Below are 57,671 nucleotides of genomic sequence, written 5' to 3'. Positions count from 1 at the left end.
ATGACCGATCTCACTGAACTCGCTGAAAAGGAAGGATGGGCCGATTTTATACGCCCGAAGAGCCTGCTTGAATCCTGTACCTATGAGCGGCGTCTTTATTGTGTGCCATTGAACATTCATTCTTGGGAATGGATGTGGATCAACCCGCAAGCCTTTCGAGACGCTGGCGCAGAACCGCCGAAAAACTGGAGCGACCTCGTTGCTGCGGGGCCAAAGCTCAAGGAAAAGAACATCGTGCCGCTGGCTACCGGTGATGGATGGCAAGTGAACGGCATGTTGACGGTTTTGACGACAGCCATTGTTGGCAAGGACCTCTACCTCAAAGTCAATAAGGACAAGGATGCCGAAGCGGCGCGCGGTCCTGAAATGAAGAAGGTTTTCGAGGCGCTGGCTGAGGCGCGCGGGCTGGCTGATCCCGGTTATGTCGGTCGCTCATGGAACGAAGCCACGAATATGGTGCTGACAGGCCGGGCCGGTACGCAGATCATGGGCGACTGGGCGCAGGGCGAATTCGGCACAGCGGGCAAGGTTGCCGGGAAAGACTATGACTGTTTGCCGGGACTCGGCGTCCATCAATATCTCGATACGGGTGGTGACGCGATTTATTTCCCCAAAAACAAGGATCCGGAAGTCACCAAGGCTCAGCTCAAACTGGCGAGCATGCTCGTTTCCAAGGAGACGCAGGTGGCTTTCAATCTCGCAAAAGGATCGCTGCCGATCCGTGGTGACATTGACCTCGACACGGCTTCGAGCTGCATGCGGGCAGGCATTGATATCCTGAAGAATCCGGACAATATCGTCCCATCGGTTGAACAGTTGCGTGCGCCCGATACACAGGGACAGATCGAGAGCCTTGCGGCGGAATTCTTCTCCAATCCCGATATGACGGTCGATGATATCCAGGAACGTTTTGCGGAGATCATCGAACAGGCGCATTAGAGCGGTTCCTGTTTTAATGGAATCGTCGGAACCGCTCTATCTATTTGTTTTTACGCATTATCCGACGCAAAACCGCTTCGCACTTTTGCTGGAAATGCTCTAGCTCGGTTGCAAGGTCTGGCATTGCTTTGAGGAGGGCAGTGCCGGATTTTCCGGCAATGGGACAGGGAGGATAACATGGCCGTTATAGAAGAGGGCAGTCGCAGAAAGCCCTCCGGAATGTTTCGCAATCTGAATGCGAAAATTGCAGCACTTCCAATGATTGCGACTGTTCTAGTGGTCTTTATCGGTTGTACGCTCTGGACGGTCGCCTATTCCTTCACGTCCTCCAAATCGTTGCCGGTATGGAATTTTGTGGGCTTCGATCAATATGTCAGGCTCTTCGGCGCTTCCCGCTGGCATGTGTCTGTCCGCAATCTGGCAATCTACGGTGTTCTCTGCATGGGGTTCTCACTGGTGGTTGGCTTTTTGCTGGCGGCGCTGATGGACCAGAAGATCCGTTTAGAGAATACGTTTCGAACGATCTTTCTTTATCCTTATGCGTTGTCATTCATTGTGACCGGACTTGTCTGGCAATGGATATTCAACCCTCAACTGGGGTTGGAAAAAGTCATTCGCGATATAGGGTTCGACAGTTTTCAAATGGCGATCCTGTCAAGCCGAACCTATGTCATCTACGCAATCGTTATCGCCGGGCTTTGGCAGATGACCGGACTGGTGATGGTCCTGATGCTGGCCGGATTGCGCAACGTGGATGATGAAATCTGGAAGGCCGCGCGCGTCGACGGCATTCCCAAGTGGAAAGCCTATCTCTTCATCATTCTGCCTATGATGCGCCCGGTGCTGGTGACAACAGTGGTGCTGATCGCGACCGGCATTGTGAAACTCTACGATCTGGTTGTCGCCATGACCAATGGTGGTCCGGGGATAGCGTCGGAAGTGCCAGCCAAATATGTCTACGATTTCATGTTCGGCTGGGCCAATCTTGGACAGGGGCTTGCCGCTTCGACGGTCATGCTCACCACCGTCCTCATCATCCTCGTCCCATGGACCATGCTCGAATACAGCCGGAGGAAAGCGCGATGACGGAAGCAGTGCTGAACCGGAAAATGGAAACTGCGCTGGAGCGAACCGAGGTTCCGCTTGGCGTGGCGCAAGGCAGTGCTGCGCGGCCTTGGGGGCGCAAGCCGAAACGACGCTTTGCACCTGCTACCGTCATGCTCTACAGCATCCTGTTTGTAGCCGCTGTTTACTACCTTTTGCCACTCTATGTGATGGTTGTGACCTCATTGAAGGGCATGCCGGAAATACGCCTCGGCAATATCTTTGCACCACCCGTCGAAGTCACGTTCGAACCGTGGGTCAAGGCATGGAGCCAGGCCTGCACCGGCCTTTATTGCGAAGGCATCCGCGCCGGATTCTGGAACTCCGTCAAGATCACCGTGCCAAGCGTCATCGTGTCCATCGCTATCGCTTCGGTCAATGGATACGCCTTGGCGAACTGGAAATTCAAAGGCTCGGAAATCTTCTTTTCGGTCCTGTTGTTCGGGGCGTTTATTCCTTATCAGGTCATGCTTTACCCGCTGGTCATCATAACGCGGGAGCTTGGCATATTCGGCACGCTGGCTGGTGTTGTGTTCGTCCACACGATTTTCGGCATGCCCATACTGACACTGCTGTTCCGCAACTATTTTGCTGCCCTGCCGCCCGAGCTCTTCAAAGCCGCGCGGGTAGACGGCGCCGGGTTCTGGCGCATCTTTTTTCAAATCATGCTGCCAATGTCGTTCCCCATATTCGTGGTTGCGATCATTCTGCAGGTGACCGGAATCTGGAACGATTTTCTGTTCGGCGTCGTGTTCGCGGGGACACAGAATTTTCCGATGACCGTTCAGCTCAACAATATCGTCAACTCCATGCAGGGTGTGAAGGAATATAACATCAATATGGCCGCCACCATTCTGACAGGCGCCGTACCTTTGTTTGTTTACTTCGTATCGGGCCGTTACTTCGTACGCGGTATCGCTGCGGGCGCAGTGAAAGGATGAACCTCATGAATTCCAGTGTCTCTATTCAGGATCTGTCGCTCGATTTCGGTTCCGTCAACGTTCTGCAAAATCTCAATCTGGAAATCGGCGAGGGCGAGTTCCTCGTGCTTCTGGGGCCATCCGGTTGCGGCAAGTCGACTTTGCTGAACTGTGTAGCAGGTCTGCTCGATATTTCCGAGGGCAGCATCTTTATCAAAGGGCGCAATGTCACATGGCAAGAGCCCAAGGATCGCGGCATCGGCATGGTGTTCCAGTCTTATGCGCTTTATCCGCAAATGACTGTTGAGAAGAACCTGTCTTTCGGTTTGCGCGTCGCGGGCCTGCCCAAGGCCGAGATCGACAAGCGCATTAAACGCGCCGCCGAAATTCTCCAGATTGAACCATTGCTGCAAAGGAAACCCTCGGCCTTGTCGGGGGGCCAACGGCAGCGCGTCGCTATCGGGCGGGCGCTTGTTCGCGATGTCGATGTGTTCCTGTTCGACGAGCCGCTTTCCAATCTCGATGCCAAACTGCGTTCCGAGTTGCGTGTCGAAATCAAACGCCTGCACCAGAAGCTTGGCAATACGATGATCTACGTTACCCATGACCAGATCGAAGCCTTGACACTGGCCGATCGTATCGCCGTGATGAAAGGCGGCGTCGTCCAGCAGCTTGACGACCCGCTGACAATCTACAATCGCCCGAAAAACCGTTTTGTTGCCGGTTTTCTGGGGTCGCCTTCCATGAATTTCTTTTCCGGCGAAATCGCTTCGCGAAGCGGCAAGCCGGTCTTCCACATAGGCGAAGCCGCGGTGCAACTCGACGGTTATGACGGTGCGCTGGAACAAGGGCGGAAGGTGACGCTGGGTGTCCGACCCGAACATATCAAGCTTGATGTCGCAGACGGGTTCGAGGCCACGGTCGATCTGGATGAGCCGATGGGCGCGGATAGTCTGGTTTGGCTCAAGCTAAACGGACATGCGCTGTCTGCGCGTGTCGAGGCCGGCAAGCGTTATCGGGCAGGCGATAGGGTCAGGATCGGCTTCAAAGCCGACGCCCTGTCGCTATTCGATTCTCAGTCTGAGGAAAGGCTCTAGATGAACAGCTACGCACACGCGCGATAGCGCTTCCATCATATGTGAAACGACTGACGTTCAAGAGACGGCACGAAGAATTCGCGCCGTGACGGGAGAGCTTGTCTCGTCGAAATCCGGTTAAAATTCAGGATCAGGTTCAAAGGATGAAAGACATGAATGGTTATTCCTATCAACTCTACAGCTCCCGCAATTTCCAACCTTTAGAGCGAACTTTGACCATGCTGCGCGATCTCGGCTACAGCAGGGTCGAAGGATATGGCGGCATCTATGCCGATCCGGCGCAACTGAAGAAAAATCTGGATACGTTCGGACTGTCCATGCCGACCGGTCATTTTGGCCTCGATATGCTGGAAAACGAAGTCGACCGTGTTCTGGAGATCGCAAAGGTTGCCGATATGAAAGCAATCTTTTGTCCCTATCTCGACGCGGATCGCCGTCCGGATACGGTTGCAGGCTGGCAGGCGTTCGGCAAACGGCTTGCCGCTGCCGGTGAACCCTATCGCAAGGCAGGCTACGCGTTCGGCTGGCACAATCACGATTTCGAGTTTCGGGTGCTGCCGGACGGCTCGGTTCCGCAAGAACATATTCTCGATGCGTCGCCGGAACTCGCATGGGAGGCCGATATAGCCTGGATCATCAAGGGCGGGGCCGACCCTCTTCGATGGATCGAACGCTATGGTGACCGCATCCTCGCTGTGCACGTCAAGGATATTGCGGTTAGCGGTGAAAAGACCAACGAGGACGGTTGGGAAGATGTGGGCCATGGAACGGTCGATTGGGCTGGATTGTTCGCAGCCCTGCGCAAAACGCCGGTGCGCTATTTCGTGATGGAACACGATAATCCATCGGACGATACGCGGTTTGCCAGCCGTTCCATCGAAACCGTAAAGACACTTTGATCTGGAGAAGAAAATGACGAACATACTTGGTGTCGGCATTATCGGTTGCGGAAATATATCGGCGGCCTATCTGCGGCTTTCGCCGATGTTTCGATCCATTGAAATTCGCGCATGTGCCGATATTAATCCAGCGGCGGCCAAGGCGCGCGCTGTAGAATTTGGCATAAAGACTCAGACCATCGATGAATTGCTGCAGAATGACGACATCGATATCGTCGTCAACCTGACTATTCCTGATGCGCATTACGCCGTCACAAAACAGATACTGGCCGCAGGCAAGCACGCCTATTCGGAAAAGCCGTTGGTTTTGTCCATGGAACAGGGGCTTGAACTGAAGGCGCTCGCCGATGGTGGCGGCCTCAAAGTGGGCTGCGCTCCCGACACATTTCTTGGTGGAGCGCATCAGCTTGCCCGGCGTGAAGTCGATCGTGGTCATGTCGGACGCATCACATCGGGCACTTGCCATGTCATGAGCCATGGCATGGAGCACTGGCACCCGAACCCGGATTTCTTCTTCAAGCGCGGCGGTGGTCCCATCCTCGATCTGGGGCCCTATTACATTGCCAATCTGATCAACCTGATCGGTCCGGTAAAACGGGTTGCGGCGCTGACCTCAGCCGCGACGCCGACGCGGACTATCCTGTCGGAGCCACGCAACGGTGAAACCATCCCGGTCGAAACCCCAACCACCATCCATGCGCTCCTTGAGTTTGAACAAGGCGCGACAATCACATTGTCTGCAAGCTGGGATGTCTGGTCGCATCGCCATGCAAATATGGAACTATATGGCACGGAAGGATCGCTCTATCTGCCCGATCCGAACTTCTTTGGCGGTGACGTGCAGGTGGTAAAACCGGGTCAGCCTGCGACGACTGTTGAAAATTGGAGCCATCCATTTGGCATTGCGAATGAAGAACATTCCAATGGCATGATGGCGAATTATCGTACAGCCGGATTGGCCGACATGGCGACTTCTATTCTGGAAGGCCGTGACATGCGCTGTTCGCTTGAACGCGCCTTGCATGGTGTCGATGTCATGCTCGCCATTCTCAAATCGGGCGAGGAGGGGCGTTTCGTTGAGGTGGCGACAACGTGCACCAGACCTGAAGCGCTTGATATTGCCGCCGCCGAGGCTTTACTGCTTCCGGCACAAGCCGAAGCAAAGCGGGCAATAAGCTAGCTTCTTCTTTTCTCGAATAGCGCAAGCCGTTCGATCGTCGGAACGGCTTGTAGCTCAACTTGTGCTTTCATTATCCTATCGTCTGGAGCGATTTTATATCCGCTCCATTGATGCGCCCCAAAATCGCCTTGCCGAGCTGTTGCCCGGCCAGTTTGAAACTTTCCTCCACCACAATCAGGCCGGGGCGGAACCAGCGTAGAATTTGAGTGGACTGCTTCGCCGCAACATCAACTTCCTGACCGATATGCAATCCGGCATCTTCAATGCCCGCAACAACAGCCAATGCTGCTGCGCTGCCTGAACATATGATGCCATCGGGGCGATCAAGGCTTTTCATCAGATCGGCGATATAAACACGAAGATATTCAAGTGGTGTATCGAGATCAACACCTTCTAATGGCGAACCGAAGCAACCAAATTCCCGCAACCCTTCATAAAACCCATTGACCATATGGCGGTAATAGGTCAGCTGCGCTGGAGGGGTCAACAACACAAGCTTTTTGCGCCCGCGAGCGCATAGCTCCCCCACCATCCTTCGGGCAAATGCTTGATTATCGAAGTCGTGATATGGATGGTCAATGCCTGCATCCGTTCGCCCGTGGGTAGCGAATGGAAAATCATGCTCGATCAGATAGTGCACGCGCTGATCGTCGGGCTCGGTACGTGAAAAAATGATACCGTCAGCGGAGCCGGTCTCTACGATATAGCGTATGGGCTCAATGGGCGCTCTGGAGTCGAAATAGGGAGTCACGATCAGATGATATTGGGTCTCGGCCAAAACGTCGGCCACGCCATGAATGACCTGACTGGTAAAGCCCATGATTTCGTCCTGTGTATTGAGGACAAGTGCGATGACGTTCGTCTTGCCTGTGCGCAGTCGCACTCCCGCCCGGTTGGGGCGATAACCGATTTGGCGCGCAATAAGCTGAACGCGTTTTCGGGTTTCAGGACCGATTTCAGGAGCATCTTTCAAAGCGCGCGAAACGGTCGTGACACCGAGCCCAGTCATGAACGCGATCGTCTTCAAAGTGGGCCGGTCATTCTCGTGGAATGATGTTGCCGGATTAAGTGGCTTCGAAGCGCCAGAACCTCGTTTGTCATTCATGCGCATTCTGTCCAAAAACAAAGGTCAATACAGGAGTTAACACCCAAACCATATTGTGCTGAACAACGAACGACAAGAACTAGTTAGAGCGTTAATATCGCAAACTATTTTCAACGACCACAGATGGGATTTTTAGGTTTGCCATACGGTTTGTATCTGACGGTGTTGTGACCCGGAAGATCGCGCGATGGACGGCACATGTGCTGAGCATTCATGCACAGGGAGGCTATCAGCCTGCAATACCGTTATACCGCGCCGCTTGTCGAGCCGGCGCTTCTGGCGATCATGTTTCACCGTATGGCTTTCAGGAGGGTGGCATAGATCCGGTTTAAAGATGTTTCGATAATATTCGCCCAAGCAATCAAGGCGATTTATGTGATATTTTAGATACATTAAGATATTAGAATTTTGATGGTTGCCTTTCCCCGCCAACGACCGGCGCGTGTATTTTTCAACCGAAGTCGATGTTTTCTAACGATAAAAGCTGAGTAATTTATGCATGTTTATTTTGTCCGCCTAGAATTCTTCTAAATCATTGTGATTGCGCGATATTTTTCGGACCTCTATGGCGTGAGACAGCTGCTATTTCGCAAATGCGGCTGTAAACATGTTGTCTGGAGCGCGCGAAGGAATGACTTCCCGGTTTTGGGATCTGACTGAACTTTATGAGAGCGAGCAGATTAGTCTGCGGACTTTTGTGCGTCGTATTGTCGGAAACGCCGCCGCAGCCGAAGATGTCGTTCAGCAGGCCTTCCTGAACCTGCTTTCCCACTATGACGATGCGGCACAGGTGCCGGGTCCCGCTTATGTGAAGCGCACAGCGCGCAATCTTGCGCTTAATCACTTACGTGACGCCCGTCGCAGGGCGGATGTGGAGTTGGAAGACGACGCGCCGGAGCGTTACGCCGACGGCACGCCTTCGCCGGAAATGACGGCGCTATTTCGCAGCGAGCTGCGACGTCTTTTGCAGGCCATCGCGGATTTGCCGCCCCGCCGCCGTCAGGCTTTCGTCCTCAATAGGATCGAAGGCCTCACTTACGATGAAGTGGCCGCGCGTATGGGAATTTCGCGCAATACGGTTATAACCCAGATTGTGGCGGCTCTGGCCGAACTCGACAAACGGCTCTCCGCATAGGAAGAGCCAAGGCAGTTGTGGACAGGCATGAAGGATTTCGAGACTGACCCGGTTTTCATGAAAGCGCTGGAATGGTTCGTGCTTTTGCAGGACAAAGCCGTTAGCGCCGATGACCGGCGTGCGTTCTCGGTCTGGATGGCGTCCGATCCGGCCCACCAGCTTGCTTATGAGCGTGCGCAAGCTCTGTGGCAGCGCTTTGATGCCGTGAAACCGGAATATGATAGGTACAAAGGATCGAACCGTGTCAGCAGGCGCGGGGTCGTTCTGGGCGGCTTCGCGGCGCTGGTACTGGCGCCCGGTGGCTATATGCTGTCGCGCCCCGGCTTGTTTGCGACCTACAAGACGGATGTGGGCGAGCGCCGAAGCTTTACCCTTGCCGATGGCAGCACGGTGGAGCTTGGCAGTTATTCCGCCCTTTCGGTCGAATTTTCGGACAAGCGCCGCGATCTGGTGCTGCATCAGGGACAGGGCTTCTTTCAGGTTGCCGCCGATGCGACGCGCCCTTTCGTGGTTTCCGCCAAAGGTGGCACAATTACCGCGCTTGGCACAGCCTTCGATGTCAAGCTGGACGAAGATGCCGTGACCGTTTCCGTTGTTGAACATGCCGTGTCGGTGGCCTTTGGTGATGCTGCGCCAGTTCGACTTGATGAAGGCTGGCAGCTGACGTTCATTGGTGGCACTATCGCCGCGCCGCATCGCTCTGACAGTCAGATCGTCGAAGCATGGCGCAATGATCGCGTTATCTTTGAAGATGTACCGCTGCGCCGTGTGCTAACGGAACTCGAACGTTATCGCCGGGGCAGGATTTTCCTGACCGATGCCGAAATAGGCAATATGCCGGTGACGGCGATCTTCGATACCCGCGATGCGGAAGCGGCGCTTGCCACCATTGCGGAAACCCTTCCCGTCAAGGTTATGAACGCTTCCGGCTGGGTAACAGTCGTCACGCGGCGTTAATATGACAAAAATTATCAAAAATATTTTCCGGACCGATCATTAGTTCGCGCTTCCGAGGTGTCTAACCATCTGAGGGGCTGCTTGGCGGCCGCCATGAAACAGAGTTTCCCGCCCGTCGGCGGGGTGTCAGACATTGGGGATTGCAGCATGCGCGTGGATAAGACGAGCGGAATTCACACAGGGATTGGCCAGGGACGCGCAGTTCTTCTTCTCAAATCGAAGCTATTCTTGGATCTTCTGGCAGCAAGCGCACTGGTTGCCGTCGTTTCGTTTGCGACCAACCCGGTCTGGGCGCAGGCCGCAGGTGCCGGGCAACAGGTGCAGCGTATATCTTTCAATATTGCGGCGCAGCCTTTGTCCAAGGCTCTGGTGCAATATTCCAATAATACCGGCGTCCAGCTTTTCTACGATGCCAATATCGTGCGCGGCAAGAATTCCACTGGCGCAAAAGGCTCGCTTACCCGCTCGGAAGCACTGAAGAGCATTCTGTCCGGCTCGGGCCTGTCCTATCGCATTCGCAGTAACACCGTGACCATTTCAGCCCAACAGGCTGGCGTGGCGGGAGCCGTGGCTGCGGACGGTTCGCTGCTTCTCGACACGATTACTCTGCAAGGCGCAGTGGCAGGCGATACATCGGGCAGCGTTGTGGTCGAAAACTCCAGAGGCGCAACCAAGACCAATACGCCCTTAATTGAAGTGCCGCAGTCGGTTTCGGTGGTCAGCCGCAAGCAGATCGAAACCCAGAATGCGCAAAGCGTGACGGAAATCCTGCGCTATGTGCCGGGCGTGACCATTGAAACCTATGGCCCCGACCCGAAAGGTTATGACTGGATCCTGATGCGTGGCTTCAACGCCCAGTCCACAAGCTCCTATCAGGATGGGCTGCGCCAGCTTTCCAACAGCTACACCTTCTTCCGCACCGATCCCTATGAGCTGGATTCGATTGAAGTGCTGCGCGGCCCAGTGTCATCGCTCTATGGCCAGAGCGATGCTGGCGGTTTGGTCAACCGCGTCACCAAGAAGCCGCAGGCCGAAGCCTTCCATGAAGCCTCGTTGGAATATGGCAGCTATAACCGCAAGCAGCTCGGCGTCGATCTGACGGGGCCGGTCAATGAAGACAAGACGCTGCTTTATCGTATGATCGGCGTGGTGCGCAAAAGCGATACGCAGTTCGAATATTCCAATGGCGACGAGGTCAAGGACGACCGCTACATGTTTGCACCGTCGCTCACCTGGGCGCCGGACGCCGACACGTCGCTGACTGTCTCCGGCCAGCTTTTGCGTGACGACAGCGGCGGCAGCGTTCTGCCCGCCACGATCAGCAATCTCTATCCGAACTCTCCGAATATTCTGGTTGGTGATCCCGACTTCAACAGAAGCGTGCAGAAGCAGGGCAGTATCGGCTATGAGTTCGAACATCATCTGAACGACACCTGGACGTTGAAGCAGAACCTGCGTTACGGTCAGGTGAGTTTCCTCCTTGACAACGTGCTGGCGCTCGGTCTCGGACCGACGGGGATTACCCGGCAGGCGCGCCGTTTCGACGAGAACATGAGCGGCTTTGTCGTAGACAATCAGGCAGTTGCCGAATTTGAAAACGGCAATATCGCGCATGAAGCGTTGCTCGGTCTTGACTATTCCTATTCCAACTCCGATGTCACGCAATATCGTGACCCGGCGCCGAGCCTCAATCCGTTCAACCCGTCTTACGGTATTCCGATCGCCGTGCCGACGACGCTGACGCAGAGCTATCGTCAGAAATACAATCAGACCGGTGTCTATGCGCAGGATCAGATTAAGTTCAACGACAGCTGGATCGTCACACTCGGCGGTCGCTATGACTGGCTGAACCTCGACAATCACAATCGTCTCGACGACAGCGATACCGACCAGAATATCGGCAAGTTCAGCGGTCGCGCCGGCATCACCTATGTCACGCCATGGGGGATCGCGCCTTATGTCAGCTATTCGGAATCCTTCGTTCCAAATCTTGGCACGGACAATAGCGGCAACACCTTCGATCCGTCGGAAGGGCGTCAGTGGGAAGCTGGCGTCAAATACCGGCCGAAGGAATTTGACGGCCTGTTCACGATGGCGTGGTTCGACATCGTGAAGTCGAATGTTGTTTCCTACAGCTACATCGATGGCCCGCAGGCAACCGGCGAGGTCCATTCACGCGGTCTGGAACTGGAAGGCAAAGTCAACCTTTCCTATGGCTGGGACTTCATTGGGTCCTATACCTACACCCATACCGAAATCACCGAAGACGCCGCTGCCTATATCGGCAAGCAGTCGACGATGGTGCCTGAACATCAGGCCTCGGCATGGCTGAATTACACATTCAACAGCGGCGCTTTGGAAGGCTTGAGCCTTGGTAGCGGCGTGCGTTATGTCGGTTCCAGCTATGGTGACAAGGCCAATACCGTCAAGGTTGACGGCCGCACTTTGGTCGACGCCGGTGTGAGCTACAAATACAAGGACATGACCTTTCAGCTCAACGCGACGAACCTTTTCGACAAGAAGTATTTCACCACCTGTGAAGATACCGTCAGCTGCTATGAAGGCGACCGCCGCTCGGTTATTGGCCGGGTGAAGGTCAGCTTCTAAGGCAACTGCTGTGCTGACACGTCGCCAGATAATATTGGGTTCGGGCCTCGCGCTTTGCGCGGGGCTTTCAGGCTTTGGTTCCGCAGTCGCCGCCGCATCTGCTCCGCGTGTCGTGGCGATCGATTGGGCCGCGGCGGAAGCCATGCTCTCGTTCGGAATTGTACCCGTGGGGCTTTCCGATACAAGTTTCTACCGTCAGCGTATGGCGGCGCCGGTTTTACCGGAAACGGTCGTTGATGTCGGGCCTTTCTGGGAGATCAATCTTGAAGCGCTTGCAGCGCTGAAGCCCGATTTTGTGATCGCGACGGATTATAATCTGGTGATGACCCCGCGCATCGCCGATGTTGCCCGTGTCGCGCTGGTGCCGAGCATCACGACGCCCGATGTCGAACGATACCAGCTGGCGATCGAGATATTGAAGCGCGTCGCGAATTTGTGTGGTGTTTCGCCTTCCGTGCCATCTTCCGTGGTGGAGGATGCGGAAACGCGCTTTGCAAAGGCGCGTGAAACGGTCTCAAAACATAAGTATGCGGTGGGTGTCATGCTGCCTGATATTGGCGGCCGTGAAATGACCATGTATGGCGAAGGCACGCTTCCCGATGCCGTGTTGCGAAAACTCGCACTTTCGAATGTCTGGTCTGGCCCGGTGAATGGAACCGGCATGGCTCGTGTCGGGCTTGATCAGCTGGTGGAAAGCGCTGACGCGGCATTTCTCGTCGTGGACATTCCCTCGCAACGGATTCAGACCGAACGCTCCTTACAGCAAAACACCATGTGGAAACTGCTCCGACCGGTGCGCGATGGACGCGTCGCATGGCTGAACCAGTTTCATCCCTTTGGCGGCGTGCCTTCCGCGGCCCATCTGGCGGACCTCATCGCCTCGGCATTGGAGAACATGGCGTGAGCGGCCTTGAAACAACCTGCGCCCGCCCGCGACAATCCTCCCTGCGCTGGATAATGCTGGCCTTCTCGGTGGCATGTGTAGCGCTGTTGATTGTCCAGGGCTTTCTTAGCATCGCTAAGCCCGCAGAATGGCTGCATATTATAACAGCTCCCAATCCCGACGATCCGCGCCATGTGATCGGTTATTACAGCTTTCTGCCGCGTCTTGCGGTCGGCCTGCTCGTGGGCGGTGCGCTCGGGCTTGGCGGCGCGGTGTTTCAAACCGTTCTGCGCAATCCGCTGGCTGAACCCGGACTTTTGGGCGTCGCCTCCGGCGCGCAGATCGCACTGGCTTTCACCCTGGTTTTCGCACCCGGCCTGTGGATCGCGAGGAATGAAGCTATAGCAATCATCGGTGCGGGAATGGCACTCAGCCTTTCGCTGTTCATCGCCTCTCGCGGACAGTTTTCTTCGACGACTGTCGTATTGGCCGGTTTGATGGTTGGACTTTATTGCAACGCAATCTTCGGCCTGCTTGTACTCTTCAATCATGATTACCTCATCAACCTGCTGACCTGGCAGGCAGGTTCCCTGGAGCAGGGTGGGTGGGAAGTCTGTCTCTATCTGCTTCCACGCCTCCTGCCGCTTGCAGTGCTCATCTTCATTCTGCAACGACCGCTCAATCTTCTATCGCTCGGTGATAACCAGGCGAAGGGGCTTGGGATTTCACCAGCAATGATGCGGCTGGTTCTGCTTGCCGCCGCTGCCGCGACTGCTGCTGTCATTACCAGCAGTCTTGGGCTGATTGGTATGATCGGACTTGCCGCGCCCAACCTTGCGCGCGCCTTTGCCCCCGGACAGGACGGGCGCAGGCTCGTGTGGTCGGCTTTGCTCGGCGCGTTGCTGCTTGTCGGTATCGATCAGCTGTTGCGGGCCATTGCGCCTTTCGTCGGCAATATTCCCGCAGGCGCCGCTACGGGCCTCTTCACAGGACCAATTCTCGTCATTCTGGCAAGCCGCGTTCGTCTGCCCGGTGTTTCGTCAGCACAAGAAGGTACCTCGACTGGAAAGAGACTCCAGAAGCCGTTGCGCCTCCTCTTTGCACTTTCATGCGCTCTTGCCTTTTGCATGATCCTTTCAGTGCTGGTGTCGAATACGCCTGACGGCTGGAGTTTTGCCGCGCCAGAGGCCGTAACAGGGTGGCGCGGGCCAAGAATTTTTGCTGCGGCGGGCGCCGGCATATGTCTGGCAGTTGCGGGCCTTGTTCTGCAGGGTACGCTGCGAAATGCGATGGCCAGTCCTGACTTGCTCGGCATTGGCTATGGTGCGGGTTTTGGGCTTGCAATCGCGGTGCTCTTCATGGGCGATGCGAGCGGCTTTTCCAAGCTTGCCGTCGCCACCTTCGGCGCATTGGTCGTGCTGAGTGTCATTGCCGGGATCGGCTGGCGTACTGCTTTTCAGCCCGAACGCGTTCTTCTCATCGGCGTTGGCTTGGGGAGCATGTTCCATGCTCTGATGATCCTGCTTCTCGCCAGTGGCAATCCGCGGGTGGCTGGCCTCCTGAACTGGTTTTCAGGTTCGATGGGTAACATCGGCTGGAATGACGCGGCTTTGGTTTGCATCTGCGCGACTATCGTTCTGCTTGCAGCCCTTCTGTTCAGGCGACCGCTGGATATCTTTCCATTGGGCGATGTAACGGTGCGCTCTGTTGGCCTTAAAGTTTCGTCAAGCCGGGCGATCCTTCTTGCCATTGCAGGACTTGGAACAACGGCGGCGACGATCACTGTCGGGCCCGTCAGCTTCATTGGTCTTATGGTGCCGCATTTTGCAGCAATGCTCGGGTTCCGAGGGATGACGATGCGACTTCTGGCCAGCGCTCTGCTCGGCGCCTTGCTGCTCGTATTTGCAGATTGGCTTGGGCGCAATCTCGCCTATCCGTGGCCCATGTCGGCGGGCCTGCTTGCCTCTCTTATTGGCGGGGGATTTTTCCTTCGCTTATTGTCAAAATCGGTCCGATGATTGGTGATATGATTACTGCTGAAAGGTAATAGGCCGGGCGGAAAGTGACGGCCTGATATCTTCCGCAATTTATCTGAATATCCCGCAACTATGCTTTTAGCATGATCGTGTGCTTGGCTGCGGCTTGTATCGCCTTTGGCGAATAGACGAGCGGACAATGAATTCCCTCGTGCCAATTCTCAAGAAGGTCCTGATAATGTGATGTTTCTGGAATGCCCGACTGTCCGGGATTATTGACAAACAGGCTGTTATCCCAAGCCCCAACATCGATCACCATGCGGACAGACGGCCCGGCCAGAACAGAAAAATCCTCAAGACGATAATTGGCATAGTTGAGTGTCGAACTGCTTCCGCCGAGACCGATGGGTGGCAGAGACCAGTTTTCTTCGGTAAGCGCTTGCAGCGGGTGCTGCAAATACAGCTTGTGGATTTGTCCCCATGACCAGCAATCAGGATCAGTACCCATCAGGGTTTCGCACTCTGCCCAGCCGTCATTGAGGCTTTGGATGATGCGCTCAACCACCTGCTCATCGGCCTGTGCGCCTTCCAGCCAGGTCACGATGCTCGGTGCATCAAATGGCCTGAGCAACGGGATAATCTGCGGCGTCGCGCCCTCCGATCGAGCGGCAAGCGGACCGAGATGCTTGCTGAACCAAACCTCAAAAAACGCAGCGCTCGCAGATCCGGCTGCGAGATCGCCATCCCAGTCTCGAAGCAGCGGCCAGACCCGTGATGCAGTCACCGCTGGCATGGCTGATAAACAGGCGCACACGCGCGCGGCAATCGGTGAAAAAGTTGAGCATTGCAGGCGCGCGCAATCGGCTATCGAAATTGGATCCATTCGGGATAGTTCGTTATGAAGCGTATTATGCCTGCTGCTGTCGAGCCACTCATAGCCGATGGCCGGATTCGAACGCGACCAATCGTCGGGCACATTCATCGCATTAGCCGTCGCCACGAAACCGCGAGCGGGGTTGATCTCTTGAGGACCGACTTGCGGCGGTAAATATCCGTCCCATTCATAACGCCCATCGCCCGGCACAGGGAGAAGCCCGTCCCAATTTTTGCGAACGGGCGTCGCTCCGGATGGCTTCCACGCGATCGTGTTGCTGGTATCGGCATAGATATGATTAACGGATGGGCAGCCCCAGCCTGCCAGTGCATCCGCATAGTCCGCATAACTGGTTGCACGCATGACCGAAAGACTGGCCATATAGGGCGCCATACCCGGGTCCATCCAGACGGTGCGCAATGCGAAGGCACGATTACTTTCAGCATCCTGATAGAGAAGAGGGCCGTGGCGGGTGAATTTCAGCGCAACCGTTTGATCTGGATATCCCTTGACGGAAATCGGTTCTTCTATCGTCTTGACGGCTTCCCAGTCCTCGCCATAGGCATAAAGATCGGGGTCGCTTTCCTTTGTTCGATAGACATAAATATCTTCCTGGTCCGCACCGAAAATGGTCAATCCAAAAGCGGCAGTGCCGTTGTGGCCCATCGATATGCCGGGCACCATCGGCTCACCGGCACCGATCACGTCCAGCCCCGGCATGGACAGGTGCACGACATAACGGATCGACGGCAAGACATGTGTGCGATGCGGATCGAGCGCCAGAATTGGCCGACCCGTACTGGTTTTCGCCGCTGATATCGCCCAGTTGTTCGACCCTTCTTCGAAAGCAGCCCTGACGATTTCACCAGACGGGGTAATCGTGGTCCAGAGGCTGGCCTCCTCAAGCGTGGCTGCAAGCCGGTCCATGGAGAAGGTCGCCGGGCTGACGGCGAGATTGAAATCGCGCAGAACCCGATCCGTCATGATCACCGGATCGAACCCGTCAACCGGTTGCGGCACGACACCGTGCGACAATTCTTTCCGTAACTGATCGAGTTTTGCGCCAATTTCGATCCCGGCGGCTGCCATCACTTTCGACCGCAGAAGTTCGGACGATGCATTGCGCGTGAGCGAGTGAGTCCGCACACGCACGACATCTTCCGGCTTCCAGCGATCCGGTCGATTGCCCAGTAGCAGAAATTCAGGAGGAAGTGCTATCGACCCCGCATCGCAGGCATCGACATAGGCGTTGATGCCACCGGCGAATGCGGTGCAGATTTCTTCCGAATCTGGCCCATAGGCGTTCCATTCGGGAGCCATATCGCCGCGATAGAGCAGCAGCCGTGCAGCCTTGTCCTGTTCAAGATAACCGGGGCCGAAGTCGCGCGCCAGCAGGCCGAGGCCGCGCTTGCGCGCCACATCGATCTGCCAGAGGCGGTCTCGTGCGGCGTTCCAACCCTGTGCAAAGAAAAGATCATGAAGGTTGTTGGCTCGAATATGAGCAACACCCCACCGATCCACCGTGATGGCGACGTTCTCTTTCAGGCCCGTGATCTGATGGGCATCAAGTTTCATCTCATCCGACTTTGCATCGAGCATGCCGCACCCGTCACGCTTTATTCAAGACCGAGGAACAGGCCCGCATGGAGCCGTGCCCGTTCGACAAGACTGTCCTCGAAGATATGCTCGCCCAAAGTATGCAGGCCTTCGCCGCGCACGCCAATGGAATCGAGCGTCGGGATACCGAGCGCGCCGGTGAAATTACCGTCCGATCCACCGCCCGAACTTTGTGCGGTCATGGTAAAGCCAATCTCCTTGGCAATGTCATTGGCGAAGTTGAAGAGCTCCATATCCTGCGGCTGCGCATTTTCCCAAACCGGGCGGGTCACGCCGCGGGTCACGATGAATTCGACATCGTCTTTCACGCCCGCAAGCGCCATGATCCGCGCAACGCCTTCCTCGAGGTCTTTCTGGGTCTTGGCCATGCTAAGCGCTTCGGCCTTGCAGTTTGAGGAAACGCAATTGACCCATTGCCCCGCCTGAATAACCCCGACGGAGAAGGTGCAGTCATCCGTAGTGAGCGCTTCGATATCGATGATCTTTTCCGCCATGCGGCGGATGGCGGAACGGCCTTCCGCCAAAAGCCAGCCGGCATGGCTGGGGCGTCCGACCGTCTCGAGATTATAGCGGGCAATTGCATAGCGCCCCACCACAGCGCCGCCATCGCGCCGCGCCGGTTCGGGCACCAGCACATATTTGTTCTTGAGCGCCTCCTGTTCGATCAGGTCGCGCGTCGAAGGCGTGCCGACTTCTTCGTCGGGTGTCAGCAGGAACGTAACAGGCAGTTTTGTCGTCAGCCCCGAGCGAACGATCTGGCGCATCGCTTCCAGAGCGACGAAATTGCCGCCCTTCATGTCCTGAATGCCGGGACCATAAATCTTGCCGCCTTCGCGGCGATAGGGGTTCACATCGATGACGCCTAGTGGATGCACAGTATCAAGATGGCCGGACACCAGAACGCCCGGCTTGCCCTGATCCGCATGCGGAAAGCGTGCGCGCAATGAGCCGCCATAGCCCATGCGTCCAGGAATGAATTCGATGCTTGCACCGGCGGCGGCAAAATCATAAGCCGCAGCATCCACCATGCGGTTTACGGCCGCCGCGTCGAAGGTCGGGCTTTCCGTCTCGATCCATGGGCGCAGGCGCGCAATCATATCGTCGAGATCAAACGGCAGTTCATGCGCACTCATGCGGCTAATTCCTTATTCACTGGCAGGCGAGTTTCCACGATCCGGGCATAGATAGACGACCCGATGGGCAGCGTCGCGGGATCGAGCGTAAAGGCGGGATTGTGAAGGGCGGATTTGCCGCCATGCATCACATTGATGTAAGCGCCAGGTACACGGGCGAGCATATCGGCAAAATCCTCACTGCCCATGAAAGCCGGGCAGTCGTCGGTCACATTTTCTTCGCCCAGCACATCGCGTGCAGCCGCGACATAGGCGTCGGCCAGTTCATGATCGTTACGCAGCACATCGAACACATTGCGAATATCGACATCAACCGTGATGCCGTAACCCGCAGCCACACCGGCGCAAATCTCGCGCAAGCGGCTTTCAGCAAGATCGCAGACGCGCTTTTCGAAATAGCGGATCGTCCCGGTGATCGTCGCGACTTCCGGCACGATGTTATAGGCGCTGCCGGTGTGGAACTGCGTGCAGGAAACGACACAGGCTTCGGTCGCTGGAATGTTGCGGGAAACAATGGTCTGCAACTGACCGACCAGATCGGCACCGATCACCAGTACATCGCGCGCATTATGCGGCTGGGCGGCATGGCTGCCTTTGCCGGTCAGCTTGATGTCGAAGAAGCTGGCACCGGCCATGGCCGCGCCCTTGCGGATGACGGCTTTGCCAAGCGTGCCCAGAGGCTGGTTGTGCATGCCATAGATTTCATCGCACGGGAAGCGCTCGAACAGGCCTTCCGCGATCATGCCGCGCGCACCGCCGAGCCCTTCTTCAGCGGGCTGGAAAACGAATACAACGCTGCCTTCAAAATTGCGGGTTGCGGCCAGATATTGCGCGGCGCCCAGCAGCATTGTTGTGTGTCCGTCATGGCCGCAGGCATGCATGCGTCCGGGATTTTGCGAGCTATAAGGAACGCCGGAAATTTCGTCGATGGGCAGCGCATCCATATCCGCGCGAAGGCCGACCCGACGATTGCCGGCGTTGCGCCCATTCAGGATGCCGACGACGCCGGTCTTGGCAATGCCGGTATGAACTTCATCGAAGCCCCACTTTTCCAAAAGACCGGCAACGACACCCGAAGCGTGTTTCTCCTCAAAGCCAATCTCGGGATGGCGATGCAGATCCTCGAAAACCGCGCGCATCTCGCCGGCTTTCTCCTCAATAAACGGTATGATGGGCATGATTTCATTCCTGTTCAAAATCACTCGGAAAATCGGGGCCGCTCCCTGCGGCCCCCAATTAGGCGACGGGCTGGCCCGCCGCAAAATCCCAGAAGCGACCGGGTGCCGCCTCAATCAGTGCGCGCGTGTAGTCATGTGACGGGCTGCCCAGAACGTTGGCGGCCTCACCCTGCTCGACCACCTCGCCACGCTTCATCACCAGCACTTCATCACAAATTTGCGCTGCGACCCGCAGATCGTGCGTGATGAAGATGATGGCGATACCGGTGTCCTTCTGTAGTTCCGCCAGAAGATCGAGAACCTGCGCCTGCACCGACACATCAAGCGCCGACACTGCCTCGTCTGCAACCAGAATATCCGGGCGCAGCGCAACCGCGCGGGCGATAGCGATGCGCTGGCGCTGCCCGCCCGAGAACTGGTGGGGATAACGCTTCAAAGCATCTTCCGGCAACGATACGATCTTCAGGAGCCGCTTGGCTTCCGCCACGGCCTCCTCATAAGGGACACCATAATTCACCGGGCCTTCGGTCAGGCTCTGCTCGATGGTCCAGCGCGGATTGAGCGAGCGGAACGGGTCCTGAAAAACGACCTGAAGTTTTTTACGAAACGGCTTCATATCGCGCTTGCCGAGATGGGCGATATCGCGACCGTCGACAACGATTTCACCTTCGGTCGGCTCGATCAGGCGCATGATAGATCTCGCTACCGTCGTCTTGCCAGAACCGGATTCACCGACGATACCGAGCGTGCGACCCGGTTGCAGATCGAAGGTCACCTCGCGCGATGCTTTGACACCGGGCTTTCTGCTGAAAATGCTGCCGCTCTGATAGGTCATGCCAAGATTGCGGACGCGGATAACAGGATCATGTCCCAGCGGTTCGCGCGCCGCTCGTGGAACGAGACTTGGCACCGAACCGAGCAGGTCTTTGGTATATTGCTGCTGCGGCCGCGTCAGCACCTGCCGGATGGTGCCGCGCTCCACGATCTCGCCGCTGCGCATCACGCAGACACGATCTGCGATTTCGGCAACCACACCCATATCATGCGTGATGAACAGCACGGCGGTTCCATGCTTTTCCTGCAATTCAGCAATCAGCGACAGAATCTGCTTTTGCGTCGTCACATCAAGCGCCGTGGTCGGTTCATCGGCAATCAACAGCATCGGCTCCAGAATGAGCGCCATGGCGATCATGATGCGCTGGCGCTGACCACCGGAAAGCTGATGCGGATAGCTCTGATAGATGCGCTCCACATCCGGCAGGTGCACTTGTTCCATGATGTTGATGACTTTGGCGCGTTTGGCTTCCGCCGACAGTGCTGTGTGAATGTCGAGGACCTCGGTGATCTGTTCGCCAACCCGCATGACAGGATTGAGCGCCGTCATCGGTTCCTGAAAGATCATGGAAATGCGCGTGGCGCGCATTTTCTTCATATCGGCAAGCGACAGTTTGAGAAGGTCGTTGCCATCCAGCCGGATTGCGCCGCCTTTCACCTTGAGGGCATCCTTGGGCAACAGTCCCATCGCCGTCAGGGAGGTCACGGATTTGCCTGATCCGGATTCACCGACAAGGCAAACCGTTTCACCTTTGCGGATATCAAAGCTGACATCACGCAGGACGGGCGTGCCACCCGGCAGGGCAACGATGAGGTTCTCCACCTCAAGCACAACAGGCTCTTGCGAGAAATCACGATTGCGCAGTTCCATATCAGCCCTCCCGCTTCTTGAGACGTGGATCGAGACTATCGCGCGCTGCATCGCCCAGAAGATTGATCGACAACACGCACAATGTCAGCAAAAGGCCGGGCCAAAGCACAATCGACGGCTTGATGCGGAAGAACTGGCGGCCTTCCGCCATGATGTTCCCCCAGGTCGGAATTTCAGTGCTGATACCCGCACCCAGGAATGAAAGGATCGCTTCGGTCAGAATTGCTGATGCGACGATATAGGTGCCCTGCACGATCAAGGGCGCCATCGTATTCGGCAGAAGGTGCCGGAAGAGAATTTTCGGTGTGCTGGACCCGAGGGCCATTGCCGCTTCAACATAGGGCTCCTCTCTGGCGCTCAGAATAACCGAACGGACCAGACGCACCACGCGTGGGATTTCGGGAATGGTGATCGCAGCGATCACCGAACCGATGGACGGCCCATTGAGCGCAACGAGTGCGATGGCAATCAGGATCGAAGGCATCGCCATCAGGGCATCCATCATGCGCATGATGATGGTATCGGCAGTACGGAAGAAACCGGCGATGAGACCGATAAACACACCGGCTGCAATCGATGCCGCCGCTGCGAGAAGCCCGATCAGGAGGGATATGCGCCCGCCGAGGATCATGCGCGAGAAGAGGTCGCGACCATAATTGTCCGTGCCAAGCAGATATTCATCCGAAGGCGGTTTCAGACGCATCAACGGGTTCATAGCCAGAGGATCGTGCGGTGCGATCCAGGGTGAGATGAGGGTAAGCAGAACGATTGCGGCGAGAAGAGCGCCCGCAACCAGTGGCCCGATACCGACGCGAGCGACGCGCGGCAACGAGAACAGGCGAAGCATCCAGTGCATGCCCGCCGATGTCGATTCAGAGCGCATCAATAACGAATCCTTGGGTCGAACAGGGTGTAGGAAAGGTCGATCAGCAAGTTGACGAACACATAAAGCGCGCTCGTCAAAAGGATCATGGCCTGAATGACGGGATAGTCGCGCGCGAGCACGGCATCCACGGTCAGGCGACCGATGCCCGGAATATTGAAGATGCTCTCGGTGACGACGACACCGGAGATCAGCAAGGCAAAGCCCGTACCCACAATCGTCACGACCGGCACGGCAGCGTTCTTGAGCGCGTGCACGAAAAGAAGGCGGCGGTCGCTCACACCCTTGGCACGCGCGGTACGAATATAGTCCTCACCCAACACATCAAGCATCGCCGCACGGGTCATGCGGGCGATAAGCGCGATATAGATCGAGGCCAATGTCAGGGCGGGCAGAATGGCCCGTTCCATAAAACCGCCGAAGCCCGATGAAATCGGCTTGAAACCTTGCACCGGCAGCCAGCCGAGATTGACGGAGAAGATCAACAACAGCACATAACCGACCAAAAACACGGGCACGGAAAAGCCGAGAACCGAAAAGCTCATGACCAGATAGTCGATCCAGGAACGATGCCGCCAGGCTGCGACAACGCCCATGGGGATAGCCACCAGAACCGCAATGATGATGGTCAGAACGGCAATCGAAATGGTCGGACCGATGCGTTGCGAAACCATGTCCAGCACCGGAACGCCAGAGATCAGCGACACGCCGAGATCGCCCTGCAATATCTTGCCCATCCAGGTGAAATATTGCGTCAGGATCGGCTCGTTGAGACCCATGGCCTCACGAATACGCTCCAGTTGCTCGGTCGTCGCGGCATCGCCTGCGAGGATTGCCGCCGGATCGCCGGGCGTGAGACGTAAAAGGAGGAAGACGAAGATCGATACCAGCAACAGAACCGGCACGAGCGCAAAAATGCGTTTTATCAGATAGACAGCCATATACACGTCCCGTGTGAGGCAGAACCGGAGGGAGGAGCCGGTTCCGCGTTGGACAGGGAGTTATCGCGCCAGAGAGATTTGCAGCGCGATAGCCGGGGCAGAATTATTCCTCTGTCTTTTTCACATTCCAGAAGACCGGCACTGGCGAGCCGAGCATTTCGACCACATTGGCGCGGCGGCCCTGTGGCGGGTTGTACTCACCGAGCGGGATATAGAGCACATTTTCAAGCGTATGCGCCTGTATCTTCTCGACCACGGCCTTGCGGTCTTCCGGCGATTGCGCGGCTATATAGTCCTTCTTCAGGGCTTCGATCTGGTCGTCCTTCGGCCAGCCGAACCAGCCCTGATCGCCACGACCATTGAGCATCACCGAATTGAGCGGCGTTGCAATTTCGGGAATCTGCCAGTTGGTGAAGAAAATGTTCCAGCCGCCCTTTGAAGGCTCATCCTTGGAGGCGCGGCGACCAACCAGCGTCTGCCAGTCCATCGGCTGCATATCGACCGTGAAACCGGCCGCACGCAATTGCTGCGCGGCAACAACCGGCTGGGGCGACAGGCTGGTCACATCGGTCGGCTGCATCATCACGACCGGCGTGCCGTCATAACCAGCCTTTTTCAGGAGCGCCTTGGCTTCCTCGATATTGCCCTTCGCCGTTAGGCTTTCGGCGCCGATATCCGTGGCATTCGGTGTGCCACAACCGAAAATCGCGCCACAAACCTTGTAATAGCTCGGGTCCGCCATCAGCGCTGCCAGCACCGGTTCCTGCGACATTGCCAGAAAGGCAGCGCGCCGGATATCCGGATTGTCGAAAGGCGGATGCTTGAAATTCAGACGCCCCATGGTCTGGTAGCCGAGCGGATCGCGCTTTTCCAGAACGACGGAATCGTCGCCGTCGAACAGCGGGACCAGATCGACCGGCACCTGCTCCATGTAATCGACTTCGCCGCTCATCAGCGCGTTGACCGCAGTCTGCGCGTCGGTCATCGTGACCCAGCGGACCTTGTCCACATTCACGATCTTGCCCCCGGCCATCCAGCTCGCAGGCTCTTTGCGCGGGACGTAATCCTCGTTCTTGACATAACTGACGCCGACGCCTGGCTGGAATTCCGCAGGCACGAATTTGAAAGGGCCCGAACCGATATGTTCGGTAATCGCCGTATCGGCGGGGGTCGCAGCGATGCGGGCTGGCATGATGAAAGGCGGCAGGGCCGCCTGCTTGGACAGCGTATCGAGGAACGGCGCGAAAGGTTCCTTCAGCGTCCATACCAGCGTCTTGTCGTCGGTGGCCTTGAGCGACTCCGTGATGTCCATGATGAGCTGGCCGCCCGCGTCGCGCTTGGCCCAGCGTTGCAGTGACGCCACGGCGTCGGCTGCGGTGACAGGTGCGCCATCGTGGAACTTGAGACCGTCACGCAGCGTAAAAGTGTAGACTCTCTGGTCGTCTGAAATCGTCCAGTCTGCCATTTGTGGCTGCGGTTTGAAATTCTCGTCCACGGCGATCAGCACATCATAGATCATATAGGCATGATCGCGTGTGATATGCGCCGTCGTGATAACTGGATCAAGGATACGCAGATCCGAATGCATGACGGCTGTCAGGGTTGTTTCAGCCCATGCGTTGCTTGATAAACTGCCAGCACCGAGTGCGATCAGAGAAGCGGCTATTCCGTATTTCAACCGGCGAAGAATGGGACCGGAGGTGGGGGATTTGAAAAACAGCATTTATGTGGTTCCTCTGAAGGTTTTTTCTTTATTTATGGATTGAATTCTTTCCCTAGCGGCTCGAGCCGGATGCCCGAGCGAAGATGTTTCCATGATAGTTGGGCCGGGCTCAGCGGCATGGCTCCGGGAGCCGTGCAGACTAAAAGTTTCTCGGCAATCGGCGCGAAATCTGCGCGAAAATGGACAGAGCTTTTATTGACAAGAATGGCTTCCTGTTCCGGCTCTATACCCACCATGCGATACAGGGCGCGGTCGGCCATCTGCGCCAGATTGGTCGTCACGACCACGCGCGTGCCGCCAAGCCGCAGACATGCTGATGGTCCCATGTTGAGCCACGTGCCGCCATAATAGGGCCCGGTTGCATGGGCTTTCCCGTCAGACAGTTTCTCGACCTGAAACCGGGCTGTGAACGGCTCGTCGCCGGCTATCCCGGATTTGCCGCCCAGCGAAATTTCAATTTCTGCTCCCTCGCCAGCGCGATGGGCGAGTGCCGCCGCCTCCGGATCGTGCATGCAGCCGATGGATGCCCTATTGGCACCGCAGGCCACAAGTGCCCGGAGCATTCCTGTCGTGTCGGAACTGCCTCCGGCGCCGGGATTGTCCTGCGTATCGGCAATTACTATGGGTCGCTTTGCATCGCGGGAGAGTTCAATCGCCTTTTCGACCCCTTCCTCGGGTTGATAGGCAATGCCTGCAAACGACCCTTCCGCCGCGGCCAGCGCATTGGCGATGGCGTCCGCGCAACGCTCAACCGCGGCGTGGTCCCAGCCATAGGCGAAGACAGAAGGGCCGCATTCAGCAAAATCAGCGGCGGGAAACCCCATGAAAAGCGAGGCTGTCAGCACATTTTCCGGCAGGTCAACCGTCATGTCATAGAGGGCCTTGGCGGGTTGCTCGTCCGTGCATTGCCAGGCAATCGGGATGAGATAGTCGCCCTGACGCATGGTCTTGTGCCAGCCATGCGGCCAGACATCCGATTTATCAATCAGGGCCTGCAACGCCTTGGCCGAACGATAACCGGTTTCAGCCATATCGACATGCGGATAAGTGCGGAAACCGACCATCACATCGGAAAGTTCGAACATGCGCTTTGTAATGTTGCCGTGCAGATCGAGCGCGACTGCAATCGGCTCTTCCGGGCGGACGACGCGAATCCGCTCAAGCAATTCACCTTCACCGTCATCGACATGCGCAGCAACCATTGCACCGTGCAGGTCGATGAAAATCCCGTCGAGCGGACCACAATCCTTCAGCCCGGCAACGATTTCCGAGACGATGGTTTCATAAGCATCTTCTGTGACCGGTGCAGACGGTATGGCCCCTGCCCACAGGATCGGCACAATTTCCCATCCCGCTTCATGTGCAAATTTCAGCGCACCGGCAATGCCCAGATTGACATCTTGCGCGTGATCGACAATCGCGTCACCGCGCGACAGCGGAATATAACCGCCACCTTGAACGAATGCCGCCATATCGGCTGGAGCCGCAGCAAACGTGTTTGTTTCATGCAAAAAGCCAGCGACAGCCACGCGTTTTGACACGAGCATACTCCCATTTCATCGATTTGCCCCCTCGGGCAGGAACGTGTATCTGTCAGCGATACATCTATATCTATTTTTATCTTAGGGACCAATTTTGGTACTTGTCAATCCTTGAACGGCGACTAAAGATTTTTCCCATGAACACATTTCGAGACTTGGGCGGCATCTCCACTTTTGACCCCGATGAGGGGGAAGCCTATAATGAAGATCCATTGTTCCTGCGCTCTGTTGCGCGGACCGTGGCTGTCATGATGGCGTTTCAGAAGGCACGGCATCCGCTGTCGCTGAGCCAGATAGCGACTGCAGCTGGGATCGATCGAAGCGCAGCCCAGCGCATCGTCCATTCACTGCAAAAACTTGATGTGATCGCCCGCGATCCCGCAGATCGCGGTTACCTGCCGGGCTTGCGCATCCTCGATATGACTCATGATCTGTTGCGGCTCAATCCGATGCTACAACGCGCCAACCCGATCATGTTGGAGCTCCGTCGCCGCGTGCGTGAACGCGTCGATCTTTCGCTTTTCGACGATGTCCGGGTTGTCTACGCCGTGCGCATGCCATCAAAGCACGAAATCTTCAGCGCGACGCTCGTCGGCCATGCCGTTCCGACCTATTGCACGGCGGGTGGCGTTGCCATTCTTTCACGACTGCCCGACGAAAAAATCGCGGATATCGTCAGCCGTTCCGACCTGACGCCTTTCACGCCCCATACGATTCGCTCCCTGGAAGAGGTGATGGAGCAGGTGAATGCCACGCGGGAACGCGGGCATTCTGTCTTGTGTCGCCAGCTTCTGCATAACGAAGTTGCTATTGGCGCGGCCATTCTTGATGCGGGCGGAAATCCGGTCGGCGCAATTCATGTGGCTGGCAGCCTGCAGGAATGGTCGGCGGAAGGCTTCAGCGACAGTTTCGGGCCACTCGTCGAAAATGCCGCACGCACCGTTTCAGAACGCCGGTGACCGTTTGGGTAAGCTAATGCCAATGGATCGGAAAGAGTGCTTTACGTTCTTAAAATAGAGCCTTCCTAAAAGAATGCCGGGCTATAAGGCCCGGCATTCTTTGCGCTTGGGAGGCAATATGATCAGTCTTCCTTGATCATGCTGTCCTTGCTCGTATCCCGCATACGGAGATAGACGATCAAGGAAATGCCGATCATGACGGTGACGTACCAGTAAAAGCCACGTTCCCAGCCGCCATTCTTGAAGCTCAGCGCGACATACTCCGCCGTGCCGCCAAACAGTGTATTGGCGAGAGCATAGGGCAGCGCCACGCCAAGCGCACGGATGTGAGCCGGAAAAAGTTCTGCTTTTACTACCGCGTTGATCGAAGTGTAACCGGTCACAATGATCAGTGCCGCCATAACGAGAATCCCGGCAGTCCATGCATCGCGGGTCTGTTCCAGCGTGGTGAAAATCGGGTAGGTGAACAGCACGCCGGCCGCACCGAAGGCGATCATCAGGGGCTTGCGACCGATCTTGTCCGAAAGCGCACCGGCTATCGGCTGCAGGCACATGAAGACAAACAGTGTCACGGCATTGATCTGGCTTGCCACTTCACGGCTGAAGCCCGACGTGTTGACCAGAAATTTCTGCATATAGATCGAGTAGGCATAGAAGGCGAGCGTACCACCAGCGGTCAGAAGCATGACCAGCGCAGTTTCCTTCGGATGGTACTTGATCAGGGTCCAGAAGCCCGATTTTGGCGCATCCTTCGCTTTCGCGTTCTTGAAGCTTTCGGTTTCCGCAAGGCCGCGACGCAGCCAGAAGACGACAACGGCAAGCAGAGCGCCAATGAAGAATGGAATACGCCAGCCCCAGGCTTCCAGCGCCGAGGTTTCCATGGTCGATTGCAGAACGATCAGGAGAAGAATGGCCAAGAGCTGGCCCGAGATCAGCGTCACATATTGGAACGATGAGAAAAAGCCGCGACGGTCTTTCCCCGCCATTTCAGAAAGATAGGTGGCGCTCGCACCATATTCGCCGCCGACCGACAGGCCCTGCATCAGTCGTGCGAGGACGAGAAGGGCTGGCGCGACAATGCCGATGGTCTCATAGCCTGGGGTGAGCGCGATGATCAGCGAACCAGCGCACATCAGTGTCACGGAGAGTGCCAGACCAGCCTTACGGCCCTTGCGGTCCGCATATATGCCCATGATCCACGCACCGATCGGACGCATCACGAAGCCGACGGCAAAGACGGCTGCGGCGCTTAAAAGCTGCGCGGTCTGGCTGTCGGAAGGGAAGAAATGCGGTGCGAAATAGAGCGTGAAAGCAGCATAGACATACCAGTCGAACCATTCGACCAAATTGCCGGTAGAACCACCGATGATCGATTTAAGCCGACTGTTGGTGCTCGGCGCATCACTCCGTTCGGATGTTATTGAGGCCATTATTGTTCCTTCACATGTCTCGATATCTGAGGATCAACCCGTTGCAGAAGCGCAGCTTCGTTGCGCTGCCAGTCGGGTTCTGTTGTGTTGAGGGTTTTAAAAGGCTGTGGTGCCGGACGGCTTGAAAACCGAAGCCGGATTGTCTGAATTGTGAAAGGAGGGTTCAGCTATGAACCGCGCTCCGCCACAAAAGCGCCATTGGCTTTGAGGAAATTGAAATCCCCGTTCGGCTAACTTGAGGCGGGCATTGATATCGCTGCATAGGTGAACCCCTCCTGACGAAACTCCCATTTTCGTGGTGGCGATAAGATGCGGGACGCGAATTTCAATCGCCATAGATCGACGTTAAAAAGTTTAATTCTTTGAAATTATTTGGAAAAGACGGTCCGCGGCTGCGTAAGTCCGCAAAATTTGTGCAAAAATCTGCGTGACTTTACGTTGGATATTGCATAATTCTGCACAAATGACGATGTCCCGAAACGCGGTGAAACTCCTGCTTCTTGCTTTTGCTATTATATTGGCGGCGGGTTTCTGGACGGCTGCAAAACTATGGACGGAGCAGGGCGCGACCGAACGGTTGCGTCAGAACGCAACGCTTGTTGCGCGTCAGCAAACACGTCTGATCGACAGTGAACTGGCCAAGTTTCGTCTCCTTCCTGTCGCGTTGAAGGAATATAGCGATCTGCGGGATGTGCTGGCAGGCGGGGCGCAGGACGCCGTCGCGCGCTTGAATGCCAATCTCGGTTTTCTGGCCCGCGAGATCGGCTCGCCGATCATCTATGTCATCGGCCGTGACGGTGTCGTTATTGCCTCATCGAATGCAGGCACGCCGGAAAGCTTTGTTGGACGCAACTATAGCTATCGCCCCTATTTTCAGGGCGCCATGGCTGCCGGTGACGCCGAATATTACGCCATCGGCGATCTGAGCGGACGTTTCGGTCTTTTCCTTTCCCGGCGCATCGGTGATCAGACCAATCCGGTCGGCGTGGTGGTGGTGAAATTTGAGTTTCACCGGTTGGTCACCACATGGACGAACGATCCGGGTCAGACCTTTGTGATTGATCCACGCGGAATCATTCTGGCCTCGACCGATATGCCGGAAGCGCTGCGGTCTTTCCAGCCGATTACCACCGCCGAACGGACGAAAATTATCCAAAGCGGGCAGTTCCATGCCGCCGATCTCCAGCCGAGCCGTTATGTTTTTGAGTCTGGAGGGGTGATGCGCGGACCTTCCGGCGATCTGTTCGTCGTCGTTGAAGAACCCATTGCCGGGACCGCGCTGAAACTGGTCCATATCGAGCCGACCGCACCGTCCATGCAGGCGGCACATGATCTGGCGCGACTGATCACCGTTGCGGCGATGCTGGTGGTGTTTTTGCTTGCCGCTGCCGTCTACTGGCGCATGACGCACGCTGCGCGTGCAACTGCTGATCGCGCTGCGCTGGAAAAAGCTGTCGCCGAACGCACGGCGGAACTAAGTGCCGAGATGATCGAGCGCGAGCGCGCCGACAAGCGCTTTCGTGATGCCCGTGAGGAGTTGGCGCAAGCAAACAGGCTGGCCTCGCTTGGCTCGATCACTGCGGGCCTTGTGCATGAAATCAATCAGCCGGTCGCGACCATCCGTACGCTGACCGAGAATGCGCAGCACTATCTGTCCAAGGGCAAGCTCGACAAGGTTGCCGCAAATCTGACGACCTCCGTCGATCTAACGGCGCGCATCGGCTCCATTACGCAGGAGATGCGCCGCTTTGCCCGTCGACGCGGCAGCGTTGCGCGTCCGATACCACTGAACGAACTGGTCGATGGCACGATGGTGTTGATGGGCGACCGTTTTCGCAATGCCAATGTACCGCTGGATATGCCGGAGCAATCAGAATTGATGGTGTTCGCCTGCCGTATCCGCTCGGAACAGGTGCTCGTCAATTTGCTGCAAAACGCGCTCGATGCCGTGACGGCGCAGCCCGATCCACATGTCGCAATCATCATCGAGCAAGACGATGAGCAAGTGTCGTTGATCGTTGCAGATAACGGTCCGGGTATTGATCCGGAACTGGATGACGAGATTTTCAGCCCCTTTGTCACCGGCAAACCGGACGGGCTTGGTCTTGGGCTCGGTATCGCGCGCGATCTGATGACGGAACTGGAGGGAACGTTGCTGGTCGTTCCTTCACCACTGGGTGGTGCGGCTTTTGCTGCGACGTGGAAGCGGGTGCATAAGGACGGTGAGCATGACGGAAAGTGAACCCTTGCGCGTGATGCTGGTCGATGACGATGCGCCGTTTCGCACGGCCCTTGCGGATTCCTTCGAGATTGCCGGGATCGATATTGAAACCCACGGCGATGGCCAGTCGGCGCTAGCCAATCTGACCGCCGATTTTCCCGGCGTTGTCGTCACCGATATTCGGATGCCGCGTATCGATGGCCATGCCGTTATGGAAGCGCTGCTGGCGCGTGACCCCGAATTGCCGGTCATTCTGATGACAGGCCATGGCGATATCGGCATGGCCGTCACGGCGCTCAAGAAGGGCGCCTTCGATTTTATTGCCAAACCCTTTGCAGCCGATCACCTGATTTCCAGTGTGCGCCGTGCGCTGGAAATGCGCCGTCTGGTGCTGGAAAACCGGCGTCTGCGCCGTGCTGCGGCGGAAGCCGAGCAGGATTATCCATTGCTGGGCGAAACGCCGGTCATGGTGCGGCTGCGCGACACGATTCGCCAATTGGCGAGCGTCGATGTTGATGTACTGATCGAAGGCGAGACTGGTACGGGCAAGGAACTTGTCGCCCGACTGTTGCATCGCTGGAGTGCGCGCCATGCTCGCGGCTTCGTTGCGATTGATTGCGCTGCGCTCCCCGATGCGGTTGCAGATGACGTCCTGTTTGGCAATCGTATTCAGCGCGGCAGGATTGCCGATGCTGATCGGGGTACGCTCTTTCTTGACGAGATCGACAGCATGTCAATCAACCTGCAAGGCAAGTTGCTGCGGGTTGTGGAGGAGCGCGAGTTGCCTTCGCTGACCGGAGAGCCTCGTGCTGTCAATCTGCGGGTGATTGCGGCCGCCAAAGGCGATCTGGACGGTGCCGTTGCAGCGGGGCGTTTTCGCTCTGATCTTTTCTATAGGCTAGAAACGGTGCGGTTGCGCATTCCGCCCTTGCGTGAACGCCGCAAGGATATAGGTCTCCTTTTTGCCTATTTTCTCGACGAGGCCGCCAGCCAGTTCGGGCAACCGCGCCCCGCAATCGATGCAGCCATCGAGTCACGGCTCCATTCCGACGACTGGCCGGGCAATGTGCGCGAGCTGCGCAATTATGCCAAACAGGTGGTGCTTGGCTTGCGGCATGACCCTGAACATGAACCGAGCACATTGCCGTTATCCGAACAGATGGATCGGTTCGAGGAAGGGGTCATCCGCGCCACGCTCGAACGATGCAATGGCGATGTGGGCGTTGCTGCTGAAGTGCTGCAACTGCCGCGCCGTAGTCTCTATGCAAGGCTGCAAAGGCACGACATCGATGCCTCGTCGTTTCGTCGTCGCGATTGACGTATTCGCCCACCGACGCGCGTTTTCCGCAACTATCTATTGACCGATTTTTAACTTAGAATACTATATATAGTGTTCTAGGTTCTTTCGATTCGATGGGTCGAAAGCTAAGAGGGAATTCGGTGAGTCGCCGCCATGAAGGTTGAGACGAAGCCGAAGCTGCCCCCGCAACTGTAAACGGTGAGTTCTTGTTGATCATGTCACTGGCGTAAGCTGGGAAGACCGACAAGGGCGCTAACCCGTGAGCCAGGAGACCTGCCTTGAGCAATGAACGTCCACGGGCGGGGTGTCCGGTTGGTGTGCAGTCATTGAGGCGAGTTGTGCTTCTTGCCGATTGTTACCCCGAATACCCGCTCACTAGCTTCGGGGTGAAGTCCATGTCTGACACATTGTCCAGTTTGTATTGTCCTTTCAGTTCAGGACCACCTTTCCAGAGGTGATTTTGCGCGGTCCAGTGGTGCTCATGCATCGCTGACTTTCCCCATTTTGTCCGTCTTCACGCGCATGTCCCGTGCGCGAACGATCTTTTATGCGCATCTGTCCCCCATACGGCGGACGGGTCCCAGTCAGCTTGCGCCCAATCCAGTGAGGAAGAAATGAACGTTACCGTCTATAGCAAACCCGCTTGCGTCCAGTGCACCGCAACAACCCGCGCCCTCGACCGCCAGGGGATCGATTATCAGGTCATCGACATTTCTGCAGATATGGAGGCTTTCGATCTCGTGACGGGGCTGGGTTACCGACAGGTGCCGGTCGTCGTGGCCGGTGAAACCCACTGGGCCGGTTTTCGCCCGGATATGATCAACGGCCTTTCGTGACCGTGGCTTTGCATGAGTTCTGCAATGGGTCTCCTTGTCTATTTTTCCAGTCGCTCCGAGAACACGCACCGTTTCGTAGAGCGGCTTGGAATGCGCGCGAGGCGCATTCCCATCCTGCAAAGGGGTGAGGATGACACGAGCCCGTTGCAGATAGACGAGCCATTCGTGCTCATGACGCCAAGCTATGGCGGCGGTGGAAACAAGAGGGCGGTGCCAAAGCCCGTCATCCGGTTTCTCAACAATGCGGGCAATCGCTCGCTGATCCGCGGCGTGATCGCCGCGGGCAACAGCAATTTCGGCGAAGCTTTTGGCATAGCCGGCAAAATAATCTCCGCCAAATGTCAGGTTCCCTATCTTTATCGCTTCGAGCTTTTGGGAACGGATGAAGACATTGGCAATGTCAGGAACGGGATGGAACGATTTTGGACACGGCAGACACAACCCTGATCCGCGAGCGCGGTGCAGAGCCGATTGCGGAGGACGCGCCACAAGCGGCAGCGTCGAACAGCCCCAAGCCCGTCAAATCTACGGATGGGCTGGACTATCATGCGCTGAACGCAATGCTCAATCTCTATGACGATGAAGGCAACATCCAGCTGGACCGTGACCGGCAAGCTGCGCGGCAATATTTTCTTCAACACGTCAATCAGAATACGGTCTTCTTCCATAATCTGCGGGAGAAGCTGGATTATCTGGTAACCGAGAACTATTACGAGCAGGCCGTGCTCGACCAGTATTCCTTCAATTTCGTGCGTGATCTTTTCGATGAGGCCTATGCGAGAAAGTTCCGTTTCCCGACATTTCTGGGCGCCTTCAAATATTACACCAGCTACACGCTGAAAACCTTCGACGGGAAGCGCTATCTGGAGCGCTATGAAGACCGCGTCTGCATGGTGGCGCTGGCATTGGCGCGCGGCAGCGAGCAACTGGCGCGTGACCTTGTCGATGAAATCATTTCCGGTCGCTATCAGCCTGCAACGCCGACATTCCTCAATGCGGGCAAGAAGCAGCGCGGCGAACTCGTGTCCTGTTTCCTGTTGAGGGTGGAGGACAATATGGAGTCCATCGGACGTTCCATCAATTCCGCATTGCAGCTTTCCAAACGCGGTGGCGGCGTGGCCTTGAGCCTGACGAATATTCGCGAATCCGGCGCGCCGATCAAGCAGATCCAGAACCAGTCTTCGGGCATTATTCCCGTGATGAAGCTTCTGGAGGATTCATTCTCCTACGCCAACCAGCTTGGCGCACGACAGGGAGCCGGTGCGGTTTATCTGCATGCCCATCATCCCGATATCATGCGCTTCCTCGACACCAAGCGCGAGAATGCCGATGAGAAAATCCGTATCAAGACCTTGTCGCTCGGTGTGGTGATCCCGGATATCACCTTTGAACTCGCCCGCAACAATGAGGATATGTATCTCTTTTCGCCTTATGACGTGGAGCGGGTCTATGGTCAGCCGCTGACCGAGATTTCGGTCACGGAAAGATATCGTGAAATGGTCGATGATGCGCGCATCCACAAGCGGAAGATCAACGCGCGCGAATTCTTCCAGGTTCTGGCGGAAATCCAGTTTGAGTCCGGCTATCCCTATATCATGTTCGAGGACACGGTGAACCGCGCCAACCCAATCGACGGGCGCATCACCATGAGCAATCTTTGCTCGGAAATTCTGCAGGTGAGCGAAGCCAGCATCTTTAATGAAGACCTTTCCTATGCCCATCTCGGCAAGGATATTTCGTGTAATCTGGGGTCGCTCAACATCGCAGCCGCGATGGATTCAGTGGATTTTGGAAAGACCATCGAGACCTCCATTCGGGCGCTGACGGCGGTTTCTGATATGAGCCATATCAGCTCGGTGCCGTCTGTCGCGCGCGGTAATGATGAAAGCCACGCCATCGGCCTTGGTCAGATGAACCTGCATGGCTATCTGGCCCGTGAGCGGATTTTCTACGGTTCGGAAGAAGGGGTGGATTTCACGAATATCTATTTCTACACCGTGACTTACCACGCTCTGCGTGCTTCCAACCGCATTGCCGTCGAAGCGGGCAAATCGTTCAGCGGTTTTAAAAAATCCAAATATGCGTCAGGTGAATATTTCCACAAATATACGGATCAGTGTTGGCAGCCCGCGACCGAAAAGGTACGTGAGATTTTCGAAAAGGCAGGCATCGCGATCCCCACGCAGGATGACTGGCGCGATTTGAAAAAGGCGGTGATGGAGGGTGGCCTCTACAACCAAAACCTACAGGCCGTGCCGCCGACCGGGTCTATCTCCTATATCAATCACTCCACCTCTTCGATCCATCCGATTGTATCCAAGATCGAGATCCGCAAGGAAGGCAAGATCGGTCGCGTCTATTATCCGGCTGCATTCATGACCAATGATAATCTCGATTACTATCAGGACGCCTATGAGATCGGGCCGGAAAAGATCATAGACACCTATGCGGCTGCGACCCAGCATGTCGATCAGGGTCTGTCGCTGACCTTGTTCTTCCGCGACACGGCCACGACCCGCGACATCAACCGGGCTCAAATCTATGCCTGGAAGAAAGGCATCAAGACGATCTACTACATCCGGCTGCGCCAGATGGCGCTTGAGGGGACACAGGTGCAAGGCTGCGTTTCCTGCGCTTTGTAAGTTCCAGATGTGACCAGAGGAAATCCAATGAACATGCAATTCAAAACCGGCAAAGGAAAGACCCCGGGTCTCGTGCGCGCCATCAACTGGAACCGCATCGAAGACGACAAGGATCTGGAAGTCTGGAACCGACTGACGGGTAATTTCTGGCTGCCGGAAAAGGTGCCGCTCTCCAATGATATCCAGTCCTGGGAAACGTTGAAGCCGCAGGAAAAGCAGCTGACGATCCGTGTCTTCACGGGTCTGACCCTGCTCGACACGATCCAGAACGCCGTCGGCGCAGTGGGGCTGATGGAGGACGTGGCAACGCCCCATGAGGAGGCGGTGCTTTCCAACATCGCCTTCATGGAAGCGGTCCACGCGCGCTCCTATTCTTCGATCTTCTCCACGCTTTGTCTGACACCAGACGTTGATGACGCCTATCGTTGGTCGGAAGAAAACGAGTTCCTGCAACGCAAGTCTGAACTGATCCTCGAACAGTACCGTGCGGATGATCCTTTCAGGAAGAAGATCGCCAGTGTGTTTCTGGAGAGCTTCCTGTTTTATTCGGGTTTCTATCTGCCGATGTTTTGGTCGAGCCGCGCCAAGCTCACCAATACGGCGGATCTTATCCGGCTCATTATCCGCGATGAAGCCGTACATGGCTATTATATCGGCTACAAGTTCCAGCGTACGCTTGAAGTGCTGGGCGAAGCGCAGAAGCAGGAAATCAAGGACTTTGCTTTCGAGCTGCTGCTTGAGCTGTACGATAATGAGGTTCGCTATACGGAAGCGCTTTATGACGGCGTCGGCCTGACCGAAGACGTCAAGAAGTTCCTGCATTATAACGCGAACAAGGCGCTGATGAATCTCGGTTATGAAGCGTTGTTTCCAGCTGAGGCCTGTAAGGTCAATCCGGCTATCCTGTCAGCACTTTCGCCGAATGCTGACGAAAACCACGACTTCTTCTCCGGTTCGGGCTCTTCCTATGTCATCGGCAAGGCCGTGGCGACAGAGGATGAAGACTGGGAGTTTTAAGTCCGCTACGCGAAGGCTGGCCAGCTTTCCAGATCGGCCTCAATTTTACGAAACTGACCATCGAGGATGGTCAGTTTCGTGCTCTAAGAAATAGCAAAGTGGATGCTAGGCTCGTGCTTTCCGATTGGCTCTCGCTCGGTCTCGCGAGCGTGTGTAAATCGAGTCAAGGACGAGCATCACGAGCAGGGATGCTCCCACGAGTGGGAACACAATTCCGCCAATCACGAGAATAAGCAACAGGCCTCTGAATACCCGCCTGTCACCCGGTATCGGCGGAACGCCAAGAGAGCCTTCGGGACGCCGCTTCCACCACATAACCCCGGCAGAAACCGCCAAGAGCACGATGCCAATACAGGCAAGCGCCAGGATAATCTGGTTGGCGAGACCGAACTGCTGGCCCATATGGGTATTAATTCCCCATTCCAGCGCTTTTCCAAGCGGCCCATAGTCTGCATAGCTCATATCGATCAAAACATTTCCTGAATATTGATCGAGGTGGACAACCCGTTGTTGCGACAGATCATCAGGGTAGACCGATCCGGTAAATACACCCGTCGGAGTTGTTGGAATATTGACAGCGTAACCGTGATGAAGCCCAAGATCGTCAAATTTTGCCACGGCTTTATCAAGGCCGATGGAACTCATTTGGTCATGGTCGCCCGACGACATGGGAACCTGCGCCTGTTCAAGCGACCAGCTTGTTTTCGCAATATGATCAAGGTGTTCATCGGACATGGGAACGGCAACACGGACGCCAGCAGGATATCCGAAATTGTTGCCATTCGCCCATTCGTTTACCTTCCCACCCCACACGCCAGACCATGGCATTCCTGTAACGGCAAGGAAAACGATAAAGAAACCAACAACGATACCGGTTACCGCATGCGTATCTCTCCAGAACACACGTTTTGATGGAGTGCCCCGCACGCTCACAACACCGCCGGACTGCTTTCGTGGCCACCAGAGATAAATTCCGGTTCCCACCAGAAGTATCGCCCATCCCGCGGCAATCTCAATCGCCATTCTGGCGTAGGACCCAAAATATTTCAGACTGTGCAGATATCGGACTGTCAACATCACTGTGCCACGATCAGGCAACGATCCAAGCACACTTCCCGAATAAGGGTTTACGTAAACAGCGACCTTCCCATTGTCCGGCGTGTTTACTGTTATCTCGGCAGAGCTGTTCGGGCTTGCCGGATCGGTAAATTTGATCGCGGTTCCCGGTACAGCTTTGAGAGATGCTTCCACCATTGCCGATGGAGAAACTTTTGAAGTTTCCTGAACTTGGACGCGCTTGAGGTCGGCGTGAACGATCCCGTCGAGTTCGTTCTGAAACAGGTACAGAGCACCTGTTATTGCCAATGTGATCATAAAGGGAAGGACAAGCAGACCGGCATAGAAATGCCAGCGCCAAACGGCACGATAGAGATCGGATGGGGCGGATGCGAAACGCGCCGCGCCTTGAGTGTCTTCAGACATTGCAATTCTCCTGAATTCCATGTGGCGGGTTGCGCCAGGTGAACTGTTCAGGAGATTGGCGGCGGAGCTCTGGCTTCAGAATAGAAACTTGATTGTGGACTGGAGGCTGCCGAAATTACTGAATATCGGACCAGACTGGTGCTGCGAATGGGCTCCTGAAAAGACGCCTGGGTGGGTGTCAGCGCAACTTGCAGGGCACTCGATGCCAGTCGGCAAAGAGAAGCACACGGGCAATCACCAGATTTGGACGGCGTTTTGTGGTCATCTTCATTGGCTTGCAGATGAACTGCTCCGGCGGTCGAGCAGATTACTCCGAGTAAATTCTCGTATTCACTTCCAGCCATGGCGCTGTGTGTGAAGCCCGACAGCATTCCCTGAAGCATCAAAAACGCGCAGATAAACGCCACAAAGGTGGTCGCAATCTGATTATCACGTAATGATGCTCTGAGTGCTTTCATCCTCCTTCGTTGCCACAACTTCGGCACATAGTCACTGCGGCAGAGTCGTTGAAATTGAATTGACAAACTTTGCCAATGCACAATGTAAGCCAAAGAAGGGAGACTTAAATGGCAACCATGAACGTATCGCTCCCTCATCCGATGAAAGAATGGGTTGAGGCGCAGGCAAAGACAGGACGCTATTCAAACGCGAGCGACTATGTGCGCGATTTGATCCGTAAAGATCAGATGCGCAGCGATAAAATTGCCGCTATGCAGCACTTCGTTGACGAGGGCTTGCAAAGTGGGGTCGGGACCCGATCCCGAGACGAACTCTTCGCCGCAGCAGTTGCGAACGCTGAAAATTTTTCTGATCGCAAATAATGCAACTCAAGCTCTCTGTTCACGCAGAAGTAAAAATGGCGCTTCCTGGAGTGCCAAGCTTTTATCTATGAAGAACGATGGTAGCCTTCACAGCTGCTGCCGCACGGTTCTCGACCCCAAGTTTAATATAGATTTGCTCCAGATGTTTGTTCACAGTGCGAGCGCTCAGGTCGAGAATAGTGCCGATGTCACGATTTGTTTTTCCATGGGCTACCCAAAGTAAAACATCGCTTTCTCGCGCCGTCAGGCCAAAGTGACGGCGTAGCATGTCCTGTTCGCCGTTTTCGCTGATCGCAGTCAGCCGGAACAAAAACTCATTGGGACCGGTCGAACCGAGATGCGCCAGTTGCAGGGATATCTGCCCGTTGGTCGTGACGAATTCCGGGCTATCATTGGAGATTCCTTGTCGGTCCCGTGCCCGTAGCAACTCGGCGCATTTTTGCTGCAAAAGCAGCTGGCCGTTCCCATTCTCACTGGCACTATCCATCAGGCGCATCGCCTGCGGCGTGGACCAGAGAATGGCGCCGTCACGGTCCACCGCAAACAGATGTCTGCCACTGGCGTCGAGCGCGACGCGGGCACTCTGCACGGAGCGGGCATTGGTGAGATGCACCCTTATGCGCGCCCGCAGCTCATCAATATTGATGGGCTTGGTCAAATAGTCGACACCGCCCGCTTCCAGCGCATGGACGATATGTTCAGTTTCTGTCAGGCCGGTCATGAATACGATGGGCACCTGCGAGATGGCTGGATTTGCCTTGAGCCGGCGGCAGGTCTCGAACCCGTCCATTCCGGGCATAATTGCATCCATCAGGATCATGTCCGGTGTGATACGTTCAGCAATGCCAAGCGCAGCGCTGCCGGATGTTGCGATCAGCACGGAGTAGCCAGCCTGTTCCAGCGCTTCGGTCAGGAAGCCGAGCGTCTGCGGAGAATCGTCAACGATAAGAACCGTGTCGCGGGGAAGAACGCTCATGGCCGGTTATCCATTTTCTGTTCCAGATTGCGCAAGAACATATCGTAGCCCGACATGTTGAAGGCGCGTATATATTCGCGCGCGTTGTCGACGAAGGGTTGAAGGTGTTCATCCTGCGCCAGAAGGGCGAGCTTGGCTTCGATGCCGCGAACATAGCCGATCTCCCCCAAACGGATCAGTTCCTGCAAATCGGCAATCGCGGGGCTGTTGATGCTTGTAGCGCGCGACTGCGGTTTTTTTTCCTGGTTCTCTTCGTAAACCCAGTCGATACCCAGATGCACCGCCAGTTTGGCGTGAATCTGCCGGATATCGAATGGTTTCGTCAGCGTGTCGTTATGCGCATTGTCCGGCAGGCTGTCGGGCCGGGTGCCGTCGCCGATATTGGCCGAGAGCATGATGATCGGCGCGATCTCTCCCTTTTCGCGCAAGCGGGTCACCAGTTCCCAGCCATTCATCTGCGGCATTCGGATGTCGATAAAATAGAGGTGGGGACGAATACCTTCGATCAGTGTCAGGCATTCCGTCCCGCTTTTGGCAGTCAGTACGATGAAATCAAGCGGCGTCAGGATTTCACGCATCAGCGCGCAATGATCGTCATTGTCATCGACCACAATGAGAGTGCGGCGCGGGCCGGTATAGTTTTGGATTTTTCGCGTCGGTGCGGCCAGATTGATCGGGCGGTCGATGGCGCCCAGCATCAATCGAACCTGAAATGTGGACCCCTTGCCATAGGCGCTGGTGACGGAAAGCTCACCGCCAAGCGTATTGGTCAGGAGTTTGGTGATGGTCAGGCCGAGACCGAGGCCCGGCAGATGGCGGGTATGTTCGGCCTCGCCGCGCTGGAAGGGTTCGAAAACGCGCTCAAGGTCCTTGTCCGCAATGCCGCGTCCGGTATCCATGATCCTGAAGGTGGCGACCTGATTGCGATAGGCAATCTCCAACGCGACTTCCCCTTTCTCGGTGAACTTGATCGCATTGGTGAGCAGATTGACTAGAATCTGACGCAGGCGCTTTTCGTCAGTGCGCACATATTGCGGCAGCGCTTCGACCTTGCGGTAGCGGAAACTTATGCCCTTGGCTTCCGCCTGCGGCTTCAACATGTCGATGATCTGGTCGAGAAAATCATGCAGATTGATTTCGTTGGAATAGACCTGCAAATGGCCGGTTTCGATTTTGGATATATCGAGAAGCCCGTCGATCAGGCCCGAAAGGTGATCGGCGCTGCGGCGGATCAGCTTGATCGAAGGCTGCCGGGCTGGGGGAATCGTTTCGTCGCGCTCCAATATCTGGGCGTAACCCAGCACCGCATTCAGCGGCGTTCGCAATTCGTGGCTGAGGCCAACGACATAGCGGCTTTTGGCCCGGTTGGCGGCTTCCGCATTGTCCTTGGCCTGTTGCAGCGCCGCGTCGGTTCTTTTGTGCGCGGAGATTTCCTTTAAAAGAAGTGCGGTTTGTCGCGAGGATTCCTCTTCCGCAACGATGCGGCTGTCATGCGCCAGCACATAGAACCAGCAGACGATGACGGCGATCAGTGCCAGAACGAAAAACACAATCAGGATCGTGCGATTGACGACCTGCGCAGTTTCCGGCGATGCCGCGCCCGCATGATAGGCGACGAGCGCAAGGATGGTAGCGAGAAATGCCATGGAAACCGCAACCGTCACGGCATAGCGCCCGAGCCGCGTCGAAAGCTTTTCGATGACGGCGGCGGGCAGCAGCGCATTGGCTACTTTGGCGCTTTGGGCGCGCAGATGCGCTTTCGGTTTGCAAAGATCGTGGCAGCGGCTGTCGAGCGAACAGCACAGCGAGCAGATCGGGGCCGCATAGGCCGGACACCAGGCCATGTCCTCCGGCTCGAAATCATGCTCGCAGACCGAACAGGTGATAGCGAGCTTGCTTTGCCAGCTTTGGCGGGGCTTGCGGGCGAGGTAATATTTGCCGCCTGTTTTCCACGCGATCAGCGGTGAAACGATGAAGGCCACCAGAAGCGCGATGAAAGGCGCAAGTGCTGCGGCCATGGTGCCAAACGCCCCGAAATGGGCGGCCAATGACGCGAATGATGCAATGGCCATGGTGCCGGTGCCAACCGGGTTGATGTCATAGAGATGAGCGCGTTTGAATTCGATACCGGGCGGCGACAGGCCAAGACGTTTGTTGATGAAGAGATCGGCGGAAATCGTGGAAAGCCAGGCCATGGCAACGATGGAGAAGACGCCGAGCGTCTGTTCCAGCACCTTGTAAATGCCAAGCTGCATCAGAAGAAGGCCGATACACACATTGAACACTAGCCAGACGACGCGCCCGGGATGACTGTGCGTCAGGCGGGAAAAGAAGTTAGACCACGCAAGCGATCCGGCATAGGCGTTCATGACGTTGATCTTCAGTTGCGAGACCACCACGAAGGCAACGGTCAACAGCAAGGCCGCCGTATGGGACGGGATCATATATCCGAACGCGGTCAGATACATATGCGCCGGATCGGCGGCGACATTGGCGGGAACACCGGCGCTCAGCGTCAGTACGACCAGAAACGATCCGGCCAGCAGTTTGGGCGCGCCGAGCACGACCCAGCCGGGACCGGCGAGAAAGACCGCGATCTTGTGCCGCCATTTGCGCTGGCCTTCCGGGGGCAGAAAGCGCAGGAAATCGACCTGCTCGCCGATCTGCGCCATCAGTGCCAGAATGACTGCCGAGGCGGCCCCGAACTGCGCCAGTACGAAGGGCGCGCTATCGCCGCCGGTAAATCCAGCCTGAACGCCGGAGAAGGTCAGCCAGAGGTCGAACTTTCCCCAGTCTGCCAGTGCGATGAAGATGAAGGGCAGAATATTGAGCGCGATCCAGAAGGGCTGGGTTGCAATCTGAAAGCGGCTGATCATACGCACGCCATAGGTGACGAGCGGTATGACCACGACGGCGCTGATGACATAGCCGATCCACATCGGGATGCCGAAGGCCAGTTCCAGAGCGCCCGACATGATGGAAGCTTCGATGGCGAAGAGCAGGAAGGTGAAGGTCGCGTAGATGAGCGAGGTGACGGTCGATCCGATATAGCCAAAACTCGCGCCGCGTGTCAGAAGGTCTATGTCGACGCCGTGGCGTATGGCATAGCGGCTTATCGGCAGGCCGACCGCCAGCATGACGAGGCTTGCGACGATAATGGCGGCTACGGCGTTGCTGGTGCCGTAGGATAGCGTGATCGCGCCACCGATGGCTTCGAGCGCGAGGAAGGAGATCGCGCCGATGGCGGTGTGGGCAATGCGATTGGACGAAAAGCGGCGCGCGCTTTTCGCGGTGAAGCGCAGCGCGTAATCTTCCAGCGTTTCATCCGCGACCCAGCGGTTATATTCCCGTCGGACCGGGATGATGCGTTGCCGCGCTGCCATGCTGCTCCATTTCCCCTCCGGCTCATGCTGTGCCGTTTCAAAGAGAGATAGCAGGTAAATTCTCTCATGCATCGTGCTAATGCATGTTTCACCCCGGTAACTACGTCATTTAACGTATAAGGAAACGGCGTCCTCTCCCCAATAGTTGCCCATAACCCGAAAAATCGGGACCAATCAACAGAGAGGGACACGCAATGACATTCCGGTCGCAGATGCTTGCCGCACTTTTTGCAAGCGCGCTCACCATCCCTAGCCTTTCTGGCGCACTCGCCGAAGAAGACACGATCAAGGTCGGTATTCTCCATTCGCTGTCGGGCACGATGGCGATCTCGGAAACGACGCTCAAGGACGCCATGCTGATGCTCATAGAAGAGCAGAACAAGAAGGGCGGCCTTCTGGGCAAGAAGCTTGAGGCTGTCGTTGTCGATCCGGCTTCGGACTGGCCGCTTTTTGCGGAAAAGGCCCGCCAGCTCATTTCGCAGGACAAGGTTGCGGCCGTGTTCGGCTGCTGGACCTCGGTGTCGCGCAAATCGGTCCTGCCGGTCTTCAAGGAACTGAACAATATCCTGTTCTATCCGGTGCAATATGAAGGCGAGGAATCCGAGCGCAATGTGTTCTATACCGGTGCGGCGCCCAACCAGCAGGCCATACCCGCTGTCGATTACCTGATGGAAAACGAAGGCGTCGAACGCTGGGTTCTGGAAGGCACCGACTATGTCTATCCCCGCACGACCAACAAGATTCTGGAAGCCTATCTGCTGTCCAAGGGCGTGAAGCCGGAAGATATCCGCGTCAACTACACGCCGTTCGGTTTCTCCGACTGGCAGACGGAAGTGGCGGCGATCAAGGGTTTTGGCGGTGCAGGCAAGAAGACCGCCGTGGTTTCGACCGTCAATGGCGATGCCAATGTGCCGTTCTATAAGGAACTCGCCAATCAGGGCGTGAAGGCGGAAGATATCCCGGTCGTGGCCTTCTCGGTCGGTGAGGAAGAACTGGCCGGTATCGACACCGCGCCACTGGTCGGCCATCTCGCAGCCTGGAACTATTTCCAATCCGTCGATAATCCGACCAACGCCAAGTTCATTGAAACCTGGCGCGCTTATACCAAGGACGACAAGCGCGTCACCAACGATCCGATGGAAGCATCGTTCATCGGTTTCAACATGTGGCTGAAGGCCGTCGAAAAGGCCGGAACCACGGATCAGGATGCGGTGATCGACGCGCTGGTCGGCGTTTCCGTACCTAATCTTTCGGGTGGCTATTCGACAATGATGCCGAACCATCACATCACCAAGCCGGTGCTGATCGGCGAAATCCAGTCCAACGGTCAGTTTGAAATCGTCAGCCAGACGCCGGGCCTGATCGTCGGTGACGAATGGTCCGATTATCTGCCGGATTCCAAGAACCTGATCTCCGATTGGCGCAAGCCGATGTCCTGCGGCAACTTTAACGTCGAAACGGGCAAGTGCGGCGGTCAGGGCGGGTCCTGATAACGGGGGATGCAGAGGGCGGGCAGAACGGGCCCGCCCCTTGCAATCACAATAGAGAATGCAGCTATTATTGAGGAAATCAGCCATGGAGCGCCGGATACGGGCCGTCCTGCTCGTCATGTCCGTCCTGTTTGCCGCACTTGCGACGACAGCCCGGGCGGATGAATTTCAGGGGCTTGTCGATGCGTTGGGCAAGGCGAATTTTGCCCAGATGCAGGAACGAATTTCCGAGCTTGCGGGCACCGGCGACACGCGCGTCGTGCCTGTGCTGAACGCGCTTGGCGATGGCGATCTTTATGCACGCAAGTCGGATGGTCGCGTCTTCATCACGAAAGCATCCGGCGCTAATTTCCAGCTTACCGATCCTGTCAGCGGAGAGGCGACGGGTGAAGCGCCCAAAGCCGCGATGGACAAGGTCAAGGTCAACAATTCCGTCCGCCGCGCGGTTCGCACGGCCTTGGGCGGTCTCACGCTGATGAGTCCCAACCGGGCCGAACGGCTGAAGGCTGCGGAGATCGTTGCCGCAAGCGCCGATGCGGATGCGCTTGAGCCGATCGAGGCGGCACTGGCCAAGGAACAGGACAGCGCGATCCGCCCCCTTCTGGAAAAAGCACAGGCTGCGGCGCTGCTGGCATCCGACCGTCCGGTTTCCGACAAGCTCAAGGCGACGCAGTTTCTTCAGAACAATGGCGATCGTTCCACTTTGTCGGTTTTGAATGCCGCCCGCGCCAATGCGCAGCCAGAGCTTGCCGCCGCGCTCGATACAGCCATCGGTCATATCGAACAAAGGCAGGCTTTCTGGGACGCCGGGCAGAATGTCTGGTACGGGCTGTCGCTCGGCTCCGTCCTGCTGCTTGCGGCCATCGGCCTTGCCATTACCTTCGGCGTCATGGGCATCATCAACATGGCGCATGGCGAAATGGTCATGCTGGGCGCCTATGTCACTTTCATGGTGCAGGAGGTCATCCGCACCAGCTATCCCGGCCTGTTCGACTGGTCGCTGGCCATCGCCCTGCCATTGGCGTTCCTATTTACCGCGCTGGTCGGTCTGGTGATCGAGCGCGGCGTAATCCGCTTTCTCTATGGTCGTCCGCTGGAAACATTGCTGGCGACATGGGGCATTTCGCTCATCCTGCAACAGGCTGTGCGCTCGGTGTTCGGGCCGACCAACCGTGAAGTCGGCAATCCCTCCTGGATGTCGGGTGCTTTCGAACTCGGCGGCATGACCGTGACCTGGAACCGCCTGTGGATTATCGTGTTTTCGCTGGCCGTGTTTTTCACGCTGCTGGCCGTCTTGAAGCGGTCGAACTTCGGCCTGCAAATGCGCGCCGTCACGCAGAACCGCCGCATGGCGTCGTCAATGGGCATTCGCACGCCTTATGTCGATGCTTTCACCTTTGCGCTCGGTTCCGGTATTGCCGGCATGGCGGGCGTGGCCCTGTCGCAGATCGATAATGTGTCGCCCAATCTCGGGCAGGGTTATATCATCGACAGCTTCATGGTGGTGGTGTTCGGCGGTGTCGGCAATTTGTGGGGTACACTCGTCGGCGCCTTCTCGCTCGGTATATTGAACAAGTTCCTCGAACCTTATGCCGGCGCGGTGCTCGGCAAGATTCTGGTGCTGGTCCTCATCATTCTCTTTATCCAGAAGCGCCCGCGCGGTTTGTTCGCTCTCAAGGGCAGGGCGGTGGAAGCATGATCACGGCATTTCTGTTCAAAAAACTCGACCGCGGTGTCTTTATCGCCGCTGCAATCCTGATCGCGGCTGCGCTGGTCGTTCCGGCTCTCAATCTGCTGACGGCGCCGGATCATCCGCTGCATGTGCCGACCTATATGGTGTCGCTCATCGGCAAATATCTGACCTATGCCATGCTGGCGCTGGCGCTTGATCTGGTCTGGGGTTTTTGCGGCATTCTCTCGCTCGGCCATGCCGCCTTCTTCGCACTCGGCGGCTATGCCATGGGCATGTATCTGGTGCGGCAGATCGGCGCGCGCGGCGTTTATGGCAATCCCGACCTGCCGGATTTCATGGTGTTCCTCAACTGGAAGGAACTGCCGTGGTACTGGTTCGGCTTCGACCATTTCTTGTTTGCTTTGCTGATGGTGCTGCTGGTGCCGGGGCTCCTGGCTTTCGTCTTCGGCTGGTTCGCCTTCCGCTCCCGCGTCACCGGCGTCTATCTGTCGATCATCACGCAGGCCATGACCTATGCCCTGATGCTGGCCTTTTTCCGCAACGAGATGGGTTTTGGCGGCAATAACGGCCTGACCGATTTCAAGGATATTCTGGGTTTCAACATTCAGGCAGACGGTACGCGCGCCGCACTCTTCGCTGCTTCCGCACTCGTGCTGGCCGTCGCGCTGATCTTCAGTTCGGCAGTCGTCAAATCGAAATTCGGCAAGGTGCTGGTCAGCGTGCGCGACGCGGAAAGCCGCACGCGTTTTCTGGGTTATCGCCCGGAAAACTACAAGCTCTTCATCTTCACGGTTTCGGCGATGATGGCGGCAGTGGCGGGCGCGCTCTATGTGCCGCAGGTCGGCATCATCAATCCCGGCGAATTCACGCCGGCCAATTCCATCGAGGTCGTGATCTGGACTGCCGTGGGCGGTCGGGCAACGCTGGTCGGGCCGGTGATCGGGGCCGTGCTGGTCAATTTCGGCAAGAGCGTCTTTACAACGGCTTTCCCGGAAATGTGGCTGTTCGTGCTCGGCGCGCTCTTCGTTGCCGTTACCCTGTTCCTGCCGAAAGGGATTGTCGGCACGTTCCGCGCCTTCATGGCGTCGCGCAAACCGGCAACCACCCCATCCGGCGATGAGGCCAAACTGCAAGCATCGGCTGCGGAGTGAGAGACACCATGACCGAAAGCACCAACAGCCTGCTCTATCTCAACGGTGTGTCCGTCTCCTTCGATGGATTCAAGGCGCTGAACTCGCTGTCCTTCGTCATCGAACCGGGCGAATTGCGCGCCATTATCGGCCCCAACGGCGCGGGCAAGACGACGATGATGGATATCATTACCGGCAAGACCAAACCGGATGAGGGCGAGGTTTTCTTCGAGGGCAATATCGATCTGACCAGGAAGGATGAGGCCGATATCGCCCAGATCGGCATCGGGCGCAAATTCCAGAAGCCGACCGTGTTCGAGAGCCACAGTGTCTGGGACAATATCGAGCTTGCGCTGGACCGCAAGCGCGGTGTGTGGGCGACATTGCTCTACCGGCAGGACAAGGCGGATCGCGAGCGCATCGAAGACATATTGAAAACGGTGCGGCTGTGGGCGCGGCGTGATGAACTCGCCGCCAATCTTTCGCATGGGCAGAAACAATGGCTCGAAATCGGCATGCTACTGGCGCAGGAGCCCAAGCTTCTGCTGGTCGACGAGCCAGTGGCGGGCATGACGGATGCCGAAACCGCCGAGACGGCCATTCTCCTGAAGGAGATCGCCAAAACACGTTCGGTCGTGGTGGTGGAGCACGATATGGGCTTCATCCGCGAGCTGGGCGTCAAGGTGACCTGTCTCGCAGAAGGCAGCGTGCTTGCGGAAGGGTCCATCGATTTCGTCAGTTCCGATCCGAAGGTGATCGAAAATTACCTTGGGCGCTAGAAAGGCTACAGATGTTGAGCGTTGAAAATGTGAGCCTTCACTATGGCGCGGCGCAGGCCCTGCGCGGGGTGTCGCTGAAGTCAGAAGCGGGGCGCATTACCTGTGTTCTGGGGCGCAACGGTGTCGGCAAGTCCAGCCTGCTGCGCGCCATTACCGGGCAACAGGCGCTGAGCGGCGGGCATGTCGTGTTCGACAATGAAGACATGAAAGGCCTGCCGCCCTATGCGCGCGCCAGCCGCGGCATGGGCTATGTTCCACAAGGGCGCGAGATCTTTCCGCTGTTGACGGTGAAGGAAAATCTCGAAACCGGCTATGCCTTGCTGAAGCGTTCCGAACGCTTTATCCCCGACGAAATATTCAACCTTTTCCCGGTGCTGAAGGATATGCTGTCGCGTCGCGGCGGCGATCTGTCCGGCGGCCAGCAACAGCAACTGGCCATCGGACGCGCCATGGTGCTGAAACCGCGCATTCTGGTGCTCGACGAGCCGACGGAAGGCATTCAGCCTTCTATCATCAAGGATATCGGTCGCGCTATCCGCTATCTGCGCGACTCCACCGGCATGGCCATTCTTCTGGTTGAACAGTATCTCGATTTCTGTCGGGAACTCGCCGACCATGTCTACATCATGGACCGCGGCGAGATCGTGCTGGACGGTCCAGCGGAGGTTCTCGACACACAAAGGGCGCGGAACCATCTCACGGTTTAGAGAGCGATGATGAATTGTGTGGATCACACCATATATTTGTCCCAGAAGCCGCTTTGCGGCGCGATTTGCTCGACCACATCCACCCACAAGCCAGTTGGATCTGCGAAGCCAAAGCGGCGCTGGCCGAAAGGCTCTTCAGTGAGCGGATAAGTAATTGGCAGCCCCCTGCCTGCCAGTTCCTCATGGGCGGCCTTTGCGTCCGCAACTTCCATTTCGAAGCAAAGCCCGCTTCCGGCGTAAATTTCGGGGCCGGGGGGCGACGAAGGATGATCCGGTGTCATGAAGGCGATTGAGGCCGTTCCGCCCTCTGCGACGAGCAGGCAAAACCATGAACTATCGAAAGCCACCTCAAACTCAAGATATTTAGCCCAAAAGTCGCGCGCCGCGTCTTTGTTTGGGGTGACGATGATGGGGTAGCGGTCGGTAAATCGCATACTGGCCTCCTTGCCTATTAGAAACAAACAGACTATCTGTTTTCTTGGCAGACTTAAAAACAAACAGACTGTCTGTCAATGAAATTCCGAAGGAAGCGGAAATGACCAAGAATGAACTTCGCACGAGCCAGACCAAGGGGCGGTTGGTTGCTGCGGCGCGAACACTGTTTGCCCGGGAAGGCTATGCGCAAACCAGCACGGAGGCGATCATAGCCGCAGCCGGTGTGACACGAGGCGCACTCTATCATCACTATCGGGACAAGTCGGATTTGTTCGAGGTGGTGTGTCGCGATCTCGCCGTTGATGCGGCTGAGGAGATCCGAATCGCAACCGAGGGTTTGACCAATCCTGTCGAGGCGCTGGAGCAGGGTTCTCTCGCGTGGATTGACTTTATGCTCCGACCGGAAAGCCGTCGCATACTTGTTATCGATGCGCCAGGTGTACTCGGGCGCGAAAGATGGGAAGCGCTTGATCGCGAACTTTCCTTTGATCTCCTCCGCATCGGCGTAGAAGAGGCGATTGATGCCGGCGCCATCCGCTTCTCAGCTGGCCCGACTATGCTTGCCATACTGCTCAACGGCGCGATGAACGAGATTGCGTTGCGCGCCGAAGAGGATGATGTCGCGGCATTGAAAGCCGGGCTGCTAGAGTTGCTTGGCGCGCTGAAGTCTTGATTGCGGCCAATACCCGGCGCTGGCCCGCCCGTGCGACCTCCTTCAGAGCGGCGTTATCCAGCATCGCTTCTGCGATAAAAGTGGTGCATTGACTCCTCTTAAAAAGTGGCTATAACCACAAATGCAGACTGAAGATTTAAGACCATCTGCAAGGGTGGTCTTGTTGCGTCTGGAATCCGGATAAGTCCTCTTGCAGATGTCATAGCGACGTTGGGAGGACGCCGTAATGCACGGAAGCAAAATAGCCCTTAGGGGCGTACCGGATATCATTTCCTACATAGATGCGAATGACGGCATTCGAGGCCGCGCCGGTGTCATCTGGTGGCTTGCCCTTGGTGGCCTGTTTCTTGACGCCTTCGCCAATTCGGCATTGAGCGCAGGCCTTGGGCCAATGACACGCGATCTGGGACTGGATGCGGCGCAGGTCGCATTGATGACCTCTTTCGCCGCATGGGTGTCGATCGCGTTCAATCCGATTGGTGGTTGGATTGCCGACCGTTGGGGGCGTATGCGCCCGCTGATTTTCGCAAAGCTCATCGCGCTCATCGGCGCAGTGCTGGTCATGACGGCGCATTCCTATGAAGTCATTCTTCTTGGACGCTTCTTCGTTGGCGCCGCCTACGGTATCGACTTTGCCATCGCCATGGCCGTACTTGCAGAGTTCACCCCTGCGCGCCTGCGCAGCCGTCTCAATACATGGCAGGGCATCTGGTACACAGCCGTTTGTACCAATGTGCTTCTGGCCATGCTGTTCTACAGCTGGGATGTGGGTGATGCGATCTGGCGCTATTCCGTCGCGGCCACTGGTATCTTTGCCTTTGCCATCATGGTGCTTCAGGCAGTGTTCATGGTTGAAAGCCCGATCTGGCTTGCCCGCAAGGAAAGGCTGGAAGAGGCCGCCCGTGCGATGACCCGCATCTATCATCGCGATTTCGTTGCCGCTCTTCCGGAAGACCGTCTACCGGTTCTCAATCAGGCCCGCCGCGGCATTGCCAATGTTGCCCTGATTTTCCGTGGCATCTATCTGCCCCGCACTATTCTAGCGGCCACTGTCCAGATCGGGCAATCCATCCAATATTTTGCTGTGGGCTGGTATCTACCCCTCATCAGTGCGGCGCTGTTCGGCAAGGATTTCATCTATGCCATGTTGGGCACGCTGGTGTTCAACGTATTCGGTATCATCGGCGGCTTTTCTTCACCTGTCATCGGGCGCGTGCTTGGCCTGCGCAAGGCTTCCGCCATCGGTTTTGGTGCAGTCTTCGTCATGCTGGTCATCATGGGCCTGTTCCATGACACCATGCCGACATGGCTCGCGGTGATCGTGCCTTCGCTGTTCATCCTGTTCCATTCCGGTGGTCCGGGCGCAAACGGCAAGAGCCTGTCGTCGCTCTCGTTCCGAAGCGAACTGCGTGCAGGCGCCAACGGCATCATCGGTGCACTCGGCGCCATGGGAGCGGCCCTTGGCCTGCTGGTCTTTCCGCTCTTTCGTGAGAGCTACGGCCTCGGCCCGACATTCCTGATCCTGTCGGTGGTTCCACTGATCGCTTGCATCATCTGCTCAATCATTCAGTGGGATCCGACCCGCACCAAGGTCAGCCCAGATGACGAGCCAAATGCGCCGCAGTTCGAAGGCGACCGGTAACAACGGAGGATAATGTGAACGGACGCAGACAGGCCATTCTGGCCATTGATGAAGGAACGTCCGGAACCAGGGCCGCGCTCGTCGCGGCCGACGGTTCGGTCTCCGCCGTCAATTACACGACGCTTGCCGTCTCTTCACCACGTCACAACGTGGTGGAGCAGGACGCCGATGTTCTTTTGCAAAAGACCATCGAAATGTGCGGCAAGACCATTGCAGCCGCACGTGATGCGGGCGTGGAGATTGCTGCAATGGCAATCGCCACGCAACGCGCCACCGGTGTTCTGTGGGATACGCAAACGGGCCGGGCGCTGGTTCCCGCCATGGTCTGGCAGGATTCGCGCTATGCCGAAGAACTGAAACCACTCGGAGCCATCTGGGACGCGAAACTCGTGTCGCTTGCCGGACGTCCTGTGGGCGGACGCGCGATCTATTTATGGGCGGCGCGCCACATGCAGGAGACGCCCGTCGTGCGCGAGGCATGGAAGGCGAAAAGGCTTGCTTTCGGCACGGTCGACACGTGGCTGCTGTGGAATCTGTCCGAAGAACGCAAGGCCGTCACCACGCCGACGAATGCGACTTCTGCCGGTGCCTATATTCTCGCTGAGAACCGCTACTTCACCGAATGGGTGGAGGCGCAGGATTTTCCGCCGGAGCTGTTGCCCGAGCTGAAACAGGACGCTGACGATTTCGGTTATACGCGCCAGGATATTCTCGGTATCCGCGTGCCGATCAAGGCTTCTTGCGGCGATCAGCTCGGTGGTCTTGTCGGTCTTGGCTGTCACGATGCAGGGCAGGCCATGTGCGTACACGGTACGGGCAGTTTCGTCGATCTTGTGATCGGAAAGCAGACGCCAAAGAATCCCGGCCTCTACGAGGCAACTTTCACCATGACGGCCTGGCGGAGCGAGAACCTCTCGCATTTTGCGGTCGAGACCTATGCCGCCACAACCGGATCGGCGCTCAACTGGCTCTGTAATGAAATGCGCTGGTTCGAGAATGCCAAGGAAATCAGCGAACTGGCTGCAACTGTACCGTCTTCCGATGGCCTGTTCTTCATGCCGACCCTGACGGGATTGCGCCAGCCGAACATCGTTCCCGATGGCCGGGCATCACTGACCGGGCTCTCGATGGCACATAGCCGGGCGCATCTTGCTCATGCCATTCTGGAAGGTATTGCGCATTCGGTCGTTTCCTGTGCGGAGGCGAGCTCTAAAGTGGCGGGCGTTCCGGTTCGGGAAGTGGTGGCAGGCGGAGGGCTTTCCTCCAGCGATACGCTGCTTCAGCTGCAGGCCGATCTCAGCGGTGTGCCGGTGCGGCGCATGGCGGATCAGGATCGCGCGAGCCTGCGGGGAACCGCATTCCTGGCAGCCAGCGATGGCTTGCTCTGGAGCGACCTTGCTGAAGCTCGCGGCACGCTGCCCGAAGGCAATCTCTTTATCCCCAAGACCAGCGAAGCGGAAAGACAGGACCGCAGAGCACGGTGGCATTCCCTCACGGAAGAGGAAGTCGCACGCGTTCGATCCGGTCACTATCATTAAACAGGAGTTGAAATGCTGAATCTGCGCTCCCGGCGCGCGGACAAGGATCGCGCCCGGATGATCCGCACCGAACCGCTGCGGCTGAACCGTTCGGAACAGGAAGACCGTCTTGCCACCGAAACCTACGATATTCTGATCGTCGGCGGCGGCGTGACCGGGGCTTACTGCGCCTTCGACGCAAGTCTGCGCGGCTTTCGTGTTGCGCTGGTCGAGAAGGATGATTTCGCATCCGGTACATCATCGAAATCCTCCAAGATGGTGCATGGCGGCTTGCGCTATATCGAACAGGGCAATCTTGGGCTGGTTCGTCATTCCCTGCTGGAGCGCCAACGCCTGCGCCGCAATGCCAGTCATCTGGTGCAGCGCCTGCCTTTCCTGTTTCCGATTCTGGAGCGGGATGGTGTGTTCGACTCGCGCTTTGCCAAGGCGTTTGAAGGCTTGCTCTGGACCTATGATCTGGCTGGAGGCTGGCGCGAAGGCATCCTGCATCAGAAGCTGACTGCGGCGGAAGTGCTGGCGCATTGCCCGACCTTCAAGGACGAATATCTGCGCGGTGGCCTGATGTATTTCGATGCCCGCGTTGACGATGCGCGCCTGACGCTGGCGCTTGCCCGTTCTGCGAGCTTTTATGGGGCGACGGTCCTCAACCACTCGAAAGTTGCCGAGATCACCCGCAGTTCGGGCCGGGTTGATGGCGCAATCGTTCATACCGTCGAGGGCAAGGAAATCCGGGTGCGCGCCAAGACCGTCATTATGGCGACAGGCGTTTGGCTGCGCGACTGGATGGGCCTTGGCAAGGATGGCGAAAAGCCGTTGCATGTGCGCCCGGCCAAAGGCGTTCACGTCGCGATTCCCTGGCTGAAAATTCGCAACGACTGCACGGTGACGGTGCCGGTGCCGGGGCGTAGCCGCCGCGCGACGATTACGCGCTGGGGCAATGTCTCCTATCTCGGCACGACCGATGAGGATTATCAGGGCGATCTCGATGATGTGCATTGCACCCGCCGAGAACTCGATTTTCTGATCGAGGGCGCTTGCAGCGCGCTCAATATCGATCTGACGCCAGATGATGTTGTCGGCAGCATTGCCGGATGTCGTCCGCTGGTCGCCGCTTCATCGGGCGGCAGCACCATGGACGTCAAACGCGACCATTCCGTGCATGTTGCGCCTGATGGCCTTGTCACGATTGTGGGCGGTAAGCTGACGACGTCGCGCCATATGGCCGAACAGACGGTGGATGCCGCCGCGAAAGTTCTGGGTGATCGCCGCCGTTGCACCACCAAGAAAGCCTTTTTGCTCGGTGCCGCCGGTTATGACGCGCAGGCAATCGTCGCTTCGGGTGGCATGGAGGCGCATCTGGGCGAACGTTACGGTACGGAATCGCGCTTCGTCAGTGATCTGATGGCCGCTCGTCCTGAACTCGGCCAATCGATTGTGGAAGGGTTGCCCTATACCGGCGGCGAAGTCATCTACGCCGCCCGGCATGAACTTGCCCGGACCATCGATGACGTGCTGTCGCGTCGTATGCGTGCCCGCCTGATGGCGCGCGATGCTTCCGCCCGTGCCGCCGCCAAGGTGGGCGCTTTGCTGGGTGAGGAGCTTGGTCTCCCCCAAACCGAAATCGACCGTCAGGTCGCCGCTTATGTGGCTGCGACCGAAAAAGAAAAATCCATTCTCATAGGAGCGAACTGAATATGATCAGCAAGGAAGCCATCAAACGCGGTTATAATCGTGGAAATTATGTCGTTGGCGCACCGACCCAGCCGCATTATGCCGGCAGCATCAAGGAAATCGGCACCGAGGCCGATCTGGCTCAGAACGCCGTTGCCGTAGACGCTGCTCTCGTTGAAAAGCTGCGGGGCGTTGCAGACGAAGTTCTGACAGCGCGCGAAGATGTCGTCGTGAACACCCGCGACTGGTGGGCGCGCACCATGGTCGCGGAAACGGGTGGAAAGCCCGCAACGGTCGACGGCGTATTCGTTCGCGTTTCGACGGTCGAACAGGTTCAGTCCGTCATGCGCCTTGCGCATGAAGCAAAAGTTCCGGTTACGGTTTCTGCCGGACGCTCCAACGTTACGGGCGCGGCACTCCCGTTGCGCGGCGGTATTGTGCTTGATGTCTGCAATCTCAACCGTTTCGTCAGCTTCGATGCGGACAGCCAGATCGTTGAAGTTGAAGCTGGCATGTTCGGCGATATTTTCGAGGAGATGATCCAGCGCGAGTTTGGCATGACCATGGGCCATTGGCCGTCCTCATTCGGTATCAGCACCGTGGGCGGCTGGATCGCTTGCCGCGGCGCAGGTCAGCTTTCGACACGCTATGGCAAGATCGAGGACATGGTGTACGGCATGGAAGTCGTGCTGGCGGACGGTTCGCTGGTGACGGTTGGAAACTATGCCCGTGCAGCCATCGGACCCGATCTCCAGCAGATATTCATCGGTTCGGAAGGCACGCTTGGCATTATCGTGAAGGCGCGCTTTAAACTGCATCGTCTGCCGGATTATGCCCGCGCGATCGCCTATGGCTTCAAGAGCTTCGGCATCGGTCTGGAAGCCTGCCGCCGCATCATGCAGGGCGGCGCCAATCCCGCAGCACTGCGTCTTTACGACGAGCTGGAAAGCGGTGTGCAGTTCGGCCTGCCGGAAAGCAACGTGCTGTTGATCGCCGATGAAGGCGCTCAGGAAATGGTCGACGCCGTGATGGCGATCAGCGAGAAGGTTTGCGCCGAACTCGGTGACAAGCTCGATGGTGAGACGATCTTCGAAAAGTGGCTCGACACGCGCTATCTGACCGGCAAGAGCGCCGAAGGCTTCAAGCGCAGCCCGGGCTTTGTTGCCGATACGCTGGAAATGACGGGATGCTGGCGCGATCTGCCTGCGATCTACGACGAGGTCGTCGCTGCAATCAATGCAGTGCCGGGGACGCTGGCCGGTTCGGCGCATCAGTCGCATGCCTATGTCGACGGCGCCTGCCTCTATTTCTCGCTGCGTGGCGACGTGGAAGTGGAAAAGCGCGCCGAATGGTATCGTGCTGCCTGGGATGCTGCCAATGCCGTTCTAATCAAGTATGGTGCAGCCTTGAGCCATCACCACGGCGTCGGACTGCTCCGCGCGCCTTACATGAAGGACGCTCTGGGTTCTGCGTTTCCTCTCCTCGAAACGGTGAAGAAGGCGCTCGACCCGGACAATCTACTTAACCCCGGCAAGCTCGGACTTTCGCTCGACATGCCAAGAGACGGAAAATGATGGAATGACATTGGACAGAACGATCGGTGAGCGGCTTTTGCGAACGCCGGTGATGGCGACGCTCTACGGCGTGGATAATCTTCAGGCATTTCTGGACAGCAAGGCGGAAGTGGGCATTGTCGCCAACATTGCCTTGCGCCATGTGGCCGAAGTGCTCAACGCGCTCAAAAAAAGCAACAAGCTGATCGTTCTGAACATCGACAGTTGCGAAGGCCTGTCGCAGGACAAGGGAGCTATCGAATTCCTTGCCGAGATTGGCATTTCGGTTCTGCTGTCGACCCGTGTTCCAACAATCCAGAAGGCCGCGCAATGCGGCCTTCTGACCATGCAGAAAGTCTTTGTGACCGACCGGTCCACCTGGCCGCGCAGCCTGAAGGCGGTTTCGCAAAGCGGGCCCAATCTGGTGCAGATCATGCCATCGCCCATGCTCGGCTATCTCTCTGCAGAGGACAAACGCCGTCTCCCGCCTATCGTAGCTTCCGGCTTTATCTGTGATGAGACCGATGTAGCAAAGGCAATGAAAGAGGGCGCAATTGCCGTTTCGTCAAGCAATAAATCCCTTTGGGACTATAGCAGGCGCAAGCCATAATCACACATTGCTGACAGCTGACGGTGGAAGCAGGTGTTCTAGAGCGGTTCCGGTTAAAACGGAATCGAGGAACCGCTCTATCTATTTGTTTTTACGCATTATCCTACGTATCGAAGCGGGATCAGAAATCAGTCCACTGGACTGATTTCCCCGCGTAGGCGCTACGAGCTTTTGCTGGAAATGCTCTAAAGCGTGTCGCATTTATTCGGCCTCATACCCAGCAGCCTTAAAGAAGTTCTGGCATTCATTGATGGAGAAGAGACTGATGATATCGCCAAGTGCTTTT

Annotated in this window: 45 protein-coding genes and 1 riboswitch (1 of these 46 running past the window's edge); of the genes, 30 read left to right on the top strand and 15 right to left on the bottom strand. The window is 56.8% G+C overall.

Going from position 1 to position 57,671, the window contains the following annotated elements:
* The 6 genes from D8666_RS20420 to D8666_RS20395 form a co-directional block, all read left to right on the top strand.
* Window positions 1-939, top strand: the 3' portion of a protein-coding gene (locus D8666_RS20420) for an ABC transporter substrate-binding protein (RefSeq protein ID WP_121539216.1). The gene continues 303 nt to the left of window position 1, outside the view; 939 of the gene's 1,242 nt are visible here — the last part of the coding sequence; its start codon lies off the left edge, out of view; the stop codon is at window positions 937-939.
* A 177-nt stretch (window positions 940-1,116) separates the two neighbouring features.
* Window positions 1,117-2,025, top strand: coding sequence for a carbohydrate ABC transporter permease (locus D8666_RS20415; RefSeq protein ID WP_121539215.1), 909 nt, complete (start codon window positions 1,117-1,119; stop codon window positions 2,023-2,025).
* Entirely contained in the window at window positions 2,022-2,984 is a 963-nt protein-coding gene (locus D8666_RS20410) for a carbohydrate ABC transporter permease (RefSeq protein ID WP_371830841.1), read from the top strand. The genes D8666_RS20415 and D8666_RS20410 overlap by 4 nt, the downstream gene beginning before the upstream one ends.
* 5 nt (window positions 2,985-2,989) lie before the next feature.
* Complete coding sequence (locus D8666_RS20405) at window positions 2,990-4,060, top strand: ABC transporter ATP-binding protein (RefSeq protein ID WP_121539228.1); 1,071 nt, start codon at window positions 2,990-2,992, stop codon at window positions 4,058-4,060.
* A gap of 152 nt (window positions 4,061-4,212) precedes the next feature.
* Complete coding sequence (locus tag D8666_RS20400; protein WP_109366308.1) at window positions 4,213-4,959, top strand: sugar phosphate isomerase/epimerase family protein; 747 nt, start codon at window positions 4,213-4,215, stop codon at window positions 4,957-4,959.
* 13 nt (window positions 4,960-4,972) lie between these two features.
* Window positions 4,973-6,139, top strand: a complete 1,167-nt coding sequence (locus tag D8666_RS20395) for a Gfo/Idh/MocA family protein (RefSeq protein WP_109366307.1) — start codon at window positions 4,973-4,975, stop codon at window positions 6,137-6,139.
* A gap of 70 nt (window positions 6,140-6,209) precedes the next feature.
* Here the strand turns inward: D8666_RS20395 and D8666_RS20390 are convergent, their stop codons facing one another.
* Window positions 6,210-7,244: a LacI family transcriptional regulator gene (locus D8666_RS20390; protein ID WP_109366306.1), complete on the bottom strand. Its 1,035-nt coding sequence runs from the start codon at window positions 7,242-7,244 to the stop codon at window positions 6,210-6,212.
* A 631-nt stretch (window positions 7,245-7,875) separates the two neighbouring features.
* Between D8666_RS20390 and D8666_RS20385 the strand changes: the two genes are divergently transcribed.
* From D8666_RS20385 to fhuB, 5 genes are all read left to right on the top strand, one after another.
* On the top strand, window positions 7,876-8,379 hold the full coding sequence (locus tag D8666_RS20385; protein WP_121539214.1) for an RNA polymerase sigma factor: 504 nt from the start codon (window positions 7,876-7,878) through the stop codon (window positions 8,377-8,379).
* 27 nt (window positions 8,380-8,406) lie between these two features.
* The gene (locus D8666_RS20380; protein WP_109366304.1) at window positions 8,407-9,336 is read left to right on the top strand and encodes a FecR family protein; all 930 of its coding nucleotides are present in this window, start codon (window positions 8,407-8,409) and stop codon (window positions 9,334-9,336) included.
* 228 nt (window positions 9,337-9,564) lie between these two features.
* Window positions 9,565-11,943 carry a TonB-dependent siderophore receptor gene (locus tag D8666_RS20375; RefSeq protein WP_235859029.1) on the top strand — a complete coding sequence of 793 codons (2,379 nt, stop codon included), beginning with the start codon at window positions 9,565-9,567 and terminating at the stop codon, window positions 11,941-11,943.
* 10 nt (window positions 11,944-11,953) lie between these two features.
* Window positions 11,954-12,847 carry an ABC transporter substrate-binding protein gene (locus D8666_RS20370; RefSeq protein ID WP_235859028.1) on the top strand — a complete coding sequence of 298 codons (894 nt, stop codon included), beginning with the start codon at window positions 11,954-11,956 and terminating at the stop codon, window positions 12,845-12,847.
* A complete protein-coding gene (gene fhuB, locus D8666_RS20365; RefSeq protein ID WP_121539213.1) occupies window positions 12,844-14,844 on the top strand; it encodes a Fe(3+)-hydroxamate ABC transporter permease FhuB in 2,001 nt (666 codons plus the stop codon). The genes D8666_RS20370 and fhuB overlap by 4 nt, the downstream gene beginning before the upstream one ends.
* 88 nt (window positions 14,845-14,932) lie before the next feature.
* Here the strand turns inward: fhuB and D8666_RS20360 are convergent, their stop codons facing one another.
* The 8 genes from D8666_RS20360 to D8666_RS20325 all read right to left on the bottom strand — a co-directional run bounded on the left by D8666_RS20360 (window position 14,933) and on the right by D8666_RS20325 (window position 26,403).
* Complete coding sequence (locus D8666_RS20360; RefSeq protein ID WP_121539212.1) at window positions 14,933-17,275, bottom strand: penicillin acylase family protein; 2,343 nt, start codon at window positions 17,273-17,275, stop codon at window positions 14,933-14,935.
* Between the two features lie 17 nt (window positions 17,276-17,292).
* Entirely contained in the window at window positions 17,293-18,426 is a 1,134-nt protein-coding gene (locus D8666_RS20355) for a M20/M25/M40 family metallo-hydrolase (protein WP_109366301.1), read from the bottom strand.
* Window positions 18,423-19,604, bottom strand: coding sequence for a M20 aminoacylase family protein (locus tag D8666_RS20350; protein WP_109366300.1), 1,182 nt, complete (start codon window positions 19,602-19,604; stop codon window positions 18,423-18,425). The genes D8666_RS20355 and D8666_RS20350 overlap by 4 nt, the downstream gene beginning before the upstream one ends.
* Before the next feature lie 58 nt (window positions 19,605-19,662).
* Complete coding sequence (locus tag D8666_RS20345) at window positions 19,663-21,309, bottom strand: ABC transporter ATP-binding protein (RefSeq protein ID WP_121539211.1); 1,647 nt, start codon at window positions 21,307-21,309, stop codon at window positions 19,663-19,665.
* A 1-nt stretch (window position 21,310) separates the two neighbouring features.
* Complete coding sequence (locus D8666_RS20340) at window positions 21,311-22,192, bottom strand: ABC transporter permease (protein WP_078340590.1); 882 nt, start codon at window positions 22,190-22,192, stop codon at window positions 21,311-21,313.
* Complete coding sequence (locus D8666_RS20335) at window positions 22,192-23,133, bottom strand: ABC transporter permease (RefSeq protein ID WP_109366298.1); 942 nt, start codon at window positions 23,131-23,133, stop codon at window positions 22,192-22,194. Before D8666_RS20335 ends, D8666_RS20340 begins: the two co-directional genes overlap by 1 nt.
* Before the next feature lie 103 nt (window positions 23,134-23,236).
* Entirely contained in the window at window positions 23,237-24,856 is a 1,620-nt protein-coding gene (locus D8666_RS20330; RefSeq protein ID WP_109366297.1) for an ABC transporter substrate-binding protein, read from the bottom strand.
* Window positions 24,857-24,888: 32 nt separating this feature from the next.
* A complete protein-coding gene (locus tag D8666_RS20325; RefSeq protein WP_121539210.1) occupies window positions 24,889-26,403 on the bottom strand; it encodes a M81 family metallopeptidase in 1,515 nt (504 codons plus the stop codon).
* Window positions 26,404-26,534: 131 nt separating this feature from the next.
* Between D8666_RS20325 and D8666_RS20320 the strand changes: the two genes are divergently transcribed.
* The gene (locus D8666_RS20320) at window positions 26,535-27,356 is read left to right on the top strand and encodes an IclR family transcriptional regulator (RefSeq protein ID WP_109366295.1); all 822 of its coding nucleotides are present in this window, start codon (window positions 26,535-26,537) and stop codon (window positions 27,354-27,356) included.
* Between the two features lie 122 nt (window positions 27,357-27,478).
* On the opposite strand, the gene D8666_RS20315 is transcribed toward D8666_RS20320, so the two are convergent.
* A complete protein-coding gene (locus D8666_RS20315) occupies window positions 27,479-28,786 on the bottom strand; it encodes an MFS transporter (RefSeq protein WP_109366294.1) in 1,308 nt (435 codons plus the stop codon).
* A 463-nt stretch (window positions 28,787-29,249) separates the two neighbouring features.
* Here D8666_RS20315 and D8666_RS20310 point away from each other — a divergent pair, with 463 nt between their 5' ends.
* The 6 genes from D8666_RS20310 to nrdF all read left to right on the top strand — a co-directional run bounded on the left by D8666_RS20310 (window position 29,250) and on the right by nrdF (window position 36,802).
* The gene (locus D8666_RS20310) at window positions 29,250-31,028 is read left to right on the top strand and encodes a sensor histidine kinase (RefSeq protein ID WP_121539209.1); all 1,779 of its coding nucleotides are present in this window, start codon (window positions 29,250-29,252) and stop codon (window positions 31,026-31,028) included.
* The gene (locus D8666_RS20305) at window positions 31,015-32,325 is read left to right on the top strand and encodes a sigma-54-dependent transcriptional regulator (RefSeq protein ID WP_109366292.1); all 1,311 of its coding nucleotides are present in this window, start codon (window positions 31,015-31,017) and stop codon (window positions 32,323-32,325) included. The genes D8666_RS20310 and D8666_RS20305 overlap by 14 nt, the downstream gene beginning before the upstream one ends.
* 62 nt (window positions 32,326-32,387) lie before the next feature.
* Window positions 32,388-32,602: riboswitch (cobalamin riboswitch) on the top strand.
* 319 nt (window positions 32,603-32,921) lie between these two features.
* Window positions 32,922-33,143: a glutaredoxin-like protein NrdH gene (nrdH, locus tag D8666_RS20300; protein WP_109366291.1), complete on the top strand. Its 222-nt coding sequence runs from the start codon at window positions 32,922-32,924 to the stop codon at window positions 33,141-33,143.
* 24 nt (window positions 33,144-33,167) lie between these two features.
* Window positions 33,168-33,590, top strand: coding sequence for a class Ib ribonucleoside-diphosphate reductase assembly flavoprotein NrdI (gene nrdI / locus D8666_RS20295; protein ID WP_121539208.1), 423 nt, complete (start codon window positions 33,168-33,170; stop codon window positions 33,588-33,590).
* Window positions 33,566-35,785 (top strand): class 1b ribonucleoside-diphosphate reductase subunit alpha, encoded by a 2,220-nt coding sequence (gene nrdE / locus D8666_RS20290; RefSeq protein ID WP_121539207.1) that lies wholly within the window; start codon window positions 33,566-33,568, stop codon window positions 35,783-35,785. The genes nrdI and nrdE overlap by 25 nt, the downstream gene beginning before the upstream one ends.
* Window positions 35,786-35,812: 27 nt before the next feature.
* Window positions 35,813-36,802, top strand: coding sequence for a class 1b ribonucleoside-diphosphate reductase subunit beta (nrdF, locus tag D8666_RS20285; RefSeq protein ID WP_371830840.1), 990 nt, complete (start codon window positions 35,813-35,815; stop codon window positions 36,800-36,802).
* Between the two features lie 105 nt (window positions 36,803-36,907).
* Here the strand turns inward: nrdF and D8666_RS20280 are convergent, their stop codons facing one another.
* On the bottom strand, window positions 36,908-38,284 hold the full coding sequence (locus D8666_RS20280; RefSeq protein ID WP_167836137.1) for a PepSY-associated TM helix domain-containing protein: 1,377 nt from the start codon (window positions 38,282-38,284) through the stop codon (window positions 36,908-36,910).
* Between the two features lie 47 nt (window positions 38,285-38,331).
* On the bottom strand, window positions 38,332-38,742 hold the full coding sequence (locus D8666_RS20275) for a DUF2946 family protein (protein ID WP_167836136.1): 411 nt from the start codon (window positions 38,740-38,742) through the stop codon (window positions 38,332-38,334).
* Between the two features lie 108 nt (window positions 38,743-38,850).
* Here D8666_RS20275 and D8666_RS20270 point away from each other — a divergent pair, with 108 nt between their 5' ends.
* The gene (locus D8666_RS20270; RefSeq protein WP_109366286.1) at window positions 38,851-39,105 is read left to right on the top strand and encodes a type II toxin-antitoxin system ParD family antitoxin; all 255 of its coding nucleotides are present in this window, start codon (window positions 38,851-38,853) and stop codon (window positions 39,103-39,105) included.
* A 61-nt stretch (window positions 39,106-39,166) separates the two neighbouring features.
* Here D8666_RS20270 and D8666_RS20265 read toward each other — a convergent pair whose 3' ends face one another.
* Both D8666_RS20265 and D8666_RS20260 read right to left on the bottom strand, forming a co-directional pair.
* Complete coding sequence (locus D8666_RS20265; RefSeq protein ID WP_109366285.1) at window positions 39,167-40,081, bottom strand: response regulator transcription factor; 915 nt, start codon at window positions 40,079-40,081, stop codon at window positions 39,167-39,169.
* Complete coding sequence (locus D8666_RS20260) at window positions 40,078-43,464, bottom strand: hybrid sensor histidine kinase/response regulator (RefSeq protein ID WP_121539204.1); 3,387 nt, start codon at window positions 43,462-43,464, stop codon at window positions 40,078-40,080. Before D8666_RS20260 ends, D8666_RS20265 begins: the two co-directional genes overlap by 4 nt.
* Window positions 43,465-43,676: 212 nt before the next feature.
* On the opposite strand from D8666_RS20260, the gene urtA reads away from it, so the two are divergent.
* The 5 genes from urtA to urtE all read left to right on the top strand — a co-directional run bounded on the left by urtA (window position 43,677) and on the right by urtE (window position 49,263).
* Window positions 43,677-44,954 carry an urea ABC transporter substrate-binding protein gene (urtA, locus tag D8666_RS20255; RefSeq protein WP_371830842.1) on the top strand — a complete coding sequence of 426 codons (1,278 nt, stop codon included), beginning with the start codon at window positions 43,677-43,679 and terminating at the stop codon, window positions 44,952-44,954.
* An 85-nt stretch (window positions 44,955-45,039) separates the two neighbouring features.
* Window positions 45,040-46,653, top strand: a complete 1,614-nt coding sequence (gene urtB, locus D8666_RS20250; RefSeq protein WP_121539203.1) for an urea ABC transporter permease subunit UrtB — start codon at window positions 45,040-45,042, stop codon at window positions 46,651-46,653.
* Entirely contained in the window at window positions 46,650-47,798 is a 1,149-nt protein-coding gene (urtC, locus tag D8666_RS20245; RefSeq protein ID WP_109366281.1) for an urea ABC transporter permease subunit UrtC, read from the top strand. Before urtB ends, urtC begins: the two co-directional genes overlap by 4 nt.
* Window positions 47,799-47,806: 8 nt before the next feature.
* A complete protein-coding gene (gene urtD / locus D8666_RS20240; RefSeq protein ID WP_109366280.1) occupies window positions 47,807-48,556 on the top strand; it encodes an urea ABC transporter ATP-binding protein UrtD in 750 nt (249 codons plus the stop codon).
* Window positions 48,557-48,567: 11 nt separating this feature from the next.
* Window positions 48,568-49,263: an urea ABC transporter ATP-binding subunit UrtE gene (urtE, locus tag D8666_RS20235; RefSeq protein ID WP_121539202.1), complete on the top strand. Its 696-nt coding sequence runs from the start codon at window positions 48,568-48,570 to the stop codon at window positions 49,261-49,263.
* A gap of 23 nt (window positions 49,264-49,286) precedes the next feature.
* Here urtE and D8666_RS20230 read toward each other — a convergent pair whose 3' ends face one another.
* Window positions 49,287-49,697 carry a VOC family protein gene (locus D8666_RS20230; RefSeq protein ID WP_121539201.1) on the bottom strand — a complete coding sequence of 137 codons (411 nt, stop codon included), beginning with the start codon at window positions 49,695-49,697 and terminating at the stop codon, window positions 49,287-49,289.
* Window positions 49,698-49,798: 101 nt separating this feature from the next.
* Here D8666_RS20230 and D8666_RS20225 point away from each other — a divergent pair, with 101 nt between their 5' ends.
* The 6 genes from D8666_RS20225 to D8666_RS20200 all read left to right on the top strand — a co-directional run bounded on the left by D8666_RS20225 (window position 49,799) and on the right by D8666_RS20200 (window position 57,385).
* On the top strand, window positions 49,799-50,371 hold the full coding sequence (locus D8666_RS20225) for a TetR/AcrR family transcriptional regulator (protein WP_109366277.1): 573 nt from the start codon (window positions 49,799-49,801) through the stop codon (window positions 50,369-50,371).
* A gap of 226 nt (window positions 50,372-50,597) precedes the next feature.
* Window positions 50,598-52,013 (top strand): MFS transporter, encoded by a 1,416-nt coding sequence (locus D8666_RS20220; RefSeq protein WP_109366276.1) that lies wholly within the window; start codon window positions 50,598-50,600, stop codon window positions 52,011-52,013.
* Window positions 52,014-52,027: 14 nt separating this feature from the next.
* Window positions 52,028-53,551 carry an FGGY-family carbohydrate kinase gene (locus D8666_RS20215; protein WP_109366275.1) on the top strand — a complete coding sequence of 508 codons (1,524 nt, stop codon included), beginning with the start codon at window positions 52,028-52,030 and terminating at the stop codon, window positions 53,549-53,551.
* 12 nt (window positions 53,552-53,563) lie between these two features.
* Complete coding sequence (locus tag D8666_RS20210; protein WP_109366274.1) at window positions 53,564-55,243, top strand: glycerol-3-phosphate dehydrogenase/oxidase; 1,680 nt, start codon at window positions 53,564-53,566, stop codon at window positions 55,241-55,243.
* A 2-nt stretch (window positions 55,244-55,245) separates the two neighbouring features.
* On the top strand, window positions 55,246-56,796 hold the full coding sequence (locus tag D8666_RS20205; RefSeq protein WP_121539200.1) for an FAD-binding oxidoreductase: 1,551 nt from the start codon (window positions 55,246-55,248) through the stop codon (window positions 56,794-56,796).
* A gap of 4 nt (window positions 56,797-56,800) precedes the next feature.
* Window positions 56,801-57,385: a glycerol-3-phosphate responsive antiterminator gene (locus D8666_RS20200; RefSeq protein WP_121539199.1), complete on the top strand. Its 585-nt coding sequence runs from the start codon at window positions 56,801-56,803 to the stop codon at window positions 57,383-57,385.
* Window positions 57,386-57,671: the final 286 nt, after the last annotated feature.

This window comes from Ochrobactrum soli (assembly GCF_003664555.1).
Lineage (GTDB): Bacteria > Pseudomonadota > Alphaproteobacteria > Rhizobiales > Rhizobiaceae > Brucella > Brucella teleogrylli.
Note: the sequence above shows the minus strand (reverse complement) of the source record. Positions and strands in the feature narration are given on the sequence as shown.

Coding starts and splice junctions, on each gene's coding strand:
- D8666_RS20260 (WP_121539204.1), bottom strand. CDS start 43,464: ATGGCAGCGCGGCAACGCATCATCCCGGTCCGACGGGAATATAACCGC.
- D8666_RS20205 (WP_121539200.1), top strand. CDS start 55,246: ATGATCAGCAAGGAAGCCATCAAACGCGGTTATAATCGTGGAAATTAT.
- D8666_RS20360 (WP_121539212.1), bottom strand. CDS start 17,275: ATGCTCGATGCAAAGTCGGATGAGATGAAACTTGATGCCCATCAGATC.
- D8666_RS20400 (WP_109366308.1), top strand. CDS start 4,213: ATGAATGGTTATTCCTATCAACTCTACAGCTCCCGCAATTTCCAACCT.
- D8666_RS20220 (WP_109366276.1), top strand. CDS start 50,598: ATGCACGGAAGCAAAATAGCCCTTAGGGGCGTACCGGATATCATTTCC.
- D8666_RS20325 (WP_121539210.1), bottom strand. CDS start 26,403: ATGCTCGTGTCAAAACGCGTGGCTGTCGCTGGCTTTTTGCATGAAACA.
- urtC (WP_109366281.1), top strand. CDS start 46,650: ATGATCACGGCATTTCTGTTCAAAAAACTCGACCGCGGTGTCTTTATC.
- D8666_RS20305 (WP_109366292.1), top strand. CDS start 31,015: ATGACGGAAAGTGAACCCTTGCGCGTGATGCTGGTCGATGACGATGCG.
- D8666_RS20280 (WP_167836137.1), bottom strand. CDS start 38,284: ATGTCTGAAGACACTCAAGGCGCGGCGCGTTTCGCATCCGCCCCATCC.
- D8666_RS20385 (WP_121539214.1), top strand. CDS start 7,876: ATGACTTCCCGGTTTTGGGATCTGACTGAACTTTATGAGAGCGAGCAG.
- nrdH (WP_109366291.1), top strand. CDS start 32,922: ATGAACGTTACCGTCTATAGCAAACCCGCTTGCGTCCAGTGCACCGCA.
- D8666_RS20330 (WP_109366297.1), bottom strand. CDS start 24,856: ATGCTGTTTTTCAAATCCCCCACCTCCGGTCCCATTCTTCGCCGGTTG.
- D8666_RS20225 (WP_109366277.1), top strand. CDS start 49,799: ATGACCAAGAATGAACTTCGCACGAGCCAGACCAAGGGGCGGTTGGTT.
- D8666_RS20410 (WP_371830841.1), top strand. CDS start 2,022: ATGACGGAAGCAGTGCTGAACCGGAAAATGGAAACTGCGCTGGAGCGA.
- D8666_RS20390 (WP_109366306.1), bottom strand. CDS start 7,244: ATGAATGACAAACGAGGTTCTGGCGCTTCGAAGCCACTTAATCCGGCA.
- D8666_RS20315 (WP_109366294.1), bottom strand. CDS start 28,786: ATGGCCTCAATAACATCCGAACGGAGTGATGCGCCGAGCACCAACAGT.
- D8666_RS20340 (WP_078340590.1), bottom strand. CDS start 22,192: ATGCGCTCTGAATCGACATCGGCGGGCATGCACTGGATGCTTCGCCTG.
- D8666_RS20200 (WP_121539199.1), top strand. CDS start 56,801: ATGACATTGGACAGAACGATCGGTGAGCGGCTTTTGCGAACGCCGGTG.
- D8666_RS20380 (WP_109366304.1), top strand. CDS start 8,407: ATGAAGGATTTCGAGACTGACCCGGTTTTCATGAAAGCGCTGGAATGG.
- D8666_RS20415 (WP_121539215.1), top strand. CDS start 1,117: ATGGCCGTTATAGAAGAGGGCAGTCGCAGAAAGCCCTCCGGAATGTTT.
- urtB (WP_121539203.1), top strand. CDS start 45,040: ATGGAGCGCCGGATACGGGCCGTCCTGCTCGTCATGTCCGTCCTGTTT.
- D8666_RS20265 (WP_109366285.1), bottom strand. CDS start 40,081: ATGAGCGTTCTTCCCCGCGACACGGTTCTTATCGTTGACGATTCTCCG.
- D8666_RS20270 (WP_109366286.1), top strand. CDS start 38,851: ATGGCAACCATGAACGTATCGCTCCCTCATCCGATGAAAGAATGGGTT.
- D8666_RS20335 (WP_109366298.1), bottom strand. CDS start 23,133: ATGGCTGTCTATCTGATAAAACGCATTTTTGCGCTCGTGCCGGTTCTG.
- D8666_RS20210 (WP_109366274.1), top strand. CDS start 53,564: ATGCTGAATCTGCGCTCCCGGCGCGCGGACAAGGATCGCGCCCGGATG.
- D8666_RS20350 (WP_109366300.1), bottom strand. CDS start 19,604: ATGCCCATCATACCGTTTATTGAGGAGAAAGCCGGCGAGATGCGCGCG.
- nrdF (WP_371830840.1), top strand. CDS start 35,813: ATGAACATGCAATTCAAAACCGGCAAAGGAAAGACCCCGGGTCTCGTG.
- nrdI (WP_121539208.1), top strand. CDS start 33,168: ATGGGTCTCCTTGTCTATTTTTCCAGTCGCTCCGAGAACACGCACCGT.
- D8666_RS20345 (WP_121539211.1), bottom strand. CDS start 21,309: ATGGAACTGCGCAATCGTGATTTCTCGCAAGAGCCTGTTGTGCTTGAG.
- urtE (WP_121539202.1), top strand. CDS start 48,568: ATGTTGAGCGTTGAAAATGTGAGCCTTCACTATGGCGCGGCGCAGGCC.
- D8666_RS20230 (WP_121539201.1), bottom strand. CDS start 49,697: ATGCGATTTACCGACCGCTACCCCATCATCGTCACCCCAAACAAAGAC.
- D8666_RS20310 (WP_121539209.1), top strand. CDS start 29,250: ATGACGATGTCCCGAAACGCGGTGAAACTCCTGCTTCTTGCTTTTGCT.
- urtD (WP_109366280.1), top strand. CDS start 47,807: ATGACCGAAAGCACCAACAGCCTGCTCTATCTCAACGGTGTGTCCGTC.
- D8666_RS20405 (WP_121539228.1), top strand. CDS start 2,990: ATGAATTCCAGTGTCTCTATTCAGGATCTGTCGCTCGATTTCGGTTCC.
- urtA (WP_371830842.1), top strand. CDS start 43,677: ATGCTTGCCGCACTTTTTGCAAGCGCGCTCACCATCCCTAGCCTTTCT.
- D8666_RS20320 (WP_109366295.1), top strand. CDS start 26,535: ATGAACACATTTCGAGACTTGGGCGGCATCTCCACTTTTGACCCCGAT.
- D8666_RS20355 (WP_109366301.1), bottom strand. CDS start 18,426: ATGAGTGCGCATGAACTGCCGTTTGATCTCGACGATATGATTGCGCGC.
- D8666_RS20275 (WP_167836136.1), bottom strand. CDS start 38,742: ATGAAAGCACTCAGAGCATCATTACGTGATAATCAGATTGCGACCACC.
- D8666_RS20395 (WP_109366307.1), top strand. CDS start 4,973: ATGACGAACATACTTGGTGTCGGCATTATCGGTTGCGGAAATATATCG.